The organism is Bradyrhizobium sp. ORS 278, assembly GCF_000026145.1.
Taxonomy (GTDB): Bacteria; Pseudomonadota; Alphaproteobacteria; order Rhizobiales; family Xanthobacteraceae; genus Bradyrhizobium.
The window spans coordinates 6,695,001-6,751,279 of sequence record NC_009445.1 but is presented as its reverse complement, the minus strand read 5'-3'; the positions used below and the strand labels follow the sequence as shown (position 1 = coordinate 6,751,279).

Genomic DNA, 56,279 nt, shown 5'->3' with positions numbered 1-56,279 from the left:
CGAGCAGGCAGTAGATCTCGCCCGCGCGCAATTCCAGATCGACGCCTTGGAGAACTTGACGGCTGGCATAGGCGTGTCGGGCGCCGATGACCTTGATGACGGCTGACCCGCCCATTCATCCCTCGTTTCGGTGCGGCGCCCGGACTGCCGCGGGACCGCGCAGAACGGGACGTATCGCACGTCGGCTGCGAAGGGAATTGCGGTGATCAGTCGCGAACAGACCGGTGCGCTTCGAGCCGAAGTCCAGCATCGGCCGGGACATCCGCGTACACAACGACCAAACGATCAGCCCGCCACCTTGGATCACTGGAGACGACAAGTCGTTCGGAGAGGATCGGCGTCCCGGCGGAGACCGAAATCACTCGACCTGCAAGGGTCAGCTTCAGGTCACGCCGATCGGCCTTACAGCCGATCGGCCGCCATCGCGAAGGTGACCGCGGGCCACCATCGCGGGCGGCTCGATATGCTACGGGTCCAGCTCGGTGTCCCAATAGAGGTAGTCGAGCCAGCTGTCATGGAGGTAATTCGGCGGGAACAGCCGGCCGTTGCGATGGAGCTGGTGGACGGTCGGCGCGTAGGGCGCCTGTTTGGGGAACATCTTGGCCTGCTGCGGGGTCAGGTTGCCCTTCTTCAGATTGCAGGGCGAGCAGGCGGCGACGACGTTTTCCCAGGTGGTCTGGCCACCCTTGCTGCGGGGGATGACGTGGTCGAATGTCAGGTCGTCGCCGGAGTGGCAGTACTGGCAGACGAAGCGGTCGCGGAGGAAGACGTTGAAGCGGGTGAAGGCCGGATGGGTCGTCGGCTTCACGAAGGACTTCAGCGAGACGACGCTGGGCAGCTGGATCTCGAACGATGGACTTCGGATCGCCCTGTCGTAGTACTCGACGATATTGACGCGATCGAGGAACACCGCCTTGATCGCGTCCTGCCAGGACCAAAGCGACAGCGGGTAATAACTCAGCGGCCGGAAGTCCGCGTTCAGCACCAACACCGGCCAACCGCCTTGCGAGACATGTGCGTTCAAGTAACGCTCCTGGCCTCCATAACGGCTGCGAAGCAGCATGCCCTCACATACTACATGCAGCGTGACGGGATTGTGAAGCCCCAAGAATGGCTTGACATGACTTCTCCCGCCTTTCCAGCATCGGTGAAAGGGCGTCAGAACCGTGGCAGCGCCATGCCTCGCTGCAGTGCAACTCACTTGCAGAACGGAGGCGATCAGCTCGCCTGATCGCCTCAGGCCGAAACCCGCTGCAGCTTCTGCAGGCAGCGATGGATCCTGACCTCGTCGGGCATCGGCTGACCGGGGAAGCTCGTGCTCCAATTGGTGACGCCGACCTCGCCGACATAGATGTCGCCGCGGCTGTCGATGGCGAGCCCGTGCGGCGCCAGAAAACGCCCGGTTTCCAGCCCCGGACCGTGCTCCCCGCCAAGTCGCGCCAGCCGCTTGCCGGTGGAATCCGAGATCGTCAGCCGCGGCCCAAGATTTGGAACGTTGAGGTTGACCGGCATGCCCGGCCCGAGCTCGCCGATGATGAAGGTCTTGCGCTTGGCGCCGCAGGCGCACAGCGCGCAGGGCCGGTGCAGGTTGTTCCACTGCGTCTCGTAGCGGCCTTCGCCGTCGAAGATCTGGATGCGGTGGTTCTCGCGGTCGGCGACGTAGACGAAGCCGTCCGCATCGGTCGCAATGTTGTGAACGATGTTGAACTGGCCGGGATCCGATCCCGGCTCGCCCCAGCTTCTGATCAGCTTGCCGTCGGGCGTGTATTTGTGGACCCGCGCGTTGCCATAGCCGTCGGAGACGTAGATCTCGCCCGACGGCGACAGTGCGGTGTGGGTGCAGCGATTGAACGGCTCGCCGCTCATGAACGGGGTGGGGCGCTCCGGCAGGCCGATGGTGAGAAGCACCTTCCCGTCGGGCGTGCATTTGCGCACGGTGTGGTCGCCGTCGTCGGTGCAGTAGAGATTGTCGTCGGCATCGATCGACAGCCCGTGGGCGCGGCTGAACAGGCCCTCGCCCCAGCTGCGCAGAAAGTTGCCGTCGCGATCGAACACGATCAACGGATGGGCGCCGCGGTTGAAGGCGTAGACGCGGTCCTTGCTGTCGACCGCGACGGAAGCGACGTCGGTCAGCGCCCACCCCTCGGGCAGCTTCGCCCAATCCTTGACGACGCGGTAGGTGTAGTCGCCGGTGCCGAGTACGGACATCGCCTGGTTCCCCCATGCAAGCTCAGTTCGAACGAGGCTACACGGGTTTGACGGCGGGCGGAAACCCGCTCAGCCTGCCATCGACAGCATGTGGCCCTGATTTGGGGGAACGCGGCCCAGCAAGGTGTCGAGATAGACGCGCTGAACAGCTTTGGGCCCGCGTCCGTCCGTGATTGTGAGCCAGCCGTCGAGGCGCGGAGCGAAGTCGCGCCACGCCGTGCCGAGCCGCGTCTCGAGGCCGCCGGGCCCCCATTCCTTCGCGCGCTTCCTGATCTGGTCGGGCGCGAAGAACCAGGTGGGCTGGGCGCCGGGCAGCGGCGCGGCATCGTCGCTCCCGTCTTGATGCGTCAGGCCGACGCGGCCGGAATAGACCAGATGCTCGCCGAAATGATGATGCAGCGCGGCGCGAAGCCCGGCGTTGCCAGCCATGTCGACGAACGCCACGCCAGCGGCCGCGTCGAGCGTGTCGATGGCATCATAAGTCACAACCTCGTCGTAGCAGCCGAGCGCGCGGACAAAGGCCGTGTTCGACGGCGAGGTCAGCCCGACCACGCGGATACCCCGGCGCTGCGTATGCAGCAGGTGCGCAAGTCCGAACGCAGTCTTGCTCGAGGCCGACGACAGGATCACGGTCGACGCGCCGAAATGCGCCTGTTCGGCGAGGAAGTCGTCGACCAGGAAGGACAGCATGAACAGCGGACGGAGCAGGGCCTGATAGTCGCCTTGCCGACCGGCGAAGGCCGCGTCGCCGCCGATCCGCGCATAGGCGTTGTAGACCGGGGCCACGCCCTGGCGATGCGCGGCGGCGTCGCGCAGGCCCCGCTTGCCGACATCGGCCGCCTCGATGACGAGATGCGTCGCCATCGGGAAATAGCCGAACAGCCGCTCGCCTTCCGTGACGGCGGGATTGCGCGATGCGATCACGTCGCCGAAGCCCCAGACCGGAATGATGCCGAATCCGTCGGGTGCGGGAAACAGCTGCCAATATTTCAGCTGCTCGCCGAGCAGCGCATAGGTGATGTTGTTCGCCGTGAAGGCGAAGCGGTCGACCTTCACCAGCAGCGCATCCGTGGGGAGCGCGTCATGATCGGGCAGTTCCGTGATGATCGTCCGGCAGGTCTGCAGCGCGTTGCGCGCGACGATGAAGTCAGTCGATTGCATGGCCGGGAACCTCGGGCATTCGCGGTTGCTTCGCACCTGATCCTGGCCGACATCGATGACCGTTTTGCAACCCCAACTTTGTTTGAAACGGCGTTCGCGGACGTTGTTAGTTGCTCGATGTGATCACGCCCTCGCGGTTCTTGATCACGCGATAGTAGCTCCACCACAGATGCGCCGCCGCGCCGCGCAGCGGCCGCCAGGCTTCGGCGAGCGGCATCATCTGCTTGGACGTGGGACGCGCGTTGAGGCCGAGTCCGACCTTGACCGCCTCCTGCACGGCGAGATCGCCCGCCGGCCAGGCATCGCCGTGGCCGAGACAGAACAGCAGGTAGACGTCGGCCGTCCAGGGGCCGATGCCGGGCAGCCCCGTGAGCGTCGCGTGCGCCGCGTCGGCATCCTCATTGGCGAGCACGTCGAGATTCAGCCGCCTGGCCGCGAGCTCGCGCGCGATGTGCTTCAGCGTCTTGATCTTGGCAGCAGACAGCCCGAGCCTTCCCAACCGGTCGGCGCGGGCGCGACGGATCGCCTCAGCCTCGAACGGATCGAATGCCGCCTGCAACCGGCCCCAAATTGCGGCCGCGCTGGCCGTCGACAGCTGCTGACCGCAGACGATGTGGGCGAGCCCGGCAAAGCCCGGCTCCCGCCGCCGCAGCGCCGGCATGCCGGTAGCCTCCAGGATCGGCGCGAGCCGCGTGTCCTGTCTGACGAGGTCGCGGATCGCATCCTCGAGAATGGCCTGAGTGTCGAGATGGACGGTCATCGTGGCAGACTTCCTGGATCGTCATGCGCGGGCTTGACCCGCGCATCCATCTCGGATCGAACGTTTTCGCAAAGGAGCATGAGTGTCGGATCACGCGAGCTCAAGTCCTGCAAGGACGAACTGACATGCCACCCGTTTTCCGATTTGCCCCCAGCCCCAACGGCTATCTCCATCTCGGCCACGCCTATTCGGCGCTGCTGAACGTCCAGCGTGCGCGGGAGACCGGTGGCCGCCTGCTGTTGCGGATCGAGGACATCGACCCGACGCGCTGCCGGCCCGAATATGAGCAGGCGATCACCGAGGATCTCGCCTGGCTCGGCATCGCCTGGGAGCAGCCGGTGCGGCGGCAGTCGCTGCATCTCGCTGCGTATGGCGCTGCGCTGGAGCGGCTGCAGGATATGGGGCTCGTCTATCCGAGCTTCGAGAGCCGGGCCGAAATCGCGCGGCTGGTCGCGCAGCGAGGTGTCGAGGGCAATTGGCCGCAGGATCCTGATGGGGCGCCGCTCTATCCCGGTGCGGCAAAGGCAATGTCTGCAACACGCCGTGCAGAACTGATGAGCAGCGGCCTGCCCTATGCGCTGCGACTCGATATGGAAGCGGCGGTCGTGCGCGCCGGAGGGCTGAGCTGGGTCGAGGTCGGCTGTGGGCCGAACGGCGAGAGCGGGACGATCGAGGCGACCCCGGCAGTCTGGGGCGACGTCATCCTGGCGCGCAAGGAAACACCCACCAGCTACCATCTGTCCGTGGTCGTGGACGACGCGCTGCAAGGCGTGACCGAGGTGGTGCGTGGACAGGATCTGTTTCATGCGACCAGCGTGCACCGGCTGCTGCAGGTCCTGCTCGGCCTGCCGGCGCCGGCCTATCGGCACCACCAACTGATTCGCGACGATATGGGCCACAAGCTGTCCAAATCCACGCAAGCGACGGCTTTGCGCACATTGCGCGCCGAAGGCGTCTCGCCGGCGGAAATCCGACACAGGATCGGCTTGGTATAGCCGTGTCCTGCCGCAAGTCCCGCTGTCTCCGAATGTTTCCGGCGGGGACAACCTCCGGGGCATCGTGACACTCGGAAACGACCGTGCCATGCTGACCAATGGCGCGGGTTATCGGGAGCTTCAATCGAAAGCGGCACGACAAGACATGACAGTAGAAGTGCCCCTTCGTTTGTCGGAGTTCATGTCACAGGGGCCATGATGAAGCGCGTTCGGAACATGAGTACGGGACGTCGGACCCGACCGACCAAGACAGCTGCGCCCAGACATTCCGCCGCGTCCAAGACGCGCGGCGCCAAGACGCCTGCAAAGACGCCTGCAAAGACGCCTGCAAAGACGCCTGCCAAGATACCTGCCCAATCGACCTCGCCCAGAACGACCTCTTCAAAAGCAGCAAAGCCGAAGACCACGGTCGCGAAGGCTGCACCGGCAGAAAAGCGCGCGAAGGCGCGGCCGTTGCAGAAGCACGTTCCTCAGGTCACGGCATTGGCAGGCGCACTGCGAGTCGGGGCCAAGCCCCGCGCGGCGAAGGCCGTGGCAGGTCAGCGGGCGCGAAGGAATGACGCGGGGGCGCCAGGACCAGGCGTCGTCGAAGCCGCGTTGGCGGTGTTCGCCCACGAGGTGCGGACGCCCCTGACAGGCATTCTCGCGATCAGCGATCTGCTCGCCACCTCCGAGCTCGGCGAGCGCGAGCGGCGCTGGGTCGATACGATCAAGGCGGGTGCCGAGCATCTGTCGAGCCTGGCGACGCTGTTCGTCGACGCCGCCAAGCACGAGAGCACTGGTGCGATCCTGCGCGAGGATCTGTTCGACCTGCGCGTGCTGGCGCGCGCAGCTGGCGATTCATTGTCTGGACGGGCGGCGGCGAAGGGGCTGGAGGCGCGTGTCGAGGTCTCCGACGCATTGCCGGGGCTTGTGGTCGGCGACCCCGTGCGCCTGCGTGCCGCGCTCGAAAACCTGATCGACAATGCGGTGAAGTTCACCGAGCAGGGCGGCGTGGCGCTTGAGATCGCCCTGGCGGGCAAGGCGGGCCGCGGCAAGGCTGGCAGAGCGGCGCCGAAGGGAACGCCAAAGGGCCGGGTCGAGGTCGCGTTCCACGTCTCGGATTCCGGCATCGGGTTGAGCCTGCCGGAGATCAAGCGGCTGTTCCGCCCGTTCAGCCAGGCCAATGTTTCGATCGCCTCGCGTTTCGGCGGCGCTGGTCTCGGCTTGTCCTCGGTGCGGCAACTGGCGCGTGCGATGGGGGGAGACGTGACGGTCACCCCGTATGAGGGTGGCGGGACGACCTTCACGCTCACCGTGGCGCTGACGGTGGCGGCTGCGCCGCACACGACGGCGGCAGGAGGCGAGGATGGCGTGACGCTCGCGCCGGTCAGGCCGCTGCGCCTGCTGGGCGTCGAGGACAATCCGTTTGGCCGTGTCGTGCTCAACACCATCCTGAACGAGCTCGGTCACCAGGCCGAGTTCATCGGCCGCGGCGAAGCGGCGCCGGAGCGCATCGCGTCGGGCAGCTACGATGCCGTGCTGATGGACATGGTGCTCCCGGGCATCAACGGCGTGGAGGCGATCGCGCGGATTCGCGCCCTCGGTGCGCCTCATGGCGACATCCCGATCATCGGCGTCTCCGGGCGGGGCGAGGACGAAGCGGCGTCGCGCACCGCCGGCGCGGATGCGTTCCTGCTCAAGCCCGTTTCGCCGAGGGCTCTAGCGACTGCGCTTCTTGCAGCGACACACCGCGCGGCAGCCGCGACTTGATGATCGACGCGTTCAACTCGCCGCCGTAGACGAAGATCGCCGCGATGAAATACAGGAACACCAGCGCGATGATCACCGAGGCGAGCCCTGCATACATCGTCACGTAGTTGTTGGCGAAGCGCGCCAGGTACTGGCCGAACACGATGCCCGACACCAGCGAGGCGACGAAGGTGAAGACGATGCCCGGCATGATCTGCATGAAGCTGCGCCGGCCCGCCGGCAGCCAGGCGTGCAGGATGAACAATGCGACGATCAGAGCGCTGATCGTGATGCCGTAGCGGGACAGATTGACGAAGCGCTCATTGGCGTCGACCGCAAGCGGCAGAAACCGCCTTGCGGTGGCGAGCATCAGCGGACCGAGCACGATCAGGAACGACATCGCCAGCGCGGTTACGGCGGCGACCAGGGTGTAGCCGATCGATTCCAGCCGTAGCCAGTACCAGCGGCGCTGCTCGATGACCCCGTAGGCGCGGTTCAGCGCGACCCGCAGCGCCTCGACGCCGTTCGAGGCGAAGTACACCGCAAGCACGGCGCCGATGGTCAGCGCATCCGTCCGAGTTGTCGTCAGCACGTCGTGAATCTCGCCGGTCAGCGCATCCGCGACCTGGGCCGGCCAGGTCTCGAGGATCAGGGTGGCGGCCTGGTCGGCGAGGTCCTTGGAGCCGAGGAAGCCGGCGAGCGAGGTCAGCACAATCAGGAAGGGAAACAGCGCCATCAGCGTCGACAGCGCGATATGGCTCGCGATCGCCCAGCCGTCGTCCGCGAGGAAGGTGTAGAACGCATCCATGACGACGTGAAAGATGTAGCGAAGCGCCTTCACCTGTCCCTGCACTCCGCGAACAACCTGCCCTCAGACCATCCGATATTACGGATCCAAAAGCCAGAAGTTGCAGCCCCGGCTGCGCCGATCCGGCATGGCGCTCCTGCGTCCATGGTGTTATCTAGCCCTAATGGCTTCAATTCTCGGTAAATTAATCCTGCCTATCGCCGTCGGCGCGGTCGCGCTGGTGCTGTTTCTCGGGCTCGTCAACATGACGCGAGGCGGCTCGCCGAACCTGTCGCAGAAGCTGATGCGCTGGCGGGTGATCCTGCAATTCGTGGCGATCGTCATTGCCATGGCGACCATCTGGGCGATGGGACGCTGAGGGCGTGCGAGAACGGGGACGTTGAGACAACGGCATGGTCATTTTGAATCGTATCTACACGCGGACCGGTGACGACGGCACGACGGCGCTCGGCAATGGCGAGCGCCGGCCGAAGTTCGACCTGCGCGTCTCCGCCTATGGAACCGTCGATGAGACCAACGCCGCGATCGGCGTGGTGCGGCTGCATCTCGCCGACGCGCCCGAGATCGACGCGATGCTCGGCCTGATCCAGAACGATCTGTTCGACCTCGGGGCCGACCTGGCGGTGCCGCAGCGCGAGGGCAAGGCGGAGCGGCTGCGCGTGGTGGCGAGCCAGGTGGATCGTCTGGAGCGCGACATCGACACGTTGAATGACAAGCTCGCGCCGCTGACCTCGTTCGTGCTCCCTGGTGGAACCCCTGCGGCGGCGCATCTGCACGTTGCCCGTACTATTTGCCGCAGGGCGGAACGGATCATGGCGGAACTCGCTTCCCGACCGGACGAGCCGGTCAGCGAGGCTGCGATTCGTTATATGAACCGCCTGTCGGATTTCCTGTTCGTGGCCAGCCGCGCCGCGAACCGGAACGGCGCCGGCGACGTGTTGTGGGTGCCAGGGCAAAACCGTTAGCCCCGGGGGCGTGCGGGGTGGCGTTTTTTCGCCCCTCGCGCGTTGACCGGGGGGTACGGGCGCTTTAGGTTCCGCGCCCGAAAGATCAACCCCGGACAATTGAGAGCGAAAGAGGATCGATGAAGGTTCTGGTGCCGGTCAAGCGGGTGGTCGACTACAACGTCAAGGTCCGCGTCAAGAGCGACGGATCGGGCGTTGAGCTCGCCAACGTCAAGATGTCGATGAATCCGTTCGACGAGATCGCCGTCGAGGAAGCGCTGCGGCTGAAGGAAGCCGGCAAGGCGACCGAGGTCGTCGTGGTCTCGATCGGACCCGCGCAGGCCTCCGAGACCATCCGCACCGCGCTCGCAATGGGCGCGGACCGCGGCATCCTGGTCAAGGCCGAAGGCAATGTCGAACCGCTCGCGGTGGCCAAGATCCTCAAGGCTGTGGCGCAGGAAGAGCAGCCCGGGCTGATCATTCTCGGCAAGCAGGCGATCGACGACGACAGCAATCAGACCGGCCAGATGCTGGCCGCGCTGCTCGGCTGGGCGCAGGCGACCTTCGCTTCCAAGCTCGAGGTCGAAGGGGCCGACTTCAAGGTCACCCGCGAGGTCGATGGCGGCCTGCAGACCGTGATGCTCAAGGGACCGGCGATCGTCACCACCGATCTGCGTCTCAACGAGCCGCGCTACGCGTCGCTGCCGAACATCATGAAGGCGAAGAAGAAGCCGATCGCCGAGAAGACCGCCGCCGACACCGGCGTCGATCTCACCCCGCGGCTCGAAGTGCTCAAGACCGCGGAGCCCGCGGGCCGCAAGGCGGGCGTCAAGGTGAAGGACGTCGCGGAGCTCGTTTCCAAACTCAAGACCGAGGCGGGGGTGCTCTGATGGCCACGCTGCTGATTGCCGAACACGACAACGCTGGAATCAAGGACGCGACCAACAAGGCGTTGACGGCGGCCGCCGCGCTCGGCGCCGATGTCGACGTGCTGGTCGCGGGCCAGGGCGCCAAGGGCGCGGCGGACGCCGCCGCCAAGCTCGCCGGCGTCAAGAAGGTCCTGCTCGCGGACGATGCCGCCTATGCGCATGATCTCGCCGAGCCGCTCGCCGACCTCGTCGTCAAGCTCGCCGCCAACTACGACGCGGTCGTCGCGCCCGCCACCTCGCGCTTCAAGAACGTGATGCCGCGCATCGCCGCGCTGCTCGACGTGATGCAGGTGTCGGAGATCATCAAGGTCGTCGCGCCCGACACGTTCGAGCGGCCGATCTATGCCGGCAACGCGATCCAGACCGTGAAGTCGAAGGACGCCAAGAAGGTCATCACCGTCCGCACCTCCACCTTCGCCGCCGCGGGCGATGGTGGCGGCGCGTCGGTGGAGACGGTCGCGGCGGCCGGTGATCCGGCGCTGTCGACGTTTGTTGGCGAAGAGGTCGCCAAGAGCGATCGCCCCGAGCTGACCTCGGCCAAGATCATCGTCTCCGGCGGCCGCGCGATGCAGAGCCGCGAGAACTTCGCCAAATATATCGAGCCGCTCGCCGACAAGCTCGGCGCCGGCGTCGGCGCCTCGCGTGCCGCGGTCGACGCGGGCTACGCGCCGAACGACTGGCAGGTCGGCCAGACCGGCAAGGTGGTCGCTCCGGAACTCTACGTGGCGGTCGGCATTTCAGGCGCCATTCAGCATCTGGCCGGCATGAAGGACTCCAAGGTGATCGTCGCGATCAACAAGGACGAGGATGCGCCGATCTTCCAGGTCGCCGATTACGGCCTGGTCGCGGACCTCTACCAGGCGGTTCCGGAGCTGACGGAAGCGCTCGGCAAGTAACGTGGGATACACCGGCCGCGGAGGGGACTGTCGCGGCCGGTGTCTTATTCTGTTAGGGCATGGATGGGCGCAGATGTCTGCGCCGCTCCGGTGGATGACGACATGGCTCAGATCAACAAGCTCGGTGTGATCGGCGCAGGACAGATGGGCAACGGCATCGCGCATGTCGCTGCGCTGGCCGGGCTCGACGTGGTGCTCAACGACGTCACCTCCGACCGTCTGAAATCCGGCATGGCCACCATCAACGGCAACCTGACCCGTCAGGTCGCCAAGAAGATGATTTCCGAGGACGCCCGCGGCCAGGCGTTGAAGCACATCTCGACCACCGACAGCCTCGATGGCCTCGCTGATTGCGATCTCGTCATCGAGACCGCAATCGAGAAGGAGGACGTGAAGCGCAAGATCTTCCACGATCTCTGCGCGGTGCTGAAGCCCGAGGCGATGATCGCCTCCAATACCTCGTCGATCTCGATCACGCGGCTCGCGGCCTGCACCGACCGTCCCGAGCGGTTCATCGGCATCCACTTCATGAATCCGGTTCCGTTGATGGAGCTGGTGGAACTGATCCGGGGCATCGCCACCGACGACGCGACCTTCGAGGCGGCCAAGGAGTTTGTCGGCCGGCTCGGCAAGCAGGTGGCCGTCTCCGAGGATTTCCCGGCCTTCATCGTCAACCGCATCCTGCTGCCGATGATCAACGAGGCGATCTACACGCTGTATGAGGGCGTCGGCAACGTCGAGGCGATCGACGCCGCGATGAAGCTCGGCGCGCATCATCCGATGGGCCCGCTGGAGCTCGCCGACTTCATCGGCCTCGATACCTGTCTCTCGATCATGCAGGTGCTGCATGAGGGGCTGGCGGATTCCAAGTACCGCCCCTGTCCGCTGCTGGTGAAGTATGTCGAGGCCGGCTGGCTCGGCCGCAAGTCGCAGCGCGGCTTCTACGACTATCGCGGCCCCAAGCCGGTGCCGACCCGGTAGTTCAACCGTCCCTTGAAACGCCCGATCGATACGCTTCGTTAAGGCTGCCGGGATACGGTGCCATAACGAGGTATGAGCGTATGGATATGAGCTTGGTGGCTGCGGCGCTTGCGCAGCAGGCGAGCGCGACCCAGCAGCAGGTCGCCACGTCGGTCTTGAAGCAGAATTTGAACGCGCAGAAGGACGCGGTCCTGACCCTGCTCGGCGGCGCCCAGCAGACGCTGTCGCTCGCCAATGTCGGCCCCGGCGTGGGCGGCAACCTCAATATCGCGGCCTGAGCGCTAAGGCGCCCTTTTCCCCATCCACGGTCATTCCGGGGCGATGCGCAGCATCGAACCCGGAATCTAGAGCTTGTCGGACTCATCTCGAGATTCCGGGTTCAGCCCTGCGGGCTGCCCCGGAGTGACGTCCGTTGGATTGGTTTAGAGCCCCGCCGCGGCCTTCGACGTCGCCGCCTGGATCAGCTTGAGCGCATCGGCGCTGTCCCATTCGGCGGGACCGGCGATGGTGGCGATCTCGCAGCCATTGCCGTCGACCAGCACCGAGGTCGGCATGCCCAGCGCGCGGCCGACCGCCTTCAGATCCTGGAACACCTTGGCCTTGGCGTCGCTGAAATAAGCGAGCTGCGTCAGCCTGGCGTCGGCGAGGAACGTCTTCGGCTTCTCCGGATCGCGGGTGTCGATGTTGACCGCGACCACCTGGAAGGCGTCGCTGCCGAGCTTGGCCTGCAGGCCGTCCAGCGCCGGCATCTCCTTGCGGCAGGGCACGCACCAGGTCGCCCAGAGGTTCAATAGCACCGTCCTGCCGCGGAAATCCGAGAGCTTCGCGGGCTTGCCCGCGGCGTCCTCGAAGGCGAGGTCCGGCAGCCGCAGCGGCGTCTTGGCGGCGGTCAGCGCCGCCACCTCGCCCTTGATGAGCGGCGCCAGCCGCGCCGCGGTGTCGACCGCGCCCTGGCAGGCCTGGTCGCCGGCCGGCTTGCCCTTCAAGAGTCCCCCGAACGAAACCGCCGCGATGCCGACCACGGCAGCGACCGCCACGGCGCCGGCCAAGAGCACGGTTCGGCCGCGGGCGGCGGGGCGGGCGGGGGACGTCTCTGGCTTATCGTTTGTCATCTCGGGTCGGTTGCGGCTATCAGAGGCGCGAAATTCGGGGCACGGGACGTGTGTCCCATCCAGTGGCGATCAGCAAGGTCTAAGAGCGGCAGGCATGAGCAACAAGATGTGGGGCGGCCGGTTCACGGAGCGTCCCGACGAGATCATGGAGGACATCAACGTCTCGATCGACGTCGATCGCCACCTTTACGCGCAGGATATCGCCGCGTCCAAGGCGCACGCCGCCATGCTCGCCGCCCAGGGCATCATCACGTCAGGTGATGCGAAAAATATGGCCAGGGGTCTAGACACGATTCTGTCAGAGATCACCAAGGGCTCGTTCGAGTTCAAGCGCGCGCTCGAGGACATCCATATGAATGTCGAGAGCCGGCTGTCCGAGCTGATCGGCCCCGCCGCCGGCCGCCTGCACACCGCGCGCTCCCGCAACGACCAGGTCGCCACCGATTTTCGCCTGTTCGTGCGCGACGAGATCGACGACATCGACGCGGCGCTGGCCGCCTACCAGCAGGCTCTCGCGACCCGCGCGCTCGAATTCGCCGGCACCGTGATGCCCGGCTTCACCCATCTGCAGACGGCGCAGCCCGTCACCTTCGGCCACCATCTCCTCGCCTATGTCGAGATGGCCGGCCGCGACCGCGGCCGCTTCGCCGACGCCCGCGAGCGCCTCAATGAATCGCCGCTGGGCGCCGCCGCGCTCGCCGGCACCTCGTTCCCGATCGACCGCCACGCCACCGCGCAAGCCCTCGGCTTCGACCGCCCGATGGCCAATTCGCTCGACGCCGTCTCCGACCGCGACTTCGTGCTGGAGACCCTGTCGGCGGCGTCGATCTGCGCCGTGCATCTGTCGCGCTTCGCCGAGGAGATCGTGATCTGGACCTCGCCCTTGGTCGGCCTGATCAAGCTGTCGGACAAGTTCACGACCGGCTCCTCGATCATGCCGCAGAAGCGCAATCCGGACGCCGCGGAGCTCGTCCGCGCCAAGACGGGGCGCGTCATCGGCGCGCTCAACGGGCTCCTGATCGTGATGAAGGGCCTGCCGCTGGCCTATCAAAAGGACATGCAGGAGGACAAGCAGGGCGCGATGGAGGCGTTCGCCGCGCTGTCGCTGGCGATCCGCGCCATGACCGGCATGGCGCTCGACCTGGTGCCGGACGAAGCCCGCATGAAGGCCGCCGCCGGCGAGGGCTACGCCACCGCCACCGATCTGGCCGACTGGCTGGTCCGCACCCTCAAGATGCCGTTCCGCGAGGCCCATCACGTGACGGGGCGCATCGTCGCGCTGGCCTCGAAGCAGGGCGTCGCGCTGCACGAGCTGCCGCTCGAGGCGATGCAGGAGGTGGAGCCCAAGATCACGGCCGACGTGCTCGGCGTGCTCTCGGTCGAGGCCTCGGTGAAGAGCCGCACCAGCTTCGGCGGCACCGCACCGAAGAACGTCGCGAGCCAGGCCAAGGCCTGGCTGAAGCGTCTGGAAAAACAGCGGAAGTAGGGCTCCCCGCCGAAAATTGATCGGCTCGGCGTGGCACTCCGGCACTCGTCATGGCCCGCCGATCTCTGTATGGTGCCGCCCGCATGGGGATTTCACACGTGATTAGCGCTCGCCGTCCGACCTCCGCCGCCCGGGTCCTGCTCGTCCTGGGCGCTTCAGCCCTGCTGCTGGCCGCCTGCGGCCGCAAGGGCCCGCTGGACCTGCCGGCCAATTCCCCACCCGCGCCGCAACTCTCCGCCGCGCCGGACACCGCGACCGACAACGCCGCCAAGCCCGGCGTCTTCAACTCCGGCTACGGCGCCGACAGCGCCCCCGCCGCCCCCCGCGGCCAGAAGAAACCCTTCATCCTGGATCCGCTGCTCGACAGCAAATAGGGCTGACGCGCTCCAGACTGGCTCCACAGCTTCTCGGGGAAGATCGCGTCAGGGCAACGCCCGCAGCAGGCATCGAGGCCACCCCCGTCCTTCGAGACGCCCGCCTTTGGCGGGCTCCTCAGGACAAGGACCCAACTTGTGGCCCGATCTGGCCTCCGGCGAGATGTTCACCCTCATGGTGAGGAGCGCCGCGCGCGGCGCGTCTCGAACCATGAGGCCTGGACGGCGCGGCAACTGCCTCGGCGAGGACCGCGGCCTCAATTGACAATCCCTGCCATTTCCCGGCAATTCGCCGCCACAATCACTCACTCGCAAGCCGCGCGCGGACACGAACCCATGAACCATTTCGACTACCGCGACGGCGTGCTGCACGCCGAGGCCGTCAATCTCGCCGAGCTCGCGAGCCGCGTCGGCACCCCGTTCTACTGCTACTCCACCGCCACCCTGGAGCGGCATTACCGCGTGTTCGCGGACGCCTTCGCCGGCCAGGACGTCTTGATCTGCTACGCGATGAAGGCCAATTCCAACCAGTCGGTGCTGCGCACGCTCGCAAAGCTGGGCGCCGGCGCCGACGTCGTCTCCGGCGGCGAATTGAAGCGCGCGCTGGCCGCCGGCATCCCCTCGCGCAAGATCGTATTTTCCGGCGTCGGCAAGACCGAGGCCGAGCTGCGCGCCGCGCTCGCGGCCGACATCCACTGCCTCAACATCGAATCCGAGCCCGAGCTCGATCTGCTGGCGCGCCTCGCCGTGGAGACCGGCCACACCGCCCGCATCTCCATCCGCGTCAACCCGGATGTCGATGCCGGCACGCACGCAAAAATCTCGACCGGCAAGTCGGAGAACAAGTTCGGCATCCCGCTCGACCACGCCCGCCGCGTCTACGCCCGCGCGGCGAAGATGAAGGGCATCAAGGTCACCGGCGTCGACGTCCATATCGGCAGCCAGATCACCGATCTCGGCCCGATGGAGACCGCCTTCCGCATCCTCACCGAATTCGTGCAGACGCTCCGCGCCGACGGCCACGACATCTCCCATGTCGATTTCGGCGGCGGCCTCGGCATCCCCTATCACATGGACCGCGCCGTGCCGCCGGAGCCCGCCGCCTACGCCGCGATGGTCAAGCGCGTGTCGCACAATCTCGGCTGCACCCTGATGTTCGAGCCCGGCCGCATGATCGTCGGCAATGCCGGCATCCTCCTCGCCAAGGTGATCTATGTGAAGCACGGCGAGGCCAAGAACTTCGTCATCATCGACGCCGCGATGAACGACCTGATCCGCCCGACGCTCTACGAGGCGCATCACGACATCCTGCCCGTGAAGCAGGCCCCGCCGGACGCGCCCGCCTTCGTGGCCGACGTCGTCGGCCCGGTCTGCGAAAGCGGCGACTACCTCGCCCTCGACCGGGCGCTGCCCGAGCCCGCGCCCGGCGACCTCCTCGCCATCATGACCGCAGGCGCCTACGGCGCCGTGCAGGCCTGCACGTACAATACCCGCGCGCTGGTGCCCGAGGTGCTGGTGAAGGGCGACCAGGCGGCGGTGATCCGGCCGAGGATCGAGGTCGAGCAGCTGATCGCGATGGATACGCCGGCGCCGTGGTTGTGAGGCGGGCTGCGTTCCTTTCCTTGATGCGTGAGTAAGCGTTCTCACCGCACGACGATCCGGGCATGTAAGCCCCACTGTCATCGTCCGCGAAAGCGGACGATCCAGTACGCCGTGACGTCTCGGTTCAATAACCGCCGCCGCGGCGTACTGGATGCCCCGCTTTCGCGGAGCATGACAGCGGTGGAGACGGCGAGAGCTCGACCCGTAACGAAGCGGCCGAAAGCTTGAATTCCGGCACCGCGCTTTGCGACGCGCTGCCTCGGCTTCGCCAGCACCTCGCTCATCGTCGCGTCGCTGATCCTCAGACTGTCAATGCTCCAGCACCTCGCGATAGCGCTCGAGCTGCTGCTCCCGGCTCAAGCGCTGCCACTCGGCGCGTTCGGTCTCGATGGGGGCAGGGCTGACGGCAGCAGCCTGGTTTGCTTATTGGCCATGGTGATTTTAGTTTAGCCCGGATCAGGCGCCTCCGCGAGACCGTGTTCCCTGATCGATTCCGGACCTGATCGGTCACACTGTTCTGCGAGGACCCCACCCATGAGCATTCGCGTCGGCATCGTCGGTATCTCCGGTTTTGGCGGCGGCGAGGCGATGCGCCTGATCGCCGGGCATCCCGCGTTCGAGCCGGTCTACGCCGCGGGCGAGGGCAGCGCCGGCCAGCGGCTTTCGGAGCGCTTCCCCGGCGTGCCCGCCAAGCTCGCCGATCTCGTGATCGAGAAGTGGGACCCTTCGCGCCTGCCGCAGCTCGACGTTCTCTTCGCCTCGCTCCCCACCGGCGCCTCGCGCGACGCGCTGGCGCGCATCCCGCGCGAGGTGAAGATCGTCGACATCGGCGGCGACCACCGCTATGCCGACGGCTGGACCTACGGCCTCGCCGACGTCTGGCCCGAGGCGATCGCGGGCAAGACCCGCATCGCCAATCCCGGCTGCTTCCCGGCGGCGGCGCTGACCGCGCTGGCGCCGCTGCTGGCCGACAGGCTGATCGCGCCCGAGAACATCGTGATCGACGCCAAGACCGGCATTTCCGGCGCCGGCCGCGGCGGCGGCGCCGGCTTCGGCTACGCCGAGAGCAACGAGAACCTGATCCCCTACGGCCTGCTCAAACACGTCCACATGCCCGAGATCGAAAGCACCATCGCGCGGATCAGCGGCGGCAGCGCCGCCGGCCTCGTGTTCACGCCGCATCTGGTGCCGATGACCCGCGGCATCCTCGCCACCATCTACGCCCGCGGCCGCGCCACGTCAGACCAGTGCCTGGACGCCGCCCGAAGCTTCTACGCCGGCCGTGCCTTCGTCCGCGTCACCGACAAGCCGCCGCAGACCAAATGGGCCACCGGCTCCAACCTCGCCTTCGTCAGCTACGCCGCCGACCCCGACCGCAATCTGGTGATCGCGCTCGGCGTCGTCGACAATCTCGGCAAGGGCGCCGCCGGGCAGGCGGTGCAGAACGCGAATTTGATGTGCGGGCTGCCGGAGACGGCGGGGCTGGAGGGGGCGCCGGTTTGGCCGTGACACGCCGAGCAAGCGGAGCAACTCATGGCCGGTGCCTGCGTCATCGCCCCGGGCGGGTGCAGCAACAATGCACTTTTTGAACTTCTGGAAGATCGTCACTGTCACTGCCATGATGTAGGTTGAACCAAGCCGTGAGCAACTCCCAAGACCGCACCGGCCTCATCGACGATGCATCGCGCAACATAGCGAGATGGGTCTGGATCATCAACGGCGGCTTCTTTGTTCTCGGCGCCGGTGTTTCGACCTTCGTGTATGTCCTGGGCGGCGTCGGTGAAAACTTCGCGCAACTGAACCGAACCGGCCAGCCCGTCACCGCGAGCACAGCCTCGGCGTTGTTCTCGGGCCCGTTCTTTCAGTTGGTCGTCGTCCTATTTCCGCTACTGATGGATCTGAGATGGGATGCCTTTCGCTCGCAGCTTCGCGCCGGGCGACAAGCTCGGATCGCAAGCGATCCGAAGTTCGAGAAGTTGGATATGGAATTTGTCTATTTCGGCATATGCTTCGTCCTCGCGCTGGGCGGCCTGGTGACCCTCGTGCTCGCGCTCTCCGAAGCATCGTCGGTATACGCGGCCGCTTCGGTCAAGCCCGGCTGATCGCAAGATGACGCGATGTCGCGCCGAGTTGCGATCCGTCAGCCAAATTCCCGGCGCAAGTCAGCCCCCCGCTGGATTTTTCATGGAGGGCGACTAGATCTTGCAGGATTACGGTGACAGTGCTGGACTGCACCCCTCAAGTGAGACACGATAATCTCAGTGACAGTGGGTGAAGTCATCGCATTGTGTTTTGCTCAAACGCGGCTTCGAACTCAAGGGGAGATCGATAGCCGAGGGCCGAATGCAAGCGCTCCTTGTTGTAGATCTCGGCGATGAAGCTGTTGATCCGGCGCCGGGCGTCGTTGACGTCGGCAAAGGTCTTGCCGTTGACCTCCTCGGCCTTGAGCGTCTTCATGAAGCTTTCGGCCTTGGCGTTGTCGAAGGGGTTGCCTGGACTGCTCATGCTGATCTTGATCTCGCGATCGGCGAGGCGCTGGCGATAAGCGATCGAGGCGTATTGCACGCCGCGGTCGGAGTGGTGGATCAGGCTGCCCGGCTTGGGATTCCGGGATTTGAGCGCTTTGTCGAGCGCCGCGATGGCGAGCGAGGCGTCGAGGGTGTTGTCAAATGCCCAGCCGACCGCCTTGCGGGAGAAGCCGTCGAGAATGACGGCGAGATAGGCGAACGTCTTGGCGAGATGGACGTAGGTGATGTCAGCGACCCAGATCTGATCCGGAGCCGATGGCGCCAGGCCACGGATCAGGTTGGGGACGACGATCACGTCAGTCGGCCTCTCAGTCGGAGGCTTCAGGAACGGCGTCTTGCGCTGCGCGAGAAGATTATCCTGCCGCATGAGCCGCAGGACTTTCTTGGCATTGACGGCCATCCCCAGACGCCGAAGAGCGGCGGTCACCCGTCGATAGCCGTAGAACGGATGCTTCAGGCAGATGCGCTGGAGCTGGTCGCGCAACTCGCACTCGGCCTCGGCGCGGCTGCGTCGATTGAGATGCCGGTAATAAGTCGCTCGAGGCAACCCTGCCAAAGCGCAGAGGCGCTGCACATGAGCGCTGGAGTCGGCTGTCTGCGCGGTCATGCTTTTGATGACTTCGATGATGCGGATACGGGTTTGCCTTGCGCTGCCGGCCGCTCCAGTGCGCGCAAGGCTTGCCGAAAAAAATCGAGGTCCATCTGCTGACGGCCGACAAGCCGTTCGAGTTCGGCAATGCGGGCATTGGCCCGTGCCAGTGCTGACCGCTTATCGTCATAGGTCGCCAGAGATTTGAGCTTCCGGGGACCGGGCTTCGGTCCCGGCTTGCGGTTCAATCCGTCCGGACCTTGCGCCTTCCAGGCCTTGATCCAGTCATGCAGGATCTTACGCGATATCCCAAGGTCCCGAGCCACAGGCAGAACGCCTTCGCCTCGCTCGACACGCTTGATCGCCTTCAATTTGTAAGCCGTCGGAAACCGACGGGTCTTCCCTCTTGCTGCCACAGGTCATCCTCGGAATGCCTGTCACTGAGATTATCGTGTCTCACTTGAGGGGTGCAGTCCAGTGCACTAAATCAGCTATCCGGCGGTACCAGCTATCCGGCGGTACACTCAAGGACGGCGAAAGCGGGATCCATGTGTGGGCCGGGGCAGCTCGAAGACCCGGCCCTCGAACCTCGTGCGGCGGTCGCACGACATCACCACGAAGCGGAACCGACCCCACAGCGGATAATTCCGGTCGCAATTTCCGTTGCACTGCGACGAGCAGGTCATGCCGCTCCACGGCTCCGGCCGCAGGCCACGTTCGTCGATCGTCACGCAGGCGCCGGGCCGCTGGTCGCATGACGCCACCAGCCTCATCGTGCCGCCGTCGAGATCCGTAACGCGCTCGAAGCTGCCGTCGTCGCGCTGCTCCTCGACGATCAGCTCCGGAGCGAGTTCGACCCTCCCATGGGCGCGAACCGCGAGTTCGCCGGGCGTCGGCCCGTTGAGAATTTCAACAGTGGCGGAAGCCGAAGCGTCTGCCGCGGGACTGCGCGCCGGCCATGCGAGTGCCAGGGCACAGGTCAGCAGGCATGCCAGAGCGCGCAGCTCCCGCAGGATCTCCTTGGGCTGGGGTGCAAAGCTCATCATGCAGGCAGGCGCACCTTAGTGGAGATCGATCCGATGATCTCGACAGTGATTTCGCCGTCGGCGAGATCGGAGGTGTCGGCGTTTTCGAGCAAGTCCTGGATGATGCCGGGGATCTTGGCAGCGAGTTCGTTGAGTGTTGTAGCTCCAGTGACGAGGCCCGGCACGTCAGAGCTTTCGGCCACCCAATAGCTGGATTTCTGGTCCCAGGTCGCGCGAACCACGATCATCGACATCTCTACGGGCCCCTCAAACCTACGCACTTTGTGGGGAACAGTTCGGAACATCAACCTTGCAGCAAGACTTCCAGCGCCTTTCCAGGCGTGGCTATGTCTCGCGGAGTTTCGCGCGGCCGATCTTCTGCCGACCGTGAAGGACTCGCAGCACAGTCACCACGTCGCTCTGCTCGCGATAGAACACGAGATAGGGCGCGACGATACCGAGCCGAACGCCTCGGCCAAGTCGTGGGCGTGGTGCGCCAAGCCCCGGCTGTGCTTCCAACAACGTAAACAGGCGCAGGAAGGATTGGCGATACTTCGTGGCGACGCGCTCGCCTGCTTGCTCGGTGAGATCGCCCAACACCGTGGCGAGATCACGGATCGCGACGGGCGCGACGACGAGGCGGGTCATCGGCGCGGCGATGGGCTCGCTTGCATTTCAGCGTCGAGACGCGCCTCCAGTTCGTTGAGAGGCACGCCCTCGCCGCGTTCGATCTCGGCGGTGGCCTCAGCCAGTAGCGGCTTGGTCCATTCCAATTCGTCATGCGTGTAACCGAGCGCGGCGGCCCGCTGCGCAAGCTCGGCTTCCTGCGCCGGAGTCAGTATCACGCCTTCGGCGGACAGACTGTCCCAGAGGTCGGTCAGGAGGTCGAACCGCTCCTGAGGGGTGAGGGCGGCAATGTCTTGGGGCGTCATGGGTACAGAGCCTCCGGTCTCGTCGCACTGCTGGACTATACCGCCTTCGGCGTGAACGCGCGAGCGGCTCGCGGCAAACGAAAATAATTTGGCGCTCTACTTCAATATCGGTCTTGCGCTTTATCCGAAATCATGCTCTACTCCGCGCATCCCGTCCCGCTGAGGGGGCGCTTCGCGATCGTCACGGACGTCGGGTGCGGGATGCGGTGGGCGCATGGGGACGCAGCGCGGGCTTGCTCGCGCGGACGAACGATCCCGGTGCGACGAGGAAGTCGCGTGGTTCTGGCATCCCGGTGCTGATGCCAAGTGGGCGAGGACGTGTCGTCCGCGACGGGGCCAACAAGCCGGTCCCCGGGAAGAGCGCGTATAATTCGTAACACCATCGCGCAGGGAAGGTCGGAGTCCCGGCCGAACCTGTGGTGACTGCCGCCTGCTTTTTTTCTTGCAGGCGGGCCATGGGAGAGGCCAGCTCCCGACCTTCCCTGCGCCCTCTGTTCGACGAGGGCGAGACGTCAGACATCACTCGGGCGCGGATGGCGTCGCGAGAGCGATGATGCGCGTTTGTGTTCTCCACGGGCACGGTGAGCGTTTGGGCTTCGGCGGACACGTCGCTGCGCTCGCAATGACGGAGTTTGGGGCGACGGTGTGCGTCGCATCCACTTTCGTGGGGCAGCGCTCCGTAGCTTTTCGGGAACCTCCCCGGTCACACTCCCGTGTGAAGCGCCTGCGCAAGGCGGAAAGCTGCACCGCGATGGGTGCCTCACGGCTGCCTTTGTGCTAGGGTGAACATCCGGGCAACCTGGAGAGATTGTTGAGCGGCGAGACCCCCGAGCCGGCGCGGCCGGCAAGCAGCACCCGTGATGGGCTGGCCAACGCCGGCTCGACCAGCAGCGGGCTGACCAACAACGCGCCGACCAATGACGGGCTTGCGCGGCTGAAGCTCGCACAGGCGCTGCAGCGGGCGCGTCTCGCGATCGCCTGGGAGCAGGGCTGGCCGCATCTGGCGCGGCTGCTGCTGGTGATCGGGCTGTTCCTGATCGTCTCCTGGGCCGGGCTGTGGCTCGGTTTGCCTCTGCTGGCGCGGGCCATCGGCGTCGCGCTGTTCGTTGTCCTGTTTCTTGGCGCCGCGATCCCGGCGCTGCGCTTCCGCTGGCCGACGCGCGAGCAGGGGCTCGCCCGGCTCGATCGCGGCTCGGGCATCGCGCATCGTCCCGCCACCGCGCTGACCGACACGCTCTCCACCCAGGATCCGATTGCGCGCGCGCTGTGGCAGGCGCAGCGCGCGCGCACGCTCGCCTCGATCAAGGCGATCCGCGCCGGCACGCCGCGGCCGCGGCTGTCGCTGCATGATCCCTGGGCGGTGCGCGCGCTGGTCATCGTGCTGCTGGTCGCGACGTATTTTGCCGCCGGCGACGAGCGGCAGCTGCGCATCGCCTCGGCGTTCGACTGGAACGGCGTGCTGACGACGGTGCCGATCCGGGTCGATGCCTGGGTCAAGCCGCCGCTCTACACCGCCAAGCCGCCGGTCATCCTGTCGGCCGCCAACAAGGAAGGCGCGGTGCCGCCGAGCGGTCCGATCGTGGTGCCCGCGGGCTCGACCCTGATCGTGCGCTCCAGCGGCGCCACGCTCGACGTCATCACCGGGGGCGGCGTGGCCGAGGCGGCGCCGGGCGAGGTCGCGGCCGGAGAGGCGGCGCCGAAGGGGACCACCGAGAAGCATTTCCTGATCAAGACCGACGGCACCGCGCATGTGCGCGCGCCCTCCGGCCAGCCGCAATGGGTGTTCACCGCGACGCCGGACAAGCCGCCGGTCATCAGCATGGCCAAGGACCCCGAGCGCCAGGCGCGCGGCTCGCTGAAACTGTCCTACAAGCTCGAGGATGATTACGGCGTCACCGAAGCCAAGGCGAGGATCGCTCCGCGCGCCGCCGACAAGCCGGGCGACGCGCCGGCGGCGCGGCCGCTGTTCCAGCCGCCGGAGTTTGCGCTGGTGCTGCCGAATGCGCGCACCCGCAACGGCGTCGGCCAGACCGTGAAGGATCTCAGCGAGGACCCCTACGCCGGCGCCGACGTCACGATCACGCTGACCGCCAAGGACGAGGCCGGCAATGAGGGCAGGAGCGAGCCGTTCGAGACGCGGCTGCCGGAGCGGCTGTTCACCAAGCCTCTGGCGCGGGCGCTGATCGAGCAGCGCCGCATCCTCGCGCTCGACGGCAATCGCAACAGCGACGTGTACACCGCGCTGGACGCGCTGGCGATCGCGCCTGAACTGTTCACGCCCGATCCCGGCCAGTATCTCGGCCTGCATTCGGTCACCCGCCAGCTCGAAATGGCGCGCACCGACGATGCGCTGCGCGAGGTGGTCGCGAGCCTGTGGTCGCTCGCCGTCACCATCGAGGACGGCAACATCACCGATGTGGAGAAGGCGCTGCGCGCCGCGCAGGACGCGCTCAAGCAGGCGCTCGACCGCGGCGCCAGCGACGACGAGATCAAGAAGCTCGCCGAGGATCTGCGCAAGGCGATGGACAATTACATGCGCCAGCTCGCCGAGCAGCTGCGCAACAATCCGCAGATGGCGCAGCGGCCGCTCGATCCCAACACCCGCGTGGTGCGTCCGCAGGACCTGCAGAACATGATCGACCGCATGGAGCGCATGGCGCGCTCCGGCGACAAGGACGGCGCGCGCGAGCTGCTCGAGCAGCTGCAGCAGATGCTGGAGAACCTGCAGACGGCGCGGCCCCAGCAGGGCGGCGACAACGAGATGGAGCAGGCGCTCAACGAGCTCAACGACATCATCCGCAAGCAGGACCAGCTGCGCAACAAGACCTTCAAGAAGGGCCAGGACTCCCGGCGCGACCGCAGCGGCCGCAATCAGCGCGACCAGGGCCAGGTGCCGCTGCCCAAGGAGGTCGAGCTGATCCTGAAGAAGTCGAAGGAGCTGCGCGAGAAGACGCTGAGCGCCTCGCCGGAGGAGCTCGAGGATATCCTGCGGCAGCAGGAAGGGCTGAAGACCCAGCTCCGCAATTGGCGCGACTCGCAGGGAGCGCGGTGACGCATGATGGATCGCCTGATGGATCGGAATGGATCACGCGCCGCGCCGCGTCGCCGCCGCGGCGCCCGCGCTTTGCTGCGCGCCAGCGTGCTCGCCGGCTGCTGCCTGATCGCGGTGCCCGCTTTCGCCGATGCGCTCGACGAGTATCTCGACAAGGCCGAGCAGGCCATGCAGGACTCGATCGACAGCCTCAAGAACAAGAGCACCAGCGAGAGCGCGAACCATCAATCGTCCGCGATCCGCGAGCTCGAGCGCTATCTCACCACCGACCTGCAGCAGGAGCAGCAGGCGCTGCGCGACCGGCTCAAGCAGCTGCAGGAGCAGCTCGCCAAGCGCGGCATGAGCCCGAAGGCCGACAAGGGCCAGAAGGGCGAGAAAGGCCAGAAGGGGCAGCAGGGCCAGAAGGGACAGCCCGGTCAGCAGGGCCAGCAGGGCGATCCCGGCGACGATGGCGATCAGGGCGACGGCGGCGACGGTCTCGACGAGGCCGATGGCGCGATGGGCGATGCCGGCAGTCAGCTCGGCGACAACAACGCCGATGGCGCGGTCGAGTCGCAGGGCAAGGCGCTGGACGCGCTGCGCAAGGGCGCGCAGAGCCTCGCCGAGGCGATGCAGCAGGGCGATGGCGATCAGCCCGGCGACGGCCCCGGCCAGGCGCCGGGCCGGCAGGCGGGCGCGCCGCCGATGGATCCGCTCGGCCGGCCCCTGCATGGCCGCGACGTCGACGATTTCTCGCAGAAGATTCCCGGCGAGATCGACGTGCAGCGTGTCCGCCGTATCCTGGAAGAGCTGCGCCGCCGCTCCGCCGATCCGTCGCGGCCGCAGATCGAGCTCGACTACATCGAGCGGCTGCTGAAGGACAACTGATCAGGCGGCGCCGAGATCATGGATGACGGGCGCGAGATCCGCCGGGGAGAGGTCGAGCGTCGCCAGCGTGATCGGCAGCCTGAAGCGGCGCGGCCCCGCGCTGCCCGGATTGAGATAGAGCACGGCGCCGGCCGTCTCAAACCGCGCGCGATGCGAATGTCCGGAGATGACGACGTCGATGCCGGTCGCGGCGGGGTCGATCCTGAAATCGTGCACGTCGTGCACGAGATGGAAGGTCCGGCCGCCCAGGCTGATCGTCGCGGTCTCCGGATAAGCCTTCGCCCACGCCGCGGTATCGATATTGCCGCGGATCGCGGTGACCGGCGCGATCCCGCGCAGCCGCTCGATGATCTCGGGACGGCCGATGTCGCCGGCGTGCAGGATATGGTCGACGCCGGAAAGACACCGCTCCGCCTCCGGCCGCAGCAGTCCATGCGTGTCGGAGATGATCCCGAGCTTCAGCACGCCCGCCTGAGAGGGGTCAGTCAATCCGGAGGATCTCCAGCTCCTGTCCGGTCACCTCGACGACATCGCCGGCCGTCTTGCCCATCAGCCGCCGCGCCACCGGCGAGACATGCGAGATCGTTCCGTGCTTGGGATCGGCCTCGTCCTCGCCAACGATGCGATAGGTCTGGGTTCGGCCGTCGCCGCGCCGGAACGTCACCGTGCTGCCGAACGCGATCGCCGCGGTGGAGGAGGGGGGCGGCATCAGCTGGGCGGTGCGCAGCCGGGCCGCGAAATAGCGCGCGTCGCGCAGCGGCAGCGCCGACTCGCGGCGGCGCTCGTTGACGTCCGCGATCGCCTGCGCCGCCTCATAGGCGGCCTGCGCCTGATGCAGCTGATCCTCCAGCGCCTTCAGCCCGGTCTCCGTGACGAGGTTCGGATGCGGCGAGACCGGACGGTCCGGCAGCATCGTCTCCGCCGCGGTCTCCGCGCTCTCTTCCTTGGTGAATGCAACGCTCACGCGGCAGATCTCCAGCGGCCGCAGGTCCTGCAGCCGTCGCACAGAGATCATGCCGCCGATCGGGATTTCAAGTGGGTTCCGTCGGCCGCCCGGCACGGCATCCGCTCGGGGCGGATCCGCAGGATCCCGGCAGCGAGGCGTGACATCGACAATCGTCGTGCGTTCTCTGGCGCGCCGAGGGCCCGGACGGTGCGCGCCAGCTCGAGCCGGCGCGCGGAAGCCTGCTACGCCTTGGCCGTCTTCGACGCCAGCGCATCGGCGACCGCGGTGCGGATGTCGGCGACCGAGAACGGCTTGGTGATCACGTCATGAGCGATCGCATTCAGATTCGACGCCCGCTCGCGCTGATGGGCGAAGCCGGTCATCAGAAGGATGGTCAGGTCGGGAAAATCACGCGCGGCCGACAGCGCCAGCGCGATGCCGTCCATGATGGGCATCTGGATGTCGGTCAGCAGCAGATCGAACGCGCCGTTCTCACGCGTGAGGATGTCGAGCGCCTCGGCGCCATCCTGCGCGGTGACGGTCTCGTGGCCGTCCATCGCGATCGCGCGCGCGACCAGGGTGCGCATCGAATCTTCGTCGTCGGCGATCAGGACGCGCGACATGTCGTTTCGTCTCCGTCTCGTGGGCCCCGCGGGCGAGCCACGAGGCCGGAATCATCATGCACTGCCGGCGGCGAGATCGCGCCGGTTGAAGAACCGTATATCGATATTGCGGCCTTCGGGAGGGGGCGAGGCGAGGCGCGACTTGAACGCGATGCGCTCGCCGGGCTTCAGCACGGTCTGCTCGAGCAGCGTATTCCAGGCGTAGATCTCGGTGCCCTGCGCGTCGCGGACGCTGAAGCGCAGCCGGGGCAGGTCGACCGCCTTCTTGGTGGTGCTCACGATCGCTCCTTCAATGACCAGCACCGGCTTGCCATCGACGGTTTCGGTCGCCAATTTCACGTCCTTGAACGCGGCGCCGCGCAGATTCACCTCCAAGCCGATCAGCTTGTACAACGATGCGGTCTGCGGCATCAGCCTGACCACGTCGGCGCGCCAGACCCCCAGCGCGATCGTGAGCGCGGCCATGGCGGCGGTCAGCGCGGGCAGGTTGAACACCTTCTTGCCGGGGAAGTTCGGCAGGGTCGGCCGCTTGATCAGCTTGCCGAGACCGGCGAGGCGCGCAAGCCTGCCTTGGGCCGGCTGCTCGGCCTCGGTCGCGGTCTCGCCGGGTTCTTCAGCAGCGGCGTCCTCGGGCCACCCGGCGGCGATCGACGGGCTTTCGACCTCGGGCGGCTGCTCGTCGGGCTCCTCGCGGGCCAGAGCCTCCCATTCGTCGGCGGCATCACGGGGGGCAGAGCCCCCATCGGCCTCCGCCATGGCCGGAATCGGCGCCGGAGCCTCGACCGCGTCCTCAGGCCGCGCCAGCCAGACTTCCCTGCAACGGGAACACCGCACACTGCGGCCCGCCATACCCAGGGTTGCCAGATCGATGGCGTAAGATGTCGCACAATGGGGGCAAACGATGAACATCGCGCCGGTTCTCCAAACGGGCATTGCCGCTTTGTTTCCGAGAGTTCGTGCTACAAGGGCCGCCATGTGGACGAACGTCGGAACGCAATCGCGCCATTGGTACATGGCAACCATTAACGAACCGGAAACCATAACGAGCGCTCAATCGGGCGATCGTACCCCCGGGCATGCCGCGTGCGGATCCACCCTGCGCGCCGTCGAACGGAGCTGACGCTTTGGTTCGGTTCGAAAATGTTGGGCTGCGCTATGGACTGGGGCCGGAGATCCTCCGCGACCTCACGTTCCAGATTCCGGCTCATTCCTTCCAATTCCTCACCGGCCCGTCGGGCGCGGGCAAGACCTCGCTGCTCAAGCTCCTGTTTCTATCGCTGCGGCCGACGCGCGGGCTGGTCAACCTGTTCGGCTACGACATCTCGCTGTTGAGCAAGGAGGAGATTGCCGACCTGCGCAAGCGCATCGGCATCGTGCTGCAGGACTTCCGTCTGCTCGACCACATGACCACCTATGAGAACGTGGCGCTGCCGTTCCGCGTCATGGGACGCGACGAGTCGAGCTATCGCAAGGAGGTGATCGATCTCCTGAAATGGGTCGGCCTGGGTGAGCGCATGGATGCCCTGCCGCCGATCCTGTCCGGCGGTGAGAAGCAGCGTGCGGCGATTGCGCGCGCGGTGATCTCGCGGCCGCAGCTGCTGCTCGCGGACGAGCCGACCGGCAACGTCGATCCGACCTTGGGGCGCCGCCTGCTTCGGCTGTTCATCGAACTGAACCGCTCGGGGACGGCGGTGATCATCGCAACCCACGACATCACGCTGATGGACCAGTACGAGGCCCGGCGGCTGGTGCTGCATCAGGGACGATTGCACATCTATGAGTAGCGTGGACGATCGCGGCCTTCTGGTCGATCTGGGCGAGGACCGCCCGCAACTGCCGGCGCAAGCCCGCATCGTGTCGCCGATCGTGCCGCGCGCTTCGATTGCGGGGCGTGCGCTCGTCGCCGTGGTGGCGATCATGACGTTCCTGGCTTCGATCACCACCGGCGGTGTCCTGCTGGTCAGCGAATCCGCGGCGGAATGGCAGTCGGAGGTCGCGAGCGAAATCACGGTTCAGGTCCGTCCCAAGACTGGCCGGGACCTCGAGCGCGATGTCGCCCTGGTGACCGACGCGATGCGGGCGCAGTCCGGCATCGTCGAGGTCCGGCCCTTCACCAAGGACGAATCGAGCAAGCTGCTGGAGCCTTGGCTGGGCAGCGGCCTGTCGTTCGACGAACTGCCGGTGCCGCGCGTCATCATCGCGCGGGTGCAGCCGGGCACCAGCTTCGATCTCAACGCACTGCGTGCCCGCGTGATCCAGGTCGCGCCGACCGCCAGCGTCGACGATCATCGGGCCTGGATCGAGCGCATGCGCTCGATGACCGGCGCGACGCTGTTCGCCGGGTTCGGCATCCTGTTGCTGGTGATCGCGGCGACCATCATCTCGGTCTCGTTCGCAACCCGCGGTGCGATGGCGGCAAACCGGCCGATCGTCGAAGTCCTGCATTTCGTCGGTGCCGGTGACCGCTACATTGCCAATCATTTCCTGCGCCACTTTCTGCAACTCGGCCTCGAGGGCGGCGTCATCGGCGGCGGGCTCGCGATGCTCGGCTTCGGCTTTTCGGAGTCGATCGCGAACTGGTTCTCCGGCACGCCCGTGGGCGATCAGTTTGCGGCGCTGCTTGGCACCTTCTCGCTTCGTCCCCTGGGCTATGTGGCGATTGCGCTACAGGCAGTCGTGATCGCGGCGGTGACCGGCTGGGCTGCGCGGCGGACCCTGTTTACGACACTGGCGAGCATCGACTGATGGCGGCTTCTGTCCAAAGCCGCCGCGTTGCGGATTTCACTTGGCCCGAAAACCGCCTAGAATCGTCTGCGCCGGGATGAGGCACGACGGGGTGAGCCGGGTCACGAACACGGTCGAGGTCGCGCACTATCCTGCGCGGCGAGCGAACGTGATCGGGAGGCCGGCGAAACCCGCCCGCCGTCCCGGACTTGAAGGACGGGATTGCGCGACGGCATGGGGCCGCGCGCAGGCAGGCAGGGATACGCCAGGCGTTGCATGGGGCCAGAGACCGACGATAGCAGGCATAGGCTGCCGCTCTATGTGGTGGCGGGCCGGGCGCTTGCGGGCCTCGTGGCGACGCTTGGACTCGGCTTCTTCATCGCCGCGGTCGGCTTCGTCGGCTTCCTGTCGCAATTGCGCGGCGCGGAGATCAAGCCGGAGCGAAAGGCCGACGGCATCGTGGTGCTGACCGGCGGCTCATCCCGGGTGTCGGATGCGGTCGAACTGCTGGCCGGCGGATATGGCCGTCGGCTCCTGATCTCCGGCGTCCATCCGACCAACGATGCCAACGACATCACCCGCTCGCTGCCGGAGGCGCGCTCGTTCATCAATTGCTGCGTCGATCTCGATTACTCCGCGATCAACACCCGCAGCAACGCGGCGCAGACCCGGCGCTGGGCGGCCGAGCGCGGCTTCAAGTCGCTGGTCGTGGTGACCTCGAACTATCACATGCCGCGTGCCATCGCGGAGCTGTCGCACGCGATGCCGAGCATGGATCTCATCCCCTATGCGGTGGTCGGCGAGAAATGGCGCGACGAGCCGTGGTGGACCAGCGGACCGACGTTGCGCCTGCTGCTGTCCGAATATGCTAAATATGTCGCCGCCGAGGCGCGGCTGCGGCTTGCCGATCTCGGCCTCGATCTCGCGCCCGAGAGCGAGCTGCCGACCGGCGCGATCTCGCGCCGTCCGGCGACGGCGCAAGCCAATTGAACTGGGTTCCTGATGGTTCTGATCTTCCTGCGCTCGCTGCTGTTCAATATCCTGTTCTATCCGAACTTCGTGTTCTGGGCCCTGATCGCGCTGCCGACGCTCGCGATGCCGCGCAAGGCGCTGCTGCGCGTCGCGAACTGGTGGGCGCAGAGCAACATCCTGTTGATGCGCATCGTCTGCAACATCCGCGTCGAATATCGCGGCGTTGAGAAGATCCCTAAGGGGCCGCTGATCGTCGCCGCCAAGCATCAGTCGATGTGGGAGACGATCTCGCTGCTGCATTTCTTCGACGCGCCGTTCTTCGTCTTGAAGCGCGAATTGCTGCGCATCCCCTTGTTCGGCCAATATCTGCTCAAGGCGAACATGATCGCAATCGACCGCAGCTCCGGCGCCCGGGCGTTGAAGCAGGTGATGCGGCGCGCCGCGGAGGAGGTGAAGCACGGCCGGCAATTCGTGATCTTTCCCGAGGGCACGCGGCGCCCGGCGGGCGCGCCGCCGGACTACAAGGGCGGCGTCGGCCTGATCTACACCGATTGCGGCGTACCATGTCTGCCGGTCGCGCTGAATTCCGGGCTGTTCTGGCCGCGCCGCACATTCTTGCGCTATCCGGGTACACTGGTCGTGGAGTTTCTCGATCCGCTGCCGCCGGGTCTGCCGCGCGACGAGTTCATGACCCGCCTGCAGACTATCATCGAAGAGGCGACGGGGCGGCTCGTCGGCGCGGGCCAGGCCGAGCAGGCACAGCTGTTCGGGCGCGTGGCGGAAGAGGTGAAGGCTTGAGGCACGCTAGGCCGCGTCGCCCGGCGTATGCAGCGAGTGGCCGTCGTCGTGCAGCATCGTCGCCAGCCGATGCAGCTGCGTGTCGCGAAAGCCCTGGGCTTCGATCGCCTTCACGGTCGAGATCACGTAGTCGCGATTGGCGCCCGACTGGCCGTGCCCCTGGCGCACATGGCGCAGCTGCTCCTGCAGCGACAGCCGGCCGGCATATTGCACATGGCCGCGATCGACCACGTAGACCAGCGCGCTCACCCGCTCGCGCGCGTCGTTCTCGAGCCACACCGCGCGTATGACTTCGCGATACACCGAGGTCACCTGCTCGCGCGCGCGCAGATACGCGATCGTGTCGTCGCGTTTGTCAGCTGCAACGCGGAACGCAATCCCGCGACACGCTCCGCCACGATCCAAGCCGAGGACGAGGCCCGGCTTCTCCGGTGTGCCGCGATGGACGAAGGAGTAGACACACAGCGCGCGATGCTCGCCGATCAGCCGCGCCGGCACCTGCTCGATGAAGTCGAAGCCGGGGCGCCACATCAGCGAGCCGTAGCCGAAGACCCAGAGGTCGCCTTGAGGACGTTCGCGAGAGGAGAGAGACATTGCGGACATGACAGCGGAAGCCTAAGTGTGGTGCTCGCGAATTGTTAATTTATGTACACAATCCGTGATCGTGGAATCGCCAAAATTGCTGGCCAAAGGGTGTCCTGCATGTCTCGTTTGCCACAAGCGCGCCGCAGGCGCCCGCTCTGGGGGCTTCTCGTCGCTCCCGTCCTGCTCCTGATCGCCGCCGTCGCGTGGAGCGCGTTCTGGTTCTTCGCTGCTTCGCAGGTCGATGTCCAGGCCGACGCCTGGCGCGCCCGCGAGGCGAAGGCGGGCCGTGTTTATGATTGTGCGAAGCGTACTGTCGCGGGCTTCCCGTTCCGCCTCGAGGTGCGTTGTTCTGATCCGACCGTCGCGCTGTTCTCGCAAGCCGCGGGCACGCCGTTGATGAACGCCAAGCTCGACGAGATCCTGGTCGTCGCGCAGGTGTGGGATCCGAAGCGGATCATTGCGGAGTTCAAGGGGCCGGCCACGATCACTGAAGGTCGCGATCCAGCGTCGTTCGCCGTCAATTGGAGTGTGGGACAAGCCAGCGTGCGAGGTCTTCCGGGACCGCCGCAGCGTGCTGACCTCGTCTTTGAGCAGCCGACGATCGATCGCATCGAGGGCAGCGCCGCCGTGCCCGCCGCGCGCGCCGATCATGCGGAGCTGCATGGCCGCATCGCCGAGGGCACGCCGTCGGATCATCCGGTGTTGGAGACGGCGTTGCAGATTGCGAACGGCAGCATTCAGAACAGTCATCCATTGCTCGCGGAGCCGTTCAGTTCCGACATCCAGGCCCGGGTGACCGGGCTGAAGGATTTCCGCCCCAAACCCTGGCCGGAGCGGTTTCGCGAGATCCAGGCAGCGGGCGGTCATGTGGAGATCGTCCAGGCGCGCATCCAGCAGGGCGAGCTTCTGGCCATGGCGGCCGGCACGCTCAGCTTGACCGCAAATGGCAATATGGATGGCGAGGTGCAGATGACGGTCGCCGGGATGGAAAAGATCATCCCGGCGCTCGGGCTCGACAAGATGCTCGAGAACGGTGTGCCGCAGGGGACGCTCGATCGTGTGGCGCCCGGGGTGAAGTCGCAAGACGTCAGCAATCTGCTCGGGGCGCTCGACCGCGCCATTCCCGGCCTCGGCAAGGTGGTCAAGCAGAACGCCAATGTCGGCGTCGCGCTCGGCATCAATGCGCTCGGCAAGGAGGCGACGCTTGAGGGACGCAAGGCGCGAACGTTTCCCTTGCGCTTCTCCGATGGTGCCGTGGTGCTCGGTCCGTTCAAGGTCGCCCGCGTCCCTCCGCTGTTCTGAACTCAGGGCTTCTTGAGCTGCGGCAGCGGCCGGCCGAAATCCGGCGCTGCCGAATCCTGGCCGATGTCGACGATGCCGCGGCGGATCGCGCGCGTGCGCGTGAAATGGTCGAACAGCGCCTCGCCGTCGCCGCGCCGGATCGCACGCGTCAGCTTCGAGAGGTCCTCGGTGAAGGTGCCGAGCATGTCGAGCACGGCATCCTTGTTGCTCAAGAAGATGTCGCGCCACATCGTCGGATCGGACGCCGCGATGCGGGTGAAATCGCGGAAGCCGCCTGCGGAGAACTTGATCACCTCGGATTCCGTCACCTGCGCCAGCTCGTCGGCGGTGCCGACGATGGTGTAGGCGATCAGATGCGGCAGATGGCTGGTGATCGCGAGCACGCGGTCGTGATGATCCGGCGTCATGATCTCGACCTTGGCGCCGAGCGCCGCCCAGAACGCGCGCAGACGATCGATCGCGCCGGCGTTGACGCCCTCCGGCGGCGTCAGGATGCACCAGCGGTTGATGAACAGCTCGGCGAAGCCGGAGTCCGGACCGGAGTTCTCGGTGCCGGCCACCGGATGCGCCGGGACGAAGTGGACGTTCGCCGGCAGATGCGGGGCCATGTCGCGGACGATCGCGCCCTTCACCGAGCCGACATCGGAGACGACGGCGCCCGGCTTTAGATGCGGAGCGATCTCGGCGGCGACCGGGCCGCAGGCGCCGACGGGAATGCAGAGGATGACGAGATCGGCATCCCTGACGGCTTCCGCATTGCTCGCGACGACATGGTCAACGATGCCGAGCTCGGCGACGCGGGCGCGCGTCTTCTCCGAGCGCGCCGTCGTGACGATCTCGCCGGCCACGCCCTGCAGACGTGCCGCACGTGCGATCGAGCCGCCGATCAGGCCGAAGCCGATCAGCGCGATGCGTTCGAACCGTCCAGAGACGCTCACTTGGCCCTCATGAATTCGCTGAGCGCCTCGACCACCAGGCGGTTGGCTTCCTCGGTGCCGATGGTCAGGCGCAGCGCGTTCGGCAGCTTGTAGTTGGCCAGAGCGCGCAGCACGAGGCCGCGGCGGGTCAGGAATGCGTCGGCCTCGACCGCCGTCTTGCCCTCCTCGGTCGGGAAGTGGATCAGGATGAAGTTCGTGACGCTCGGCGTCACCTTCAGCCCGAGCTTGCCGATTTCCTCGCTCAGCCAGTTGCGCCATTTTTCCGTGTGCGTCTTGGACATCTGCTGATGCGCGGTATCCTCGATCGCCGCGACCGCCGCCAGCATGGCCGGTGACGAGACGTTGAAGGGCCCGCGGATGCGGTTGATGGCGTCGACGATGTGCGCCGGGCCGAACATCCAGCCGACGCGCAGCGCGGCGAGGCCGTGGATCTTCGAGAAGGTGTGCGTCACCACCGTGTTCTCGGTGGTGGCCACCAGCTCGAGGCCGAACTCGTAGTCGTTGCGCGAGACGTAATCGGCATAGGCCGCGTCGAGCACGAGCACGACATGCGAGGGCAGACCGTTGCGCAGCCGCTTGACCTCGTCGAACGGGATGTAGGTGCCGGTCGGATTGTTCGGGTTGGCGAGCCACACCAGCTTGGTCCGCGGCGTCACCGCGGCGAGGATCGCGTCGACGTCGGTGCGGTACTCGGTCTCGGACGCAACCACGTTCTTTGCGCCGCAGGCCATCGTCGCGATCGGATACACCAGGAAGCCATGCGCGGTGGAGATCGCCTCGTCGCCCTCGCGCAGGAAGGTGTGCGCCAGCAGGTTGAGCAGTTCATCCGAGCCGGCGCCGCAGACGATGCGGTCGGGATCGAGGCCGTAGGTGCGGCCGATCGCCTCGCGCAGCACACGCGAGGTGCCTTCGGGATAATCCTCGAGATGCGTGGCCGCGCTCTTGAATGCTTCGATCGCCTTCGGCGACGGGCCGAACGGGGTCTCATTGGCCGAAAGCTTGAACACCTTGCGGCCCGGCTCCGGCTTGGGGCTCTTGCCGGGCGTGTAGGGCGCGATGTCGAGAATGCCGGGGTTCGGCACGGGGCGGTTCATCATCAACTCCGAAGAATGGTCACTGGCGCGCGGCGTCTCAGCTCGGAACCGTATAGCGTTTGGCGTGGCCGCCGACGAGGGCCGCGGAGCGCACCGAGGCGCCTGCCGCGATCAGCGCCGCCTTGATCTTGTCGAGGTCCGCCGGCGCCTCGATCGACACCAAGAGCGCGGCGCCGTCGAAGGCGGTATCGGGCACCGCGATCACGTCGGCGAGCGGCGACAGCGCCCGCGACACCTGCGCATTCCAGCCGGACACGCGGATGCTCCAGGTCTCCACTTCCAGCACCAGCGCATCGTCGGCGACGCGCGACACCGCGAACACCGGCAGCGCCGCCGGATGGTCGGCGCGCTCGATGAACGGCATCCGCGCGATGATCTTCGGCGCGCCGACAGGCTCAAGCGTGATCCACCACGGCGTATGGCCCGAATTCGTCGACACCAGCGCCAGATCGCCCTTCGACCGCGCCACCGCCTCGACCGCAGCCTGGGCGCTGAAATGCGGCGCATAGGGTACTACGAAGCCGAAATGAAACCTTGCGGAATCGCGCATCGCGGATTCGCCGACCGAGACGTCGGCATGCACCGAGAACGGCGCCTGCACATAGGTGAAGGTCGACACAATCACGCGCCAGATGCCCTCGACCGTGTCGAGCGGCAGGATGCCGCGATGGCGCTGCACCAGCCGCCGCATCATGTCGGCCTCGCGCGCCGGCCGGAACGCCGAGCCGACCTCCTGCGTCTTCTTGACCTTGATCAGCCGGTCGATGATGTCGGCCCGGTTCATCAGAAGCTGATGCACCTGCTCGTCGATCGCGTCGATCTCCTTGCGCAGATCGGCCAGGGAGGGCGGGGCAGGGGGCGGGTTCGACATGGGCTCGGGTCACTCTGCGTGGGCCGGCCGGAACGTTCGACCGACGGGAACGGATGCCGTTCTCTCCGATGCGCAGGGCCTGCGCAACAGCAAGTTTACCTTGTGCTGCCTAGGCTTGGCTGGATTGCAGCCGTGCCGACCGTGATTGGCGGTCAACCCCAGCTTGCCTTGACGAGGAGCGCCCGCGGGACTAGCTTCTGCCCGTTCCGTGGTCATTTGAGCCGGCCGGCTTGCAGCCACGTTAAAAAACTCGCTAAACAGGCCGGGGACGTTATCGATCCCGGCCGAACCCCAGTTCAGGCCGGGTTTTTCATGGCCTGATATGTCACGTGGTTCGGGAGCCCTTGCCGGAAGGCCGGGGTGAGAGACATGACAGGCCTGACGCCGAAATCCACCTCCGCGCTGCGCACGGTTGCGCCGGAAGAGCGTTCGCACGAGGTCGACCATCCGAGCTCGCTTGTGGCGCAGTTCGGCGCCGACAAGCCGTTGAAGCTCGATTGCGGCGTCGATCTCACGCCGTTCCAGATCGCCTACCAGACCTATGGCGAGCTCAACGCCGACAAGTCCAACGCCGTCCTGATCTGCCACGCGCTGACCGGCGACCAGCACGTCGCCAACCGCCATCCCGTCACCGGCAAGCCCGGCTGGTGGGAGACGCTGGTCGGCCCCGGACGTCCGCTCGATCCCGCGCGCTACTTCATCATCTGCTCCAACGTGATCGGCGGCTGCATGGGCTCGACCGGCCCGGCCTCGCTGAATCCCGCGACCGGCAAGGTCTGGGGGCTCGATTTCCCGATCATCACCATCCCCGACATGGTGCGCGCGCAGGCGATGCTGATCGACCATCTCGGCATCGACACGCTGTTCGCGGTGGTCGGCGGCTCCATGGGCGGCATGCAGGCGCTGCAATGGACGGTGGCCTATCCTAGCCGCGTGTTCGCCAATCTCGCGATCGCCTGCGCGACGCGGCACTCGGCGCAGAACATCGCCTTCCACGAGCTCGGCCGCCAGGCTGTGATGGCCGATCCGGAATGGGACCACGGCCGCTATGCCGACAAGGGCACGCATCCGCATCGCGGGCTCGCGGTCGCGCGGATGGCCGCGCATATCACCTATCTGTCGGACGCCGCCCTGCATCGCAAGTTCGGCCGCCGCATGCAGGACCGCGAGCTGCCGACGTTCTCGTTCGACGCCGATTTCCAGGTCGAGAGCTACCTGCGCTACCAGGGCTCGTCCTTCGTCGAGCGCTTCGACGCCAATTCCTATCTCTATCTGACGCGCGCGATGGACTACTTCGACATCGCGGCGGATCACGACGGTGTGCTTGCGGCGGCGTTCCGGGGCATCAAGACCCGCTTCTGCGTCGTGTCGTTCACCAGCGACTGGCTGTTTCCGACCTCGGAGTCGCGGGCGCTGGTGCATGCGCTAAATGCGTCGAGCGCGCGGGTGTCGTTCGCGGAGATCGAGACCGACAAGGGACATGACGCGTTCCTGCTCGATGTGCCCGAGTTCTTCGAGATCGCCAGCGCCTTTCTCGACTCGGCTGGCAAGGCGCGCGGCCTCAACGCCACGAAGGGGAGCTGAGCCATGAGCCTGCAGGGTGTGCTGCCGCTGAACGGCTTTACAGGCGGCGAGGTGTTGGCCTATCGGCCGGATCATCTGCTGGTCGCCGGCATGGTCGAGCGCGGCTCCAAGGTGCTCGACATCGGCTGCGGCGACGGCGATCTGCTGCAATTGCTGGAGAGCCGCGGCATCGACGGCCGCGGCATCGAGCTGTCGCGCGAGGGCGTCAACCATTGCGTCGCCAAGGGCCTCGCGGTCGTGCAGGGCGATGCCGACACCGACCTCGTCGACTATCCCGACGACGCCTTCGACTACGTGATCCTGTCGCAGACCTTGCAGGCGACGCGCCGGCCGAAGGCGGTACTGGAAAATCTGCTGCGCATCGGCCGCCGCGCCATCGTCACGTTCCCGAATTTCGGCTTCTGGCGGCTGCGCCTGCAACTGCTCGTCGGCGGCCACATGCCGCGGACCGACAATCTGCCCTTCACCTGGTACGACACGCCGAACATCCATTTCTGCACCATCAAGGATTTCGTGCAGCTCTGCGACGAGATCGGCGTGAAGATGGAGCGCGCCGTGGCGCTTGATAGTTACGGCCGCCCGTTGCGGGTGGCGATGCCCTGGTGGTTCTGGAACATGTTTGGCGAACAGGGCGTGTTTCTGCTGAGCCGGGGCGAGCGGCGGTAGGGGCGGGTGCGCCTGCTCGTCGCGCGTCGTCCCGTGCGCGCATGTCATTCTACGCTGTCGTCCCGGCCTTGAGCCGGGACCCGTAACCACCGACCCTGCTGGGGCGATGACTGGCAGTTGTGCTTTACCGATAGATTCCGCGGTATGGGTCCCGGCGTTCGCCGGGACGACAGCGGAGGGCGTGGCGCCGGTGTGCCAACTCATAGGCGCCAACACTAGTGCCACCTTGTCGCTGCACGAATGATCCTCTTCACATCTCAAACAGCCAGCGACGTCACGAAGCCTTCCCGCGGCACCTTCGCGCCCGGGCTTTGCGTTGGTCATCGCCCCCTGATAACGCAGAGGCGCAGGGAAGGCCGGATGCTGGCCGCACCCATGGCCCGCCTGCGAGAAAGAATGCAGGCGGCAGATACCACAGGTACGAGCCGGAACACCCGGCCTCCCTGCGCGATGGATTGACGGCTGCTTCGCGTTCTCCCCGGTGCGCCGGGCTTTCTGGCCACCGTTGCCTGCGCGACGCGTTCAGCGTCCTCGCAAGCGTGACACCAGCTTCGGGGTGTCAGGACCGCGCGACTTGACCGTGCGTGCCGCACTTGTTCGTCCGCGCGAGCGAACTCACGCGCAAGCCGGCACGCCCACCGCATCCCACCTCAGCGTTCGTGACGACCGCGATACGCCCCTCGTGCTGCGAGGCGGGACGGCCGGAAACATGGAGCTGATTTGCCCGACGCTGCAAGCGCGGAGTATGCGACAAACTAACACGACGGGCAGTTGGCGCATGCGGGGCATGCGCGGACTGCCCGTCGTGCAAAGCGATCTTCATTCCCCGCCTCGTTCAGCTGCGCCGGTTGACGCGCCTCAATCTCTCGTCGGGGCCGGGCGCTTATGATGGCCTCATCTGGTCATCTGTCGGGGCTCGTGAGATGAGAATCCTGCTCTCCGAAGGATCGGGCCTCACCTCGCGCCAAGTCGCCGGGCGGCTCGGCGCGCTCGGCCATGAGGTCGAAATCCTCTCCTCCACCCGCGTCTGCCTGTCGCGCTTCACGCGTCAAGTGCGCGCCGTGCACGAGGTGCCAAGGTTCGGGCGCGATCCCTTCGGGTGGCTCGCCGCCGCCGAGCGCATCGCGGCCGCGCGTCGCATCGATCTGCTGTTTCCGACCCAGGAGCAGGTGACGGTGCTGTCGGCGCGGCTGCCGCGGCTTGGCGTTCCGACCATCGTGCCGCCATTCAAGAGCCTCGCCCGGGTGCAGGACAAGGTTTCGGCCTTTCGCACGCTCGAAGCCGCGGGGGTCCCGCAGCCATGGACCGCGCTGATCACGCGTGCGGAGGATCTTCGCGGCATCACCATCTATCCGGTCTTCTTGAAGCGGCCGGTGAGCACGGCAAGCTCGGGTGTAAGGCGGGCGCGAAGTGCGGACGAACTCGCGGCCGCTGCGCACGAACTGGGCGTGGGAGCATCGGAGCTGATCGCACAGGTCCAGGTATCGGGGCCGCTCGCGATGGTGCAGGCCGTCGCCGACCATGGCCGGCTCACGGCGCACCACGCCTGTCTTCGCGTGCGCGAGGGCGTCGGCGGCGGTGCAGCGCTGAAGCAGAGCATCGTGCTGCCTGGTCTTCGCGACATGCTGGTGCGATTGATCGGCACACTCGATTGGCATGGCGGCCTGTCCATGGACGTGATCATCGGCGACGACGGGCCCGTCATCATCGACGTCAACCCGCGACTGGTCGAGCCGGCCAACGCGCTGGCCGCGGGGGTGGACCTCGTCGGCGCGATGCTCGATGCGGCCACTGGAGGGTCGGGCCCGGAACGGCCGGCCGGCGCCGCCGGCGTGCGAACGCGGCAAACGCTGCTTGCGATCCTCGGGGCGGCCCAGCAGCACGGAACGCGCACAGCCGTCCTGCGCGAAGCGATCAACGCGATCTTCGCCCGCGCCGATTACGCCGGATGCGCCGAGGAGCTGACGCCGGTCACTGGGGATTTGCGTGCAGCGATTCCGGTCCTCGTCGCGCTCGCAGCGTCGCTGATCCGCCCGTCGCTGTGGCGCAGATTCCACGCGGGCGCCGTCGGCCCGTACGCCGTCACGCCGGAAGCCTGGGCGGAGATCGTGGCTGCGGCGGCGTGATGGCAGTCCAGGCTGGGTTCGGGCAGAATGCATGGATTGCCGTCGACACGTCGGAGATCCCCCGCGATGAAATCCTTCCGCAAGGAGCTATGGTTCGACATTCCCGGCCGCCGCGCCTTCATCAACATCACGCCCGAGGTCGAGGCGGCGCTGCGGGAGAGCGGGGTGCGCGAGGGGCTGGTGCTCGTCAATGCCATGCACATCACCGCGTCGGTGTTCATCAATGACGACGAGAGCGGGCTGCATCATGACTACGAGCAGTGGCTGGAGAAGCTGGCGCCGCACGAGCCGGTCTCGTCCTATCGCCACAACCGCACCGGCGAGGACAATGCCGATGCGCATATGAAGCGGCAGATCATGGGCCGCGAGGTGGTGGTCGCGATCACCGGCGGCAAGCTCGATTTCGGCCCGTGGGAGCAGATCTTCTACGGCGAGTTCGACGGCGGCCGCCGCAAGCGCGCGCTGATCAAGATCATCGGGGAGTAGGCGGCAGGCTGTTGCAGATCGCGTAAGCTTGTTCGATCATCACGCATGGACACCATGCGATCAGCGGTGTTGGCCGTGTTCGGCGGTCTCCCCGGCACCGGCAAGACGACGGTGGCGCGGGAGCTGACGGCTCGGCTCGGGGCGAGCTACATTCGCATCGACACCATCGAGCAGGCGTTGCGCGCGGCCGGCCGTGAGGTCGGAGTGCTGGGCTATGTCATGGCGAACGATCTGGCGGCCGACAATCTGAGGCTTGGCCGGACGACGATCGTCGATTGCCTCAACCCGGTGCTCGCGAGCCGTCAGGGATGGCGGCAAACCGCATTGCGCCAGTCAGCCCGCCTCGTCGAGATCGAGCTGGTCTGCAGTGATCCGGCCGTGCACCGGCAGCGCGCCGAAGGCCGGCCGCCCGATGGCTCCGGACTGCGCCATCCCACCTGGGACGAGATCGTCAGCCGGATTTATGAGCCATGGGACCGCGCGCATCTGGTTCTCGACAGCGCGACCCGCTCCCTCGACGAGCTCGTCGACGCGGCGGAGGGCATCGTTCGGCAGCAAGGCTGAGCGGAACCGTTCGAGTCGGGTCGCTTGCGAAGCGGACGTCCCGTAGCCGTCATTGCGAGGAGCGAAGCGACGAAGCGATCCAGGGGCAAAGTGCGGAGTCTTTCCGTGTGGCCCCTGGATCGCTTCACTGGCGCTCGCGATGACGGAGCAATACGGGCCACAGCCTCCGCTGTCATGGCCGCGCAGGCGGGCATCCAGTCCGCCGCGGCCTCTCGGGCTGACCCGCTGTCATCTCGGAATACTGGATCGCTCGGTCAAGGCCGAGCGATGACAGCTGTGGTGGTATGGCCCGATTGACCATGATCGTTATTGCGAGGCGCCCGCGAACACCGCCTTGATCTCCGCGGCCACCTTCGGTGTGTTCTCGTCGAGGACGAAGTGGCCGGCGTCGAGCCAGAACAGCTTCACGTCGGAGAGGTCGTTGAGATAGGCGCGGGCGCCGGGCGGGATGAAGAACGGGTCGTGCTGGCCCCACACGATCAGCGTCTTCGGCTGGTGCGTGCGAAACGCCGCCTGCCATTGCGGATAGAGCGCGACGTTGGTCTTGTAGTTCTCCAGCAGGTCGAGCTGATAGTCCTGGGTGCCCGGACGGTCGAGCAGCGCCTGGTCGAAAATCCAATTGTCGGGATTGACCGCTTCGGGATCCCTGGCGCCGACCAGCCACTGGAATTTGGTACCGTCGACGCTGAGCAGCTCGCGCGCGGGCGCCTCGCTCTCCGGCGTGCGCTTCTCCCACAACGGCAGCAGCACCTTCTTCGGCGCCTCGCCGACACCTTCCATGTAGGCATTGGTGTTCTGCAGGATGAAGCCCTTCACCCGCTCGGGACGTTCTGTGAACAGGCGGAAGCCGACCGGGCCGCCATAGTCCTGCATGTACAGAATGTAGGACTGCAGCCCGAGCACGTCGACGAGGCCGGCGACATGGACAGCGAGATTATCGAACGTGTAGGCGAATTCGCGGCGATCGGGCGCATCCGAGTGGCCGAAGCCGATGTAGTCGGGCGCGACGAGATGGAAACGATCGGCGAGCGCCGGAATCAGGTCGCGGAACATCTGGCTACTGGTGGGCAGGCCGTGCAGCAGGAGGATGGTCGGCGCGGCGGGGTCGCCGGCCTCGCGGTAGAAAACCTTGCGGCCGTGGACGGTCGCGGTGCGGTGTCGGGTCTGTGTGGTCATGGGGACGCTCCAGGTCTCGGGCGGACGCAACGATCGCCGGCCGCCGGTCCCCGGTTTCTATGCCTTCCAAAAAGAAGCGGGAGCCGGTAGGTTCGGAAAGAAGCCTCTCGTTTTATGGAAGGTCTCTTGGACCGCCTGGATGCCATGGAAGTGGTGCTGGCCGCGGCGGACGCCGGCAGCCTGTCGAAAGCCAGCCGGGCGCTCGGGCTGCCCCTCGCCACCGTCAGCCGCAAGGTCGCCGAGCTCGAAGCGCACCTGAAGGCGACGCTGCTTATCCGCTCGGCCAAGGGGCTGGAGCTGACGCCGGCGGGCCGATCTTATGTCGCGGCCGCACGCGCGATCCTGGAGCAGGTCGCCGAGGCCGAGCGCGCCGCGTCCGGCGAATATTCCGAGCCCAAGGGCGACCTCGTGGTGACCGCGCCGATCATGTTCGGCCGGCTGCATGCGCTGCCGGTGGTGACGCGCTTTCTCGGCGCCTATCCGGATGTGGCGGTGGATCTCGTGATGACCGACCGCGTCGCGCATTTTCTCGACGACCAGGTCGACGTCGCACTGCGCATCGGTCAACTGCCGGACTCGCGCCTGATCGCCACCCGGCTCGGCACGGTCCGCCACGTCGTCTGCGCCAGCCCCGACTATCTCGCGGCCAATGGCTGCCTCGCGGCGCCGGATGATCTGGCGCGGCACAGCGTGGTCTCGTTCCAGAGCGTGTCGACGGAGAGCGCCTGGCCGTTCGAGCGTGGCGGCTCCGAGATCACCGCCGGCTTTCGCGCGCGTCTCGGCGTCAACACCATCGATGCCGCAATCGACGCAGGGTTGTCAGGCGCAGGACTGGTGCGGGCGCTGTCCTATCAGGTGGTCGACCACGTCCGCAGCGGCCGTCTTCAGCTGGTTCTCGAGACCTTCGAGCCGGAGCCGCGACCCGTGCACCTCGTTTATGACGGTCAGACCCGGCTGCCGCTTAAGCTGCGCGCTTTCGTCGACTTCGCCGTGCCGCTGCTGCGGCAGCGGCTGGTGGAGGCGGCAATTTGAGCCCGGAGTGCGCCACTAACACCGCCGTCGTCCCTGCGAATGCCTGCGTTCGCACGGACGAAAGCGGGTGGCGAGGCGTCGATGGCCAGCGAAGGACGGACGTGTGCTCGGCGCTCATCCCGCCATCGACCTCGGATCACGCGCCCCCCACCGACCGGCCTCCACCAGCGCGATGAAGCGCTCCACCGCTTCGTTGAACAGCGCCGGCTCTTCGAGGTTCAGCACGTGCCCGGACTTCGGGAAGACCATCAGCCCCGAGGCCGGCAGATGCTGTTTCAGGAACAGGCTCGGCGCGACGCAGGCGTCGTCCTCGTCGCCGCAGATGATCAGGGCCGGCGTGGCGACGCGGCAAATGGCGTCGGTCATGGTGTAGATGGAGGGACGGCCGCCTTGAAAGCCGCGCATCGTGTTGGCTGAGCCCTTGGCGTCGTGGCGGGCGAGGGCGGCGTAGAAGTCGGCGTGGCCGCGCGGGTCCTTGACCAGGAAGGGAATGCGGCCGGGGGCCTCGCGGGTGACCTTCGCGGTCTCGACGGAGCCGAGCGTCTCGAACTGTTCGGCGGTGGCGCGACACTGGGCGCGGAAGGCGTCGAGATGCTCGAGGCTGGAGCCGGAGCCGACGCCGGCCAGCACCATCGAGCGGATGCGATCCGGCGCGTTGAGCGCGACCTGCAGCGAGGAGTAGGAGCCCATCGACAGCCCGACGAAGTGAGCGCTGTCGATGCCGAGGTGATCCAGCACGGCCAGCGCATCTGTATAAAAATGCACGTAGCTGTAGACGTCAGGCGAGACCGGCACGTCCGACGGCGTGTAGCCGCGCGCCGCGTAGGCGATGCAGCGGTGACGGCGCGCGAAGTAGCGCAACTGCGGCTCCCAATTGGTGTGGTCGGCGGCGAACTCGTGCAGGAAGAGGAGCGGCGTGCCGGCGCCGGCCTCTTCAAAATAGAGGCGAACGCCGTCTTGCGCCGTTGCATGGCCCATTGAGAGCTCCTCCCGTTTCGCGTGCCAGAGCATGACTGATCGCGCCCTGCGCGACAATGCAGCGCCGTGCGGCACGATTTTGGCCGAACAATAAACCCGGAATCACCCTCTCGTCGCCGCCTTTTCGCCATCGATGGTCATGGTTTGGTCACATCCAAACTTTTTACGGGCCTCGCTGGCGGCTTGCAGAGGGGCCGCGCTGAGGACCAGGGGGTGCCAAGTCTGAGGACCAGTCAGGGTACTGGGGGAAGTAACAGAAGGATTGAGTATGGTTGTGTCTACCCTTCGCCGGTCGCTTCACGTCGTTGCGCTCACCATGGGAGCGGCCGTGATCGTCGCCACCGCAACACCGGCTTCTGCCCGTCCGCATCACGGTTCGGGGCATCATGCCCACCGCAGCCACGGCGGCCATCACACTGCAAGAGTTCATCATCACCGCCGGTCCGTCGCCCGGCTGTCGCGCTGGGAGCGCGGCGTCGCGCGGATGCGCGTCGAGGGCGTCGCCGATGCGCAGGCCAGCCTCATGATGCCGGGGACGGTGTCTGACGGCATGGTATCGTCGGGCGGCTTCGGCGGCAGCAGCGTCGTCGCGACGGCGCGCAGCTATGTCGGCGGCGGCAATCCGACCGGGCGGCGCAGCCTGTGGTGCGCGCGCTTCATGAACATGGTGCTGGAGCGCACCGGTCATCGCGGCACCGGCTCCGACATGGCGCGCTCATTCGCCAGCTACGGCCAGCGTGTCTCCGGCCCGCAGGTCGGCGCCATCGCCGTGATGAGCCGCCGCGGCGGCGGCCATGTCGGCGTGGTCTCGGGCGTCGATGCCCAGGGCAACCCGATCGTCATCTCCGGCAATTACGGCCACCGCGTCCGCGAGGCCGCCGTGTCGCGCGGCCGCGTGTATGCGTATGTGATGCCGAACTGATCAGCTGAGCGGATCGTTCTGTGAACTGATGAGGCGAGCCCTCGCGGAAAGCCCGGTCTGTGCCTCCCCCGCTTGCGGGGGAGGTTGCGCACCGCTGGTGCGGTGAGCGCTCGAACTACACCAGCCGCGGCTGCTCCACGGCGAGCTCGTCGCCGACCGCGATGTCGCCGCCCTCGATGACTTCGGCGTAGATGCCGCAGTCGGTGTTGCCGCGGTGGTTCAGCAGCGCCGGCGGGATGTCGAGGTCGCGTGCGGCGGTGTCGGGGTCGACGTTGACGGCGGCGCAGCGGGTGGTGGTCTTGACGATCTTCAGCCGCGCCGAGCCGATGCGCAGCGTCTCGCCCATCAGCCCCGCTTCGTGCCAGGCCGGCCAGCCGCTGACATAGACATTGGCGCGGAAGCGCAGCGGATGCACGGTCGCGCCGACCATCTGCTCGACCTCGGCGACCGAGGCGAGGTTGATGATCGAGATCACCTTGCGCGCCAGATCGGTGAAGGCGTAGCCGCCGCCCGACAGCAGCCGGGCCGGGCCGCGCAGTTCGTCGGCGAATTCGGTTGCGAAGAAGCGCTCGATGGCGGCACGGCCTTCGGCGCTCTCGAGATCGCCCTGCGCGACGATCGCACCGTCTTTGCGGATGGTGAGGGTGTTGCTCGCGTCGTCGAAGCGGGTCTTGAAGCCGGCGAGGCGCTCATTGCGCATCAGCATCAGATAGGCGGTCTTCGGCTTCCACACCGGGGCCGCCGGATCGAAGCCGGTGGGGCCGTTCTCCAGCGCGTATCGACGGTCTGCCGGCAGTGTCTCTCCGGGCCGCAAGGGCGCGGTCTGCAGCGGTTCCGGGGTCAGGCCCTTGACCGGATAGCGGTACAGGCCGGTGATGCGGGCGGGGCTGATCTGGTTCATGGCCGTGGTCATAGGGGATTCCCCACCCGCCGGCCAGGGCACACGATTTTGTGAAGCCGCCCCTTCCGTTTTTCGGCCGCCTTCCCACATTTCTTGCCAAGCCGGGTGCACCTCGGCGACGTCAAGAGAGTTGCGGCGTTGAGGAACGTCAACGTGCGCGGTCACAAACCCAATGAAGATGCTGGAACCGTGCCTTCGGGGCGTCACAGCAGGCTGAGGGAAACATCATGAATATCGACAAATATACCGAGCGCGCGCGGGGCTTCATTCAATCGGCGCAGTCTCTGGCGGTGCGCGACGGCCATCAGCAGTTCTCGCCGCTGCATCTCCTGAAAGTCCTGCTCGACGACAGCGAGGGACTCGCGGGCGGTCTGATCGACCGCGCCGGCGGCAATTCGCGCGCGATCCTGAAAGCAACCGAGGACGCGCTCGGCAAGATGCCGAAAGTGTCGGGCAGCGGCGCCGGGCAGATCTACCTGTCCCCGGAATTGGCGCGCGCCTTCGACGCGGCGGAAAAGGCGGCCGAGAAGGCCGGCGACAGTTTCGTCACCGTCGAGCGGCTGCTGCTCGGGCTGACGCTCGACGCCAAGAGCGAGACCGGAAGCATTCTCGCCAAGGGCGGCGTCACCGCGCAGAACCTCAACGCCGCGATCGAGAGCTTGCGCAAGGGGCGCACGGCCGACTCGGCGACCGCCGAGAACGCCTATGATGCGCTGAAGAAATATGCCCGCGACCTGACCCAGGCGGCGCGCGACGGCAAGCTCGATCCGGTGATCGGCCGCGACGAGGAGATTCGCCGCACCATTCAAGTTCTCTCCCGGCGCACCAAGAACAATCCCGTGCTGATCGGCGAGCCCGGCGTCGGCAAGACCGCGATCGTCGAGGGCCTCGCGCTGCGCATCGTCAATGGTGATGTGCCGGAGAGCCTGAAGGACAAGCGGCTGCTGTCGCTCGATCTCGGCGCGCTGATTGCGGGTGCCAAATATCGCGGCGAGTTCGAGGAGCGGCTGAAGGCCGTGCTGCAGGAGGTGACGGCGGCCGAAGGCACCTTCGTGCTGTTCATCGACGAGATGCACACCCTGATCGGCGCCGGCAAGGCTGACGGCGCGATGGATGCGTCGAACCTGCTCAAGCCTGCGCTCGCGCGCGGCGAGCTGCACTGCATCGGCGCGACCACGCTCGACGAGTATCAGAAGCATGTCGAGAAGGACGCAGCCCTCGCCCGCCGCTTCCAGCCGGTCTACGTCACCGAGCCCACGGTCGAGGACACCATCTCGATCCTGCGCGGCCTGAAGGACAAATACGAGCAGCATCACGGCGTGCGCATCACCGATAGCGCGCTGGTGGCCTCGGCCACCTTGTCGAACCGCTACATCACCGACCGCTTCCTGCCCGACAAGGCCATCGACCTGATGGACGAGGCGGCGGCGCGGCTGAAGATGCAGGTCGACTCGAAGCCCGAGGAGCTCGACTCGCTGGATCGCGAGATCATCCGGCTCAAGATCGAACAGGAGGCCTTGAAGAAGGAGAGCGATCTCGGCTCCAAGACGAGGCTGCAGGCGCTGGAGAAGGAGCTCGCCGATCTTGAGGAGAAGTCGGCCTCGCTGACCGCGAAGTGGAGCGCCGAGAAGGACAAGCTGTCGAACGCGCAGAAGCTCAAGAGCGAGCTGGACGGCTTGCGCATCGAGCTCGCCAACGCGCAGCGCCGCGGCGAGTACCAGAAGGCGGGCGAGCTGGCCTATGGCCGCATCCCCGAGCTGGAGAAGCGGCTCGCCGACATCGAGGCCAAGGAGACCAGCGGCGAGATGATGGAGGAGGCGGTCACCGCCAACCACATCGCGCAGGTGGTCTCGCGCTGGACCGGCGTGCCGGTCGACAAGATGCTCGAGGGCGAGAAGGACAAGCTCTTGCGGATGGAAGACTCGCTAGGCAAACGTGTCGTCGGCCAATTCGAGGCCGTGCATGCGGTCGCGACCGCCGTGCGGCGCTCGCGCGCGGGCCTGCAGGATCCGAACCGGCCGATGGGCTCGTTCATGTTCTTAGGCCCCACCGGCGTCGGCAAGACCGAGCTGACCAAGGCGCTCGCCGAGTATCTGTTCAACGACGAGACCGCGATGGTCCGGCTCGACATGTCCGAGTACATGGAGAAGCACTCGGTGTCGCGGCTGATCGGCGCGCCTCCCGGCTATGTCGGCTATGACGAGGGCGGGGCGCTGACGGAAGCCGTGCGGCGCCGGCCGTACCAGGTCGTGCTGTTCGACGAGATCGAGAAGGCGCATCCGGACGTGTTCAACGTGCTGCTGCAGGTGCTCGACGACGGCCGCCTGACCGATGGCCAGGGCCGCACCGTCGACTTCCGCAACACGCTGATCATCATGACTTCGAATCTCGGCTCCGAGTTCCTGGTCAATCAGCCCGAGGGCGAGGATACGTCCGAGGTGCGCGAGCTGGTGATGGGCACGGTGCGCGGGCATTTCCGGCCCGAGTTCCTCAACCGCGTCGACGAGATCATCCTGTTCCACCGGCTGCAGAAGAGCGAGATGGGACGGATCGTCGAGATCCAGTTCTCGCGGCTTCAGAAGCTCCTGGAGGAGCGCAAGATCACGCTCTCGCTCGACGGCGACGCGCGCGACTGGCTCGCCGCCAAGGGCTGGGACCCGGCCTATGGCGCGCGTCCGCTGAAGCGGGTGATCCAGCGCAGCGTGCAGGATCCGCTCGCCGAGATGATCCTCGCCGGCGACATCAAGGATGGCGACAAGGTCGCCATCTCCTCGGAAGGCAACGTGCTGACCTTCAACGGCAAGGCGCATCGCACCGCGGAGATCGCGACGTTCGAGGCGCCGATCCCGAAGCGCAAGCTGAACTGATCGGGTAGGCCGAACTCACAGAAGCACGATCGATGTGGTCGTGGATGATCTGGCGAAGCCCCTCCGCTTGCGGAGGGGCTTTTTCAGTCGCGACCGTCAATGGTAGCAAGATGCTATTATTGCCGGCTTGGCCGCCGCTATGCAGTGGCACAGGCGGACATGTACCGCACTCGCTCATGCGACCGGCGCGAGGAGAAGCGCCGCAATGATTAGCAGATTGCCGCGCCGACAAGCAGTCGCACGGGTCTGCTGCGCTGCATCCAAAGCGTGTGTTGTTAAAATACGACACCTTCTTCGCTTTAGCGCGGAGGCTGCAGAATCATATTGAACAACCCACCAGCCCGTCGCCACAATTATTAACATCCAGTAAACGGGGCATGCGCGATGCGTAGCGGGAAGAACGTCCTACTTGGTGTGGGGTTGGCGCTACTCGTCGCGGGCTGCGACCCCACGTTGGACCGTCGCTACATGACCGAGGGAGCCGGCATCGATCTTTATACAGCCGACAGGGCTGGTCAGGTCGAGCTACTGAACCAATACAGAGAGTTTGTCTGTAACCAGGCGGGGCCAAGCTGCGATAGCAACTGGACGGTGTTCGTCCAGGCCGGCATGAACGACATCGACCTTCGCTGCGACGGGTTCCTGACGTGGCTGGATGCTCGTCGTCGAGACAAAGAACCCATCGTGGCGGAGATTTCTGCGATCAACACGGCCGTTCACGGAGTCATGACGGTGACTGGATCGAGTCCCGCCTCGCTCGACATCGTAACCGCCATCTTCGGACTTGCCAGCGCTAGCTACGTCAATTGGAATTCCCGATTGTTGATCGCCGCAAACCAATCGACCGTTCAGGAGATCGTCTACACCAGCCAAGGTCAATTCCGGGACAAGATCAAGAACTACATAGTTCCCGACCAGCCTGGAGCTATTTATCTACTGCGTAATTACTTGCGTCTTTGCATGCCGACTACCATTGAGGCGTCCATCAACACGAGCGCCACATTGGTGCAACGAGGGGCGTCCGTCGAAGCGCAAAGAAATCTGATTGTAACGAGTACTAAGCCAGACACTATGCAAACGACGATTAGGTCTCAGTCAAGGTTTGCGATCGACGGATCGAGTGCCTTGATCAAGGCTTGGTTGAGTCCTGGTGGTGTCTTGGACAAGGCACGAAGACAGATAATCAGTTCATTCATATCCCGGGAAAATCTAAATATCCAAATCACAATATTTCTAAATGCAGCTCCATTTGCAAATAAGCGATTACAATTCATTGAGGAAAACAAGATCCGCTGAATGGTTCGAGTCGATTGGAAGGAACATATTCTACGGAGGTCAGAATGCCCGCAATAACTGATAGGCTTACGGACGTCTCCGAAGAAAATCTCTTGGAGATGATCAAGAGTTTCAAGGAGGTTGATGAGGCGGACATAGTTACTGCGTTTCGAGACAGCAATGGGAAATTCAACGTTGACTCGACGGTGGTGGTTGTCGACCGTCCAACAGATGTCTCAGGCACGCCGCTTACCATTGCCGGTAAAATATCGATCTTCGGCGGTCCGGACGATACTGGCGTCGGTGACGATGAAGGTCTGGCGTTGTTATCGGCTGCCGATGTTCCGAACTTCCCCGATATCTTTTTGCCCGACCAGCCAGTCGGCACGACGGGGCTCGCGCGGCGACTGAATCCGAATGCGAACTACATAGCGTGCCGATGGGACTATGTGGCCACGCCTAAGGACTATCTCAGACGGCACAAGGTGAAGGTCACCGCCAGCGATACGACTATCGAGGCGCAGCCGGTTGATTTCGGTCCTGATCCATCGACCGGGCGATCGATCGATCTATCTCCGGCGTTGGCTAAGGCCTTGAAGCTCAAGACCGACGATCTTTGCACCGTTCAAATACGCCCGCTGCAAACTGGCGTGGCTGTCGGCGTCAACTTGGTCGAGCTTGACAAGCAAATCTTTCCATCGGAGATGATTCGGCAGCTCGTCGTGATGACGACGTCCAATAACACGACATATTGGGTGGTAAATCAGATCGGATCGATCGAGAGCGGCCAGACTCTGCTGCGGCGTGTTGGTAGCCACGCACCCGAAATTTTATTGAGCAATACTACCGTATTTCCGATCGCGGTGAACGAAGAGATTCCTGAGGCCGTAGCCGATGAGTTGAACAAGGCGATATCGAGAGAGCCCGCACTGCCCAAACGGCAGTCGGACGGAGCGCCTCGAAAGGGAGACGACATCAATGCGAAGGTGTTCGCGAAGGCTCAGTCGTTCGTTGGGTTTGATACGAGTGGCGTCCCGGGCACCGGCGGAGGCAACTTGGCTTGCGCTTGGGCCGTCAACGAGGTGGTGCGCTTAGCGCTAGGCAAACCCATAAGCACCGAGGGCCGAGGAAAAAACGGCTTGGGCACCGCGGGCCTGTTTGATGCGTTGAGACGGAATCACACTCAGGTGGATGCGCCGTCTCCTGGTTCCATCATAATCTCCCCCACGCCTCCAACGGGAAGTGTCCACGGGCATGTTGGAATTGTAGGCCAGAATCCTGGAGGGAATACCGACAACACTCAGATTTTTTCGAACAGCTCAAGGCAGGCGAAGTTTGCCCAAAATCTTTCGATCAAGAGCTGGAAAGCGCGCTACGCTAACACGTTGCACCTTCAAGTTCTGTACTTCAACCTCAATCCAGACCAATTCTGATATCCACGCCTCGGCTTCGCCATTGGTCTAGAGTACAGTCATCAGACAATATTAAGCGAGGTTGGTGGCGCATAGGCCATCAGCACCTTACCGGCTCACCGGGATCGGGCCGGCGTCCGAGATTCGCGCGGTGCCGTTGCGGCCAGCCATCATCTGGTCGACGCGGTCGCGCTCCTTCTCGAAGCCGGCCATGATCTGGCCCTCGAGCGAGCGGCCGCGCGGCAGCTTGACGCGCAAGGGATCGACGAAGCGGCCGTTGACCAGGATCTCGTAATGGACGTGCGGGCCGGTCGACTGACCGGTCGAGCCGACGAAGCCGATGACCTGGCCCTGGCGCACGCGCTTGCCCGGCTCCATGCCCTTCACGAATGCCGACATGTGGCCGTAGGCGGTCTCATAGCCGTTGTTGTGCTTGATGCGGATGTACTTGCCGTAGCCGCCTTCGGTGCCGACCTTCTCCAGCACTCCGTTGCCGGCGGCGAAAATCGGCGTGCCGTAGGCGGTGGCCCAGTCGACGCCGGTGTGCATCTTCACATAGCCGAGGATCGGATGGCGGCGGCCGCCGAAGCCGGAGCGCATGATCGCATTGTTGACGGGCTTGCGGACCAGGAACTTCTTCGCGCTCTTGCCGGTCTCGTCGTAATAGTCGACGACGCTGTCGTCGGGGGTCTGGAACCGGTAGTACTTCTTGGTCTCGCCGCCGACCGTGAGGGATGCGAACAGCACCTCGCTCTTCTCGTTGGTGCCCGGCTTGTCGTCGTCGTCGCCGGCATAGAACACGTCGAACGAGTCGCCCGGCTGCACACGGCGCTGGAAGTCGACGTCGTAGGAATAGATCCGGATCATGTCCTCGATGACCGGCGCCGGCACCTTGTTGCGCAGCGCGGTCTCGTAGATGCTCTGGTAGAGGCGGACGCCGGTGCCGTCATCCTCCTCGTCGTCGTTGGTGTTGTCCGCGGTCTCCGTCACCGTGTTCATGCTCTGCACGTCGACGGCGACATATTTGCCGAGGTCGGACAGCGCCGCGACGGCTTCGATCATGGTGTCATTCGCAACGATGACGCGGACCGGCTGCAGGCGCGCGCCGGGAGCAGGGCTCGCCGGCGCCATCATGATGCGCAGCTTCTCGCCTTCCTTCAGGCCGCCCTCTCGGCCGCGGGGGCCGAGCTGGCCGGCGATCGCCTTGGCCTCGTCCGGCGTGGCGCCCTGGTCGCGCAGGATCGAGGCGACGGTGTCGCCCTTCTTGACCAGGTGGACGCGCTCGCCGAGCGGGTTGCCGCCGGTGATCTGCTCCTTGGTCTTGGGCAGCAGGGTGACATTCTCCGGAACCACCCGGGTCTCGAAGCCTGCGTAGGGATCCGGCGCTGCGCCGTCGCTGGCATAGGCCAGCTTCAGGTCGCCCGTCGCGCCCGAGGCATCCGCCGCGGCGTTGGCCAGCGAGGCATAGCGCACGCCACCATTGTTGCCGCGCCAGTTGGCGGCATCGCGGACCCGCATCACGATCTCGTCGAGCGCCACCGAGGCTGCGATCTTGGCCTTGGGAAGCACGGCCGCGAGATCCTTCGTGACGAAGGACACCTCGGCATCCGGCTCGATGGCGGCGGGATTGTTGGGATCGTCGCCGGTCCCGGTCTTGTCGTTGTCGGCGTCGGTCAGAAGCCGCTGCGCGTTGAACGGCGGAATCTTGGCCGAGAGATCGCTGGTGGTCATCGACAGGTTGCCCGAGATCCGCACATAGGGGCGGACCCGGATCACCTCGCGCGTTCCGGCGCGGGTCACGGTCGAGACGCGCACGACGTTGCGCGCGGCGGCGGCTTCGCTCGGCGGCGGCAGGCGGTCGCTCTTGCGCAGCGTGGCGACGCGATCATTGCCGCCGAACGCGCCGCGCAGCGCACTCTCCACGCGCTCCGGCATGCGCGCAAAGGTTAGTTCGCCGTCGAGCGACGCGAAAACGGCGCCGCCGATCAGGGCTGCGCCGCAGAGACCGGTCAGAATCGTGCCTGAAAACCATTGAACGGACACGCGGCGGCGATCGATCACCGCGGCCTCGGAGCCATCGACTGATAGAGGTGGCTCATGACCGAGATCGATCATGCCGACCTCGCGTGCCATCCCCCCGCGTGACGTCCGATGGTTCAACCTTCGTCCCCCAAGTTCAAAGTCAGCACCGAGATCACTCAGCTGCCGGTTGGCTTATCGTCCAAGACATACCGTCTAAGACAAACGGCTCGGAATGATGGCGCGTCTCTGACGGTTCGAGGCTCTTGGGCGTGTCACCCGCTCATCCCGAACCGCTGTTATTCTTTAGGATCTCTCGATGTCGTCTCGGTCGTCTTGATCAGGCGAAGGGCTCGCCTATTCCTTGATCTGGATCACCCGTTAGCCGATGGCGGTCCCCGCCGGGCCAAATCAGCTCGGGTCGATGCTTAACAAATCGTCGCAGAATTGTGGCCCAAGTGGGGCACGATGTCCGCAAGAAATCGGGCTTCCGCAGCTGGTTCAAAAAAAATGATTCGATACGACGATTTCATGAAAAAGGTCGTTGACACCCCGTTAGGACCCCCCTATAAGCACGACCACTGAGCGCGGCGCCGCTTCGGGACACACCGAGGCGAGCATTCGCGCCAATACTGCTCCTCACTTCGTTGAGTGGTGCACAACCGGTAGAACCCGGTTGCTCATCGCCGTCGGATAAGGTTGCGGATCCCCTCCGAGAGAGGGTGGGACCGAGGTCCCGGGCTGTTTGACAAGTGAAGATGAAGAAAGAGAAACGTGGACGGCGGAGTCCTTGCGGGTCTCGGGATTGTGAGCTTCGGCTTTTGGTTTCGAGATCGGACGAGAAGACTTCGGCGGACAATGTTTCAAAGGTAACACCATGGTCTTTGCGCTGTGAAGCGCGGGACTGATTGGTGGGACCTCGTCAAACGTTGTGATCAGCCGGTTCAAAGCTTCAAGTTCAACTTGAGAGTTTGATCCTGGCTCAGAGCGAACGCTGGCGGCAGGCTTAACACATGCAAGTCGAGCGGGCGTAGCAATACGTCAGCGGCAGACGGGTGAGTAACGCGTGGGAACGTACCTTTTGGTTCGGAACAACACAGGGAAACTTGTGCTAATACCGGATAAGCCCTTACGGGGAAAGATTTATCGCCGAAAGATCGGCCCGCGTCTGATTAGCTAGTTGGTGGGGTAATGGCCCACCAAGGCGACGATCAGTAGCTGGTCTGAGAGGATGATCAGCCACATTGGGACTGAGACACGGCCCAAACTCCTACGGGAGGCAGCAGTGGGGAATATTGGACAATGGGCGCAAGCCTGATCCAGCCATGCCGCGTGAGTGATGAAGGCCCTAGGGTTGTAAAGCTCTTTTGTGCGGGAAGATAATGACGGTACCGCAAGAATAAGCCCCGGCTAACTTCGTGCCAGCAGCCGCGGTAATACGAAGGGGGCTAGCGTTGCTCGGAATCACTGGGCGTAAAGGGTGCGTAGGCGGGTCTTTAAGTCAGGGGTGAAATCCTGGAGCTCAACTCCAGAACTGCCTTTGATACTGAAGATCTTGAGTTCGGGAGAGGTGAGTGGAACTGCGAGTGTAGAGGTGAAATTCGTAGATATTCGCAAGAACACCAGTGGCGAAGGCGGCTCACTGGCCCGATACTGACGCTGAGGCACGAAAGCGTGGGGAGCAAACAGGATTAGATACCCTGGTAGTCCACGCCGTAAACGATGAATGCCAGCCGTTAGTGGGTTTACTCACTAGTGGCGCAGCTAACGCTTTAAGCATTCCGCCTGGGGAGTACGGTCGCAAGATTAAAACTCAAAGGAATTGACGGGGGCCCGCACAAGCGGTGGAGCATGTGGTTTAATTCGACGCAACGCGCAGAACCTTACCAGCCCTTGACATGTTTGGGACCGGTCGCAGAGACGTGACCTTCTCTTCGGAGCCCGAAACACAGGTGCTGCATGGCTGTCGTCAGCTCGTGTCGTGAGATGTTGGGTTAAGTCCCGCAACGAGCGCAACCCCCGTCCTTAGTTGCTACCATTTAGTTGAGCACTCTAAGGAGACTGCCGGTGATAAGCCGCGAGGAAGGTGGGGATGACGTCAAGTCCTCATGGCCCTTACGGGCTGGGCTACACACGTGCTACAATGGCGGTGACAGTGGGAAGCTAAGGGGTGACCCTTCGCAAATCTCAAAAAGCCGTCTCAGTTCGGATTGGGCTCTGCAACTCGAGCCCATGAAGTTGGAATCGCTAGTAATCGTGGATCAGCACGCCACGGTGAATACGTTCCCGGGCCTTGTACACACCGCCCGTCACACCATGGGAGTTGGCTTTACCTGAAGGCGGTGCGCTAACCAGCAATGGAGGCAGCCGACCACGGTAGGGTCAGCGACTGGGGTGAAGTCGTAACAAGGTAGCCGTAGGGGAACCTGCGGCTGGAT

General features: G+C 65.5%; 55 protein-coding genes, 1 rRNA gene and 1 riboswitch (2 of these 57 cut by a window edge). Of the genes, 31 read left to right on the top strand and 25 right to left on the bottom strand.

The window, feature by feature from the left end; genetic code table 11:
* The 5 genes from BRADO_RS30180 to BRADO_RS30160 all read right to left on the bottom strand — a co-directional run.
* Window positions 1-115, bottom strand: the beginning of a protein-coding gene (locus BRADO_RS30180; RefSeq protein WP_012029993.1) for an ABC transporter ATP-binding protein. 824 nt of this gene lie to the left of the window's left edge; the window shows 115 of its 939 coding nt (coding positions 1-115); it begins with the start codon at window positions 113-115; its stop codon lies beyond the left edge, outside the window.
* Window positions 116-466: 351 nt separating this feature from the next.
* Entirely contained in the window at window positions 467-1,024 is a 558-nt protein-coding gene (locus tag BRADO_RS30175; protein WP_012029992.1) for an HNH endonuclease, read from the bottom strand.
* A 212-nt stretch (window positions 1,025-1,236) separates the two neighbouring features.
* Window positions 1,237-2,208: a peptidyl-alpha-hydroxyglycine alpha-amidating lyase family protein gene (locus BRADO_RS30170; RefSeq protein ID WP_012029991.1), complete on the bottom strand. Its 972-nt coding sequence runs from the start codon at window positions 2,206-2,208 to the stop codon at window positions 1,237-1,239.
* Between the two features lie 69 nt (window positions 2,209-2,277).
* Window positions 2,278-3,369: a DUF2855 family protein gene (locus BRADO_RS30165; RefSeq protein ID WP_041757152.1), complete on the bottom strand. Its 1,092-nt coding sequence runs from the start codon at window positions 3,367-3,369 to the stop codon at window positions 2,278-2,280.
* 106 nt (window positions 3,370-3,475) lie between these two features.
* The gene (locus tag BRADO_RS30160) at window positions 3,476-4,129 is read right to left on the bottom strand and encodes a DNA-3-methyladenine glycosylase (protein WP_012029989.1); all 654 of its coding nucleotides are present in this window, start codon (window positions 4,127-4,129) and stop codon (window positions 3,476-3,478) included.
* A gap of 125 nt (window positions 4,130-4,254) precedes the next feature.
* Here BRADO_RS30160 and gluQRS point away from each other — a divergent pair, with 125 nt between their 5' ends.
* A complete protein-coding gene (gene gluQRS, locus BRADO_RS30155) occupies window positions 4,255-5,124 on the top strand; it encodes a tRNA glutamyl-Q(34) synthetase GluQRS (protein ID WP_012029988.1) in 870 nt (289 codons plus the stop codon).
* 597 nt (window positions 5,125-5,721) lie between these two features.
* Window positions 5,722-6,876, top strand: a complete 1,155-nt coding sequence (locus tag BRADO_RS30145; protein WP_012029987.1) for an ATP-binding protein — start codon at window positions 5,722-5,724, stop codon at window positions 6,874-6,876.
* Here BRADO_RS30145 and BRADO_RS30140 read toward each other — a convergent pair.
* A complete protein-coding gene (locus BRADO_RS30140; protein ID WP_041757851.1) occupies window positions 6,803-7,696 on the bottom strand; it encodes a YihY/virulence factor BrkB family protein in 894 nt (297 codons plus the stop codon). The two genes, BRADO_RS30145 and BRADO_RS30140, sit on opposite strands and share 74 nt — an antisense overlap.
* A 130-nt stretch (window positions 7,697-7,826) precedes the next feature.
* On the opposite strand from BRADO_RS30140, the gene BRADO_RS30135 reads away from it, so the two are divergent.
* The 6 genes from BRADO_RS30135 to BRADO_RS30110 all read left to right on the top strand — a co-directional run bounded on the left by BRADO_RS30135 (window position 7,827) and on the right by BRADO_RS30110 (window position 11,691).
* A complete protein-coding gene (locus BRADO_RS30135; protein ID WP_012029985.1) occupies window positions 7,827-8,021 on the top strand; it encodes a twin transmembrane helix small protein in 195 nt (64 codons plus the stop codon).
* Between the two features lie 34 nt (window positions 8,022-8,055).
* Entirely contained in the window at window positions 8,056-8,628 is a 573-nt protein-coding gene (locus BRADO_RS30130) for a cob(I)yrinic acid a,c-diamide adenosyltransferase (protein ID WP_012029984.1), read from the top strand.
* 119 nt (window positions 8,629-8,747) lie between these two features.
* Window positions 8,748-9,497 carry an electron transfer flavoprotein subunit beta/FixA family protein gene (locus BRADO_RS30125; protein WP_012029983.1) on the top strand — a complete coding sequence of 250 codons (750 nt, stop codon included), beginning with the start codon at window positions 8,748-8,750 and terminating at the stop codon, window positions 9,495-9,497.
* On the top strand, window positions 9,497-10,432 hold the full coding sequence (locus BRADO_RS30120; RefSeq protein ID WP_012029982.1) for an electron transfer flavoprotein subunit alpha/FixB family protein: 936 nt from the start codon (window positions 9,497-9,499) through the stop codon (window positions 10,430-10,432). Before BRADO_RS30125 ends, BRADO_RS30120 begins: the two co-directional genes overlap by 1 nt.
* A 102-nt stretch (window positions 10,433-10,534) precedes the next feature.
* Complete coding sequence (locus tag BRADO_RS30115) at window positions 10,535-11,413, top strand: 3-hydroxybutyryl-CoA dehydrogenase (RefSeq protein WP_041757849.1); 879 nt, start codon at window positions 10,535-10,537, stop codon at window positions 11,411-11,413.
* A gap of 80 nt (window positions 11,414-11,493) precedes the next feature.
* Window positions 11,494-11,691: a putative motility protein gene (locus tag BRADO_RS30110; protein WP_008964847.1), complete on the top strand. Its 198-nt coding sequence runs from the start codon at window positions 11,494-11,496 to the stop codon at window positions 11,689-11,691.
* Between the two features lie 144 nt (window positions 11,692-11,835).
* Here the strand turns inward: BRADO_RS30110 and BRADO_RS30105 are convergent, their stop codons facing one another.
* Window positions 11,836-12,525 carry a TlpA disulfide reductase family protein gene (locus BRADO_RS30105; protein WP_012029980.1) on the bottom strand — a complete coding sequence of 230 codons (690 nt, stop codon included), beginning with the start codon at window positions 12,523-12,525 and terminating at the stop codon, window positions 11,836-11,838.
* 94 nt (window positions 12,526-12,619) lie between these two features.
* Here BRADO_RS30105 and argH point away from each other — a divergent pair, with 94 nt between their 5' ends.
* From argH to BRADO_RS30080, 5 genes are all read left to right on the top strand, one after another.
* Window positions 12,620-14,011, top strand: a complete 1,392-nt coding sequence (gene argH / locus BRADO_RS30100) for an argininosuccinate lyase (RefSeq protein ID WP_012029979.1) — start codon at window positions 12,620-12,622, stop codon at window positions 14,009-14,011.
* 98 nt (window positions 14,012-14,109) lie between these two features.
* Window positions 14,110-14,385 (top strand): lipoprotein, encoded by a 276-nt coding sequence (locus BRADO_RS30095; protein ID WP_012029978.1) that lies wholly within the window; start codon window positions 14,110-14,112, stop codon window positions 14,383-14,385.
* 336 nt (window positions 14,386-14,721) lie between these two features.
* Window positions 14,722-15,987, top strand: a complete 1,266-nt coding sequence (gene lysA / locus BRADO_RS30090) for a diaminopimelate decarboxylase (RefSeq protein ID WP_041757149.1) — start codon at window positions 14,722-14,724, stop codon at window positions 15,985-15,987.
* A 534-nt stretch (window positions 15,988-16,521) separates the two neighbouring features.
* A complete protein-coding gene (argC, locus tag BRADO_RS30085) occupies window positions 16,522-17,496 on the top strand; it encodes an N-acetyl-gamma-glutamyl-phosphate reductase (RefSeq protein ID WP_012029976.1) in 975 nt (324 codons plus the stop codon).
* 131 nt (window positions 17,497-17,627) lie between these two features.
* Window positions 17,628-18,089: a hypothetical protein gene (locus tag BRADO_RS30080; protein WP_157872636.1), complete on the top strand. Its 462-nt coding sequence runs from the start codon at window positions 17,628-17,630 to the stop codon at window positions 18,087-18,089.
* A gap of 175 nt (window positions 18,090-18,264) precedes the next feature.
* Here BRADO_RS30080 and BRADO_RS30075 read toward each other — a convergent pair whose 3' ends face one another.
* The 6 genes from BRADO_RS30075 to BRADO_RS30055 form a co-directional block, all read right to left on the bottom strand.
* Window positions 18,265-19,122, bottom strand: coding sequence for an IS3 family transposase (locus tag BRADO_RS30075; protein ID WP_012029974.1), 858 nt, complete (start codon window positions 19,120-19,122; stop codon window positions 18,265-18,267).
* Complete coding sequence (locus tag BRADO_RS34535) at window positions 19,119-19,520, bottom strand: transposase (RefSeq protein WP_011927137.1); 402 nt, start codon at window positions 19,518-19,520, stop codon at window positions 19,119-19,121. The genes BRADO_RS30075 and BRADO_RS34535 overlap by 4 nt, the downstream gene beginning before the upstream one ends.
* 108 nt (window positions 19,521-19,628) lie before the next feature.
* A complete protein-coding gene (locus BRADO_RS30070) occupies window positions 19,629-20,150 on the bottom strand; it encodes a hypothetical protein (RefSeq protein WP_012029973.1) in 522 nt (173 codons plus the stop codon).
* Window positions 20,147-20,383 carry a DUF1902 domain-containing protein gene (locus BRADO_RS30065; RefSeq protein ID WP_041757148.1) on the bottom strand — a complete coding sequence of 79 codons (237 nt, stop codon included), beginning with the start codon at window positions 20,381-20,383 and terminating at the stop codon, window positions 20,147-20,149. The genes BRADO_RS30070 and BRADO_RS30065 overlap by 4 nt, the downstream gene beginning before the upstream one ends.
* A 91-nt stretch (window positions 20,384-20,474) precedes the next feature.
* A complete protein-coding gene (locus tag BRADO_RS30060) occupies window positions 20,475-20,777 on the bottom strand; it encodes a type II toxin-antitoxin system RelE/ParE family toxin (RefSeq protein ID WP_012029971.1) in 303 nt (100 codons plus the stop codon).
* Complete coding sequence (locus tag BRADO_RS30055; RefSeq protein ID WP_012029970.1) at window positions 20,774-21,061, bottom strand: addiction module protein; 288 nt, start codon at window positions 21,059-21,061, stop codon at window positions 20,774-20,776. The genes BRADO_RS30060 and BRADO_RS30055 overlap by 4 nt, the downstream gene beginning before the upstream one ends.
* An 811-nt stretch (window positions 21,062-21,872) precedes the next feature.
* On the opposite strand from BRADO_RS30055, the gene BRADO_RS30050 reads away from it, so the two are divergent.
* Together BRADO_RS30050 and BRADO_RS30045 are read left to right on the top strand one after the other, a co-directional pair.
* Window positions 21,873-24,113, top strand: coding sequence for a TIGR02302 family protein (locus BRADO_RS30050; RefSeq protein ID WP_083794990.1), 2,241 nt, complete (start codon window positions 21,873-21,875; stop codon window positions 24,111-24,113).
* 18 nt (window positions 24,114-24,131) lie between these two features.
* On the top strand, window positions 24,132-24,980 hold the full coding sequence (locus tag BRADO_RS30045) for a DUF4175 family protein (protein ID WP_244422925.1): 849 nt from the start codon (window positions 24,132-24,134) through the stop codon (window positions 24,978-24,980).
* Here the strand turns inward: BRADO_RS30045 and BRADO_RS30040 are convergent, their stop codons facing one another.
* The 4 genes from BRADO_RS30040 to BRADO_RS30025 form a co-directional block, all read right to left on the bottom strand.
* Window positions 24,981-25,469 carry a metallophosphoesterase family protein gene (locus tag BRADO_RS30040; RefSeq protein ID WP_012029967.1) on the bottom strand — a complete coding sequence of 163 codons (489 nt, stop codon included), beginning with the start codon at window positions 25,467-25,469 and terminating at the stop codon, window positions 24,981-24,983.
* Entirely contained in the window at window positions 25,462-25,944 is a 483-nt protein-coding gene (gene greA / locus BRADO_RS30035) for a transcription elongation factor GreA (protein WP_041757847.1), read from the bottom strand. Before greA ends, BRADO_RS30040 begins: the two co-directional genes overlap by 8 nt.
* Window positions 25,945-26,168: 224 nt before the next feature.
* Window positions 26,169-26,549: a response regulator gene (locus BRADO_RS30030; RefSeq protein ID WP_012029965.1), complete on the bottom strand. Its 381-nt coding sequence runs from the start codon at window positions 26,547-26,549 to the stop codon at window positions 26,169-26,171.
* Window positions 26,550-26,603: 54 nt separating this feature from the next.
* Entirely contained in the window at window positions 26,604-27,458 is an 855-nt protein-coding gene (locus tag BRADO_RS30025; RefSeq protein ID WP_041757146.1) for an MJ0042-type zinc finger domain-containing protein, read from the bottom strand.
* A gap of 215 nt (window positions 27,459-27,673) precedes the next feature.
* Here BRADO_RS30025 and ftsE point away from each other — a divergent pair, with 215 nt between their 5' ends.
* The 4 genes from ftsE (at window position 27,674) to BRADO_RS30005 (ending at window position 31,043) form a co-directional block, all read left to right on the top strand.
* A complete protein-coding gene (gene ftsE / locus BRADO_RS30020) occupies window positions 27,674-28,333 on the top strand; it encodes a cell division ATP-binding protein FtsE (RefSeq protein WP_008962119.1) in 660 nt (219 codons plus the stop codon).
* Window positions 28,326-29,294 carry an ABC transporter permease gene (locus BRADO_RS30015; protein WP_012029963.1) on the top strand — a complete coding sequence of 323 codons (969 nt, stop codon included), beginning with the start codon at window positions 28,326-28,328 and terminating at the stop codon, window positions 29,292-29,294. The genes ftsE and BRADO_RS30015 overlap by 8 nt, the downstream gene beginning before the upstream one ends.
* A gap of 255 nt (window positions 29,295-29,549) precedes the next feature.
* Window positions 29,550-30,263: a YdcF family protein gene (locus tag BRADO_RS30010; protein WP_050781056.1), complete on the top strand. Its 714-nt coding sequence runs from the start codon at window positions 29,550-29,552 to the stop codon at window positions 30,261-30,263.
* Between the two features lie 12 nt (window positions 30,264-30,275).
* Window positions 30,276-31,043 (top strand): 1-acyl-sn-glycerol-3-phosphate acyltransferase, encoded by a 768-nt coding sequence (locus BRADO_RS30005; RefSeq protein WP_012029961.1) that lies wholly within the window; start codon window positions 30,276-30,278, stop codon window positions 31,041-31,043.
* Window positions 31,044-31,049: 6 nt separating this feature from the next.
* On the opposite strand, the gene BRADO_RS30000 is transcribed toward BRADO_RS30005, so the two are convergent.
* A complete protein-coding gene (locus BRADO_RS30000) occupies window positions 31,050-31,637 on the bottom strand; it encodes a gamma-glutamylcyclotransferase (RefSeq protein ID WP_371259375.1) in 588 nt (195 codons plus the stop codon).
* Between the two features lie 108 nt (window positions 31,638-31,745).
* On the opposite strand from BRADO_RS30000, the gene BRADO_RS29995 reads away from it, so the two are divergent.
* Window positions 31,746-32,930: a DUF2125 domain-containing protein gene (locus tag BRADO_RS29995; protein ID WP_012029959.1), complete on the top strand. Its 1,185-nt coding sequence runs from the start codon at window positions 31,746-31,748 to the stop codon at window positions 32,928-32,930.
* A 2-nt stretch (window positions 32,931-32,932) separates the two neighbouring features.
* Here BRADO_RS29995 and BRADO_RS29990 read toward each other — a convergent pair whose 3' ends face one another.
* The 3 genes from BRADO_RS29990 to BRADO_RS29980 are packed head-to-tail and all read right to left on the bottom strand — an operon-like array spanning window position 32,933 to window position 35,833.
* On the bottom strand, window positions 32,933-33,868 hold the full coding sequence (locus BRADO_RS29990) for a prephenate/arogenate dehydrogenase family protein (RefSeq protein WP_012029958.1): 936 nt from the start codon (window positions 33,866-33,868) through the stop codon (window positions 32,933-32,935).
* Entirely contained in the window at window positions 33,865-34,962 is a 1,098-nt protein-coding gene (gene hisC / locus BRADO_RS29985; protein ID WP_041757845.1) for a histidinol-phosphate transaminase, read from the bottom strand. The genes BRADO_RS29990 and hisC overlap by 4 nt, the downstream gene beginning before the upstream one ends.
* Window positions 34,963-34,999: 37 nt before the next feature.
* On the bottom strand, window positions 35,000-35,833 hold the full coding sequence (locus BRADO_RS29980) for a chorismate mutase (protein ID WP_012029956.1): 834 nt from the start codon (window positions 35,831-35,833) through the stop codon (window positions 35,000-35,002).
* 198 nt (window positions 35,834-36,031) lie between these two features.
* Window positions 36,032-36,111: riboswitch (SAM riboswitch) on the top strand.
* A gap of 91 nt (window positions 36,112-36,202) precedes the next feature.
* Between BRADO_RS29980 and BRADO_RS29975 the strand changes: the two genes are divergently transcribed.
* The 5 genes from BRADO_RS29975 to BRADO_RS29955 all read left to right on the top strand — a co-directional run bounded on the left by BRADO_RS29975 (window position 36,203) and on the right by BRADO_RS29955 (window position 41,259).
* Entirely contained in the window at window positions 36,203-37,417 is a 1,215-nt protein-coding gene (locus BRADO_RS29975) for a homoserine O-acetyltransferase (protein ID WP_041757145.1), read from the top strand.
* A gap of 3 nt (window positions 37,418-37,420) precedes the next feature.
* Window positions 37,421-38,083 carry a methionine biosynthesis protein MetW gene (gene metW / locus BRADO_RS29970; protein WP_012029954.1) on the top strand — a complete coding sequence of 221 codons (663 nt, stop codon included), beginning with the start codon at window positions 37,421-37,423 and terminating at the stop codon, window positions 38,081-38,083.
* A 923-nt stretch (window positions 38,084-39,006) separates the two neighbouring features.
* On the top strand, window positions 39,007-40,209 hold the full coding sequence (locus BRADO_RS29965; protein ID WP_041757144.1) for an ATP-grasp domain-containing protein: 1,203 nt from the start codon (window positions 39,007-39,009) through the stop codon (window positions 40,207-40,209).
* A 66-nt stretch (window positions 40,210-40,275) separates the two neighbouring features.
* On the top strand, window positions 40,276-40,695 hold the full coding sequence (locus BRADO_RS29960; protein ID WP_012029952.1) for a secondary thiamine-phosphate synthase enzyme YjbQ: 420 nt from the start codon (window positions 40,276-40,278) through the stop codon (window positions 40,693-40,695).
* 66 nt (window positions 40,696-40,761) lie between these two features.
* Window positions 40,762-41,259 carry an AAA family ATPase gene (locus BRADO_RS29955; RefSeq protein WP_041757843.1) on the top strand — a complete coding sequence of 166 codons (498 nt, stop codon included), beginning with the start codon at window positions 40,762-40,764 and terminating at the stop codon, window positions 41,257-41,259.
* Between the two features lie 306 nt (window positions 41,260-41,565).
* Here the strand turns inward: BRADO_RS29955 and BRADO_RS29950 are convergent, their stop codons facing one another.
* On the bottom strand, window positions 41,566-42,435 hold the full coding sequence (locus BRADO_RS29950) for an alpha/beta fold hydrolase (protein ID WP_041757143.1): 870 nt from the start codon (window positions 42,433-42,435) through the stop codon (window positions 41,566-41,568).
* A gap of 126 nt (window positions 42,436-42,561) precedes the next feature.
* Here BRADO_RS29950 and BRADO_RS29945 point away from each other — a divergent pair, with 126 nt between their 5' ends.
* Complete coding sequence (locus BRADO_RS29945) at window positions 42,562-43,467, top strand: LysR family transcriptional regulator (RefSeq protein WP_041757841.1); 906 nt, start codon at window positions 42,562-42,564, stop codon at window positions 43,465-43,467.
* Between the two features lie 114 nt (window positions 43,468-43,581).
* On the opposite strand, the gene BRADO_RS29940 is transcribed toward BRADO_RS29945, so the two are convergent.
* Complete coding sequence (locus tag BRADO_RS29940; RefSeq protein WP_012029948.1) at window positions 43,582-44,445, bottom strand: alpha/beta fold hydrolase; 864 nt, start codon at window positions 44,443-44,445, stop codon at window positions 43,582-43,584.
* Between the two features lie 268 nt (window positions 44,446-44,713).
* Between BRADO_RS29940 and BRADO_RS29935 the strand changes: the two genes are divergently transcribed.
* On the top strand, window positions 44,714-45,367 hold the full coding sequence (locus BRADO_RS29935; protein WP_041757142.1) for a TIGR02594 family protein: 654 nt from the start codon (window positions 44,714-44,716) through the stop codon (window positions 45,365-45,367).
* A gap of 115 nt (window positions 45,368-45,482) precedes the next feature.
* On the opposite strand, the gene BRADO_RS29930 is transcribed toward BRADO_RS29935, so the two are convergent.
* Window positions 45,483-46,280, bottom strand: a complete 798-nt coding sequence (locus BRADO_RS29930) for an MOSC domain-containing protein (protein WP_244422924.1) — start codon at window positions 46,278-46,280, stop codon at window positions 45,483-45,485.
* Window positions 46,281-46,495: 215 nt separating this feature from the next.
* Here BRADO_RS29930 and clpB point away from each other — a divergent pair, with 215 nt between their 5' ends.
* The 3 genes from clpB to BRADO_RS29915 all read left to right on the top strand — a co-directional run bounded on the left by clpB (window position 46,496) and on the right by BRADO_RS29915 (window position 51,843).
* Window positions 46,496-49,135 carry an ATP-dependent chaperone ClpB gene (clpB, locus tag BRADO_RS29925; protein WP_012029945.1) on the top strand — a complete coding sequence of 880 codons (2,640 nt, stop codon included), beginning with the start codon at window positions 46,496-46,498 and terminating at the stop codon, window positions 49,133-49,135.
* 468 nt (window positions 49,136-49,603) lie between these two features.
* Window positions 49,604-50,431 (top strand): hypothetical protein, encoded by an 828-nt coding sequence (locus BRADO_RS29920; RefSeq protein WP_157872635.1) that lies wholly within the window; start codon window positions 49,604-49,606, stop codon window positions 50,429-50,431.
* A 92-nt stretch (window positions 50,432-50,523) separates the two neighbouring features.
* On the top strand, window positions 50,524-51,843 hold the full coding sequence (locus BRADO_RS29915) for a CHAP domain-containing protein (protein ID WP_157872634.1): 1,320 nt from the start codon (window positions 50,524-50,526) through the stop codon (window positions 51,841-51,843).
* A gap of 87 nt (window positions 51,844-51,930) precedes the next feature.
* Here BRADO_RS29915 and BRADO_RS29910 read toward each other — a convergent pair whose 3' ends face one another.
* Window positions 51,931-53,982: a M23 family metallopeptidase gene (locus BRADO_RS29910; protein WP_012029942.1), complete on the bottom strand. Its 2,052-nt coding sequence runs from the start codon at window positions 53,980-53,982 to the stop codon at window positions 51,931-51,933.
* A gap of 818 nt (window positions 53,983-54,800) precedes the next feature.
* Between BRADO_RS29910 and BRADO_RS29905 the strand changes: the two genes are divergently transcribed.
* Window positions 54,801-56,279 (top strand): 16S ribosomal RNA (locus BRADO_RS29905) (it continues 10 nt past the right edge of the window).

Bases quoted from the DNA above. Each gene is read 5' to 3' on its own strand.
- BRADO_RS30170 (WP_012029991.1), bottom strand. From the start codon at position 2,208: ATGTCCGTACTCGGCACCGGCGACTACACCTACCGCGTCGTCAAGGAT.
- BRADO_RS30165 (WP_041757152.1), bottom strand. From the start codon at position 3,369: ATGCAATCGACTGACTTCATCGTCGCGCGCAACGCGCTGCAGACCTGC.
- BRADO_RS30160 (WP_012029989.1), bottom strand. From the start codon at position 4,129: ATGACCGTCCATCTCGACACTCAGGCCATTCTCGAGGATGCGATCCGC.
- gluQRS (WP_012029988.1), top strand. From the start codon at position 4,255: ATGCCACCCGTTTTCCGATTTGCCCCCAGCCCCAACGGCTATCTCCAT.
- BRADO_RS30135 (WP_012029985.1), top strand. From the start codon at position 7,827: ATGGCTTCAATTCTCGGTAAATTAATCCTGCCTATCGCCGTCGGCGCG.
- BRADO_RS30130 (WP_012029984.1), top strand. From the start codon at position 8,056: ATGGTCATTTTGAATCGTATCTACACGCGGACCGGTGACGACGGCACG.
- BRADO_RS30125 (WP_012029983.1), top strand. From the start codon at position 8,748: ATGAAGGTTCTGGTGCCGGTCAAGCGGGTGGTCGACTACAACGTCAAG.
- BRADO_RS30120 (WP_012029982.1), top strand. From the start codon at position 9,497: ATGGCCACGCTGCTGATTGCCGAACACGACAACGCTGGAATCAAGGAC.
- BRADO_RS30115 (WP_041757849.1), top strand. From the start codon at position 10,535: ATGGCTCAGATCAACAAGCTCGGTGTGATCGGCGCAGGACAGATGGGC.
- BRADO_RS30110 (WP_008964847.1), top strand. From the start codon at position 11,494: ATGGATATGAGCTTGGTGGCTGCGGCGCTTGCGCAGCAGGCGAGCGCG.
- BRADO_RS30105 (WP_012029980.1), bottom strand. From the start codon at position 12,525: ATGACAAACGATAAGCCAGAGACGTCCCCCGCCCGCCCCGCCGCCCGC.
- argH (WP_012029979.1), top strand. From the start codon at position 12,620: ATGAGCAACAAGATGTGGGGCGGCCGGTTCACGGAGCGTCCCGACGAG.
- lysA (WP_041757149.1), top strand. From the start codon at position 14,722: ATGAACCATTTCGACTACCGCGACGGCGTGCTGCACGCCGAGGCCGTC.
- argC (WP_012029976.1), top strand. From the start codon at position 16,522: ATGAGCATTCGCGTCGGCATCGTCGGTATCTCCGGTTTTGGCGGCGGC.
- BRADO_RS30075 (WP_012029974.1), bottom strand. From the start codon at position 19,122: ATGACCGCGCAGACAGCCGACTCCAGCGCTCATGTGCAGCGCCTCTGC.
- BRADO_RS30070 (WP_012029973.1), bottom strand. From the start codon at position 20,150: ATGATGAGCTTTGCACCCCAGCCCAAGGAGATCCTGCGGGAGCTGCGC.
- BRADO_RS30065 (WP_041757148.1), bottom strand. From the start codon at position 20,383: ATGTCGATGATCGTGGTTCGCGCGACCTGGGACCAGAAATCCAGCTAT.
- BRADO_RS30060 (WP_012029971.1), bottom strand. From the start codon at position 20,777: ATGACCCGCCTCGTCGTCGCGCCCGTCGCGATCCGTGATCTCGCCACG.
- BRADO_RS30055 (WP_012029970.1), bottom strand. From the start codon at position 21,061: ATGACGCCCCAAGACATTGCCGCCCTCACCCCTCAGGAGCGGTTCGAC.
- BRADO_RS30045 (WP_244422925.1), top strand. From the start codon at position 24,132: ATGGATCGGAATGGATCACGCGCCGCGCCGCGTCGCCGCCGCGGCGCC.
- BRADO_RS30030 (WP_012029965.1), bottom strand. From the start codon at position 26,549: ATGTCGCGCGTCCTGATCGCCGACGACGAAGATTCGATGCGCACCCTG.
- BRADO_RS30025 (WP_041757146.1), bottom strand. From the start codon at position 27,458: ATGTTCATCGTTTGCCCCCATTGTGCGACATCTTACGCCATCGATCTG.
- BRADO_RS30015 (WP_012029963.1), top strand. From the start codon at position 28,326: ATGAGTAGCGTGGACGATCGCGGCCTTCTGGTCGATCTGGGCGAGGAC.
- BRADO_RS30010 (WP_050781056.1), top strand. From the start codon at position 29,550: ATGGGGCCAGAGACCGACGATAGCAGGCATAGGCTGCCGCTCTATGTG.
- BRADO_RS30005 (WP_012029961.1), top strand. From the start codon at position 30,276: ATGGTTCTGATCTTCCTGCGCTCGCTGCTGTTCAATATCCTGTTCTAT.
- BRADO_RS30000 (WP_371259375.1), bottom strand. From the start codon at position 31,637: ATGTCTCTCTCCTCTCGCGAACGTCCTCAAGGCGACCTCTGGGTCTTC.
- BRADO_RS29995 (WP_012029959.1), top strand. From the start codon at position 31,746: ATGTCTCGTTTGCCACAAGCGCGCCGCAGGCGCCCGCTCTGGGGGCTT.
- hisC (WP_041757845.1), bottom strand. From the start codon at position 34,962: ATGAACCGCCCCGTGCCGAACCCCGGCATTCTCGACATCGCGCCCTAC.
- BRADO_RS29980 (WP_012029956.1), bottom strand. From the start codon at position 35,833: ATGTCGAACCCGCCCCCTGCCCCGCCCTCCCTGGCCGATCTGCGCAAG.
- BRADO_RS29975 (WP_041757145.1), top strand. From the start codon at position 36,203: ATGACAGGCCTGACGCCGAAATCCACCTCCGCGCTGCGCACGGTTGCG.
- metW (WP_012029954.1), top strand. From the start codon at position 37,421: ATGAGCCTGCAGGGTGTGCTGCCGCTGAACGGCTTTACAGGCGGCGAG.
- BRADO_RS29965 (WP_041757144.1), top strand. From the start codon at position 39,007: ATGAGAATCCTGCTCTCCGAAGGATCGGGCCTCACCTCGCGCCAAGTC.
- BRADO_RS29960 (WP_012029952.1), top strand. From the start codon at position 40,276: ATGAAATCCTTCCGCAAGGAGCTATGGTTCGACATTCCCGGCCGCCGC.
- BRADO_RS29950 (WP_041757143.1), bottom strand. From the start codon at position 42,435: ATGACCACACAGACCCGACACCGCACCGCGACCGTCCACGGCCGCAAG.
- BRADO_RS29940 (WP_012029948.1), bottom strand. From the start codon at position 44,445: ATGGGCCATGCAACGGCGCAAGACGGCGTTCGCCTCTATTTTGAAGAG.
- BRADO_RS29935 (WP_041757142.1), top strand. From the start codon at position 44,714: ATGGTTGTGTCTACCCTTCGCCGGTCGCTTCACGTCGTTGCGCTCACC.
- BRADO_RS29930 (WP_244422924.1), bottom strand. From the start codon at position 46,280: ATGACCACGGCCATGAACCAGATCAGCCCCGCCCGCATCACCGGCCTG.
- clpB (WP_012029945.1), top strand. From the start codon at position 46,496: ATGAATATCGACAAATATACCGAGCGCGCGCGGGGCTTCATTCAATCG.
- BRADO_RS29920 (WP_157872635.1), top strand. From the start codon at position 49,604: ATGACCGAGGGAGCCGGCATCGATCTTTATACAGCCGACAGGGCTGGT.